The 55,592-nt window shown below is 54.7% G+C and carries 66 protein-coding genes, 1 rRNA gene, 2 pseudogenes and 1 other annotated feature (1 of these 70 running past the window's edge); of the genes and pseudogenes, 68 read left to right on the top strand and 1 reads right to left on the bottom strand.

The annotated features are described in order from the left end of the window. From FTE24_RS01525 to rpsI, 62 genes and pseudogenes are all read left to right on the top strand, one after another. Window positions 1–836: pseudogene (locus FTE24_RS01525) on the top strand (protein arginine kinase); its annotated part reaches 52 nt to the left of the window's first position; the annotation flags it as partial. Window positions 837–902: 66 nt separating this feature from the next. Beyond that, entirely contained in the window at window positions 903–3,365 is a 2,463-nt protein-coding gene (clpC, locus tag FTE24_RS01520) for an ATP-dependent protease ATP-binding subunit ClpC (RefSeq protein WP_150235494.1), read from the top strand. A gap of 286 nt (window positions 3,366–3,651) precedes the next feature. Next, complete coding sequence (gene radA / locus FTE24_RS01515) at window positions 3,652–5,031, top strand: DNA repair protein RadA (RefSeq protein WP_141447311.1); 1,380 nt, start codon at window positions 3,652–3,654, stop codon at window positions 5,029–5,031. 38 nt (window positions 5,032–5,069) lie between these two features. Then, window positions 5,070–6,143, top strand: a complete 1,074-nt coding sequence (disA, locus tag FTE24_RS01510) for a DNA integrity scanning diadenylate cyclase DisA (RefSeq protein ID WP_141447310.1) — start codon at window positions 5,070–5,072, stop codon at window positions 6,141–6,143. Between the two features lie 172 nt (window positions 6,144–6,315). Next, window positions 6,316–7,014 carry a 2-C-methyl-D-erythritol 4-phosphate cytidylyltransferase gene (ispD, locus tag FTE24_RS01505; protein ID WP_150235493.1) on the top strand — a complete coding sequence of 233 codons (699 nt, stop codon included), beginning with the start codon at window positions 6,316–6,318 and terminating at the stop codon, window positions 7,012–7,014. After that, window positions 7,014–7,502, top strand: coding sequence for a 2-C-methyl-D-erythritol 2,4-cyclodiphosphate synthase (gene ispF, locus FTE24_RS01500; RefSeq protein ID WP_150235517.1), 489 nt, complete (start codon window positions 7,014–7,016; stop codon window positions 7,500–7,502). Before ispD ends, ispF begins: the two co-directional genes overlap by 1 nt. 35 nt (window positions 7,503–7,537) lie before the next feature. After that, window positions 7,538–8,868 (top strand): annotated as a pseudogene (locus FTE24_RS01495) (glutamate--tRNA ligase). A 414-nt stretch (window positions 8,869–9,282) separates the two neighbouring features. Beyond that, window positions 9,283–9,960: a serine O-acetyltransferase gene (gene cysE / locus FTE24_RS01490; protein ID WP_150235489.1), complete on the top strand. Its 678-nt coding sequence runs from the start codon at window positions 9,283–9,285 to the stop codon at window positions 9,958–9,960. A 31-nt stretch (window positions 9,961–9,991) separates the two neighbouring features. Further along, a complete protein-coding gene (cysS, locus tag FTE24_RS01485; protein ID WP_150235487.1) occupies window positions 9,992–11,395 on the top strand; it encodes a cysteine--tRNA ligase in 1,404 nt (467 codons plus the stop codon). Between the two features lies 1 nt (window position 11,396). Beyond that, on the top strand, window positions 11,397–11,966 hold the full coding sequence (locus FTE24_RS01480; protein WP_237401582.1) for a Mini-ribonuclease 3: 570 nt from the start codon (window positions 11,397–11,399) through the stop codon (window positions 11,964–11,966). Between the two features lie 55 nt (window positions 11,967–12,021). Further along, on the top strand, window positions 12,022–12,768 hold the full coding sequence (gene rlmB, locus FTE24_RS01475; RefSeq protein ID WP_141447304.1) for a 23S rRNA (guanosine(2251)-2'-O)-methyltransferase RlmB: 747 nt from the start codon (window positions 12,022–12,024) through the stop codon (window positions 12,766–12,768). A 9-nt stretch (window positions 12,769–12,777) separates the two neighbouring features. Next, on the top strand, window positions 12,778–13,299 hold the full coding sequence (locus FTE24_RS01470) for an NYN domain-containing protein (RefSeq protein ID WP_150235484.1): 522 nt from the start codon (window positions 12,778–12,780) through the stop codon (window positions 13,297–13,299). Between the two features lie 181 nt (window positions 13,300–13,480). Further along, window positions 13,481–14,128 (top strand): RNA polymerase sporulation sigma factor SigH, encoded by a 648-nt coding sequence (gene sigH / locus FTE24_RS01465; RefSeq protein ID WP_141447302.1) that lies wholly within the window; start codon window positions 13,481–13,483, stop codon window positions 14,126–14,128. A gap of 232 nt (window positions 14,129–14,360) precedes the next feature. After that, complete coding sequence (rpmG, locus tag FTE24_RS01460) at window positions 14,361–14,510, top strand: 50S ribosomal protein L33 (protein WP_087801972.1); 150 nt, start codon at window positions 14,361–14,363, stop codon at window positions 14,508–14,510. A 21-nt stretch (window positions 14,511–14,531) separates the two neighbouring features. Further along, entirely contained in the window at window positions 14,532–14,723 is a 192-nt protein-coding gene (secE, locus tag FTE24_RS01455) for a preprotein translocase subunit SecE (protein WP_026293958.1), read from the top strand. Between the two features lie 24 nt (window positions 14,724–14,747). Further along, window positions 14,748–15,281: a transcription termination/antitermination protein NusG gene (gene nusG / locus FTE24_RS01450; RefSeq protein ID WP_141447301.1), complete on the top strand. Its 534-nt coding sequence runs from the start codon at window positions 14,748–14,750 to the stop codon at window positions 15,279–15,281. Between the two features lie 24 nt (window positions 15,282–15,305). Further along, entirely contained in the window at window positions 15,306–15,731 is a 426-nt protein-coding gene (gene rplK / locus FTE24_RS01445) for a 50S ribosomal protein L11 (RefSeq protein ID WP_018978381.1), read from the top strand. Window positions 15,732–15,821: 90 nt separating this feature from the next. Beyond that, the gene (rplA, locus tag FTE24_RS01440; RefSeq protein WP_141447300.1) at window positions 15,822–16,514 is read left to right on the top strand and encodes a 50S ribosomal protein L1; all 693 of its coding nucleotides are present in this window, start codon (window positions 15,822–15,824) and stop codon (window positions 16,512–16,514) included. 75 nt (window positions 16,515–16,589) lie between these two features. After that, window positions 16,590–16,721, top strand: a sequence feature (ribosomal protein L10 leader region). A gap of 104 nt (window positions 16,722–16,825) precedes the next feature. Beyond that, complete coding sequence (gene rplJ / locus FTE24_RS01435; protein ID WP_141447299.1) at window positions 16,826–17,332, top strand: 50S ribosomal protein L10; 507 nt, start codon at window positions 16,826–16,828, stop codon at window positions 17,330–17,332. An 89-nt stretch (window positions 17,333–17,421) separates the two neighbouring features. Further along, the gene (gene rplL, locus FTE24_RS01430; protein ID WP_150235482.1) at window positions 17,422–17,781 is read left to right on the top strand and encodes a 50S ribosomal protein L7/L12; all 360 of its coding nucleotides are present in this window, start codon (window positions 17,422–17,424) and stop codon (window positions 17,779–17,781) included. 165 nt (window positions 17,782–17,946) lie between these two features. Continuing rightward, on the top strand, window positions 17,947–18,546 hold the full coding sequence (locus FTE24_RS01425; RefSeq protein WP_337190000.1) for a class I SAM-dependent methyltransferase: 600 nt from the start codon (window positions 17,947–17,949) through the stop codon (window positions 18,544–18,546). Between the two features lie 448 nt (window positions 18,547–18,994). Then, window positions 18,995–22,546 carry a DNA-directed RNA polymerase subunit beta gene (rpoB, locus tag FTE24_RS01420; protein WP_150235481.1) on the top strand — a complete coding sequence of 1,184 codons (3,552 nt, stop codon included), beginning with the start codon at window positions 18,995–18,997 and terminating at the stop codon, window positions 22,544–22,546. Window positions 22,547–22,586: 40 nt separating this feature from the next. Next, window positions 22,587–26,201, top strand: a complete 3,615-nt coding sequence (gene rpoC / locus FTE24_RS01415; protein ID WP_150235479.1) for a DNA-directed RNA polymerase subunit beta' — start codon at window positions 22,587–22,589, stop codon at window positions 26,199–26,201. Between the two features lie 152 nt (window positions 26,202–26,353). Continuing rightward, window positions 26,354–26,602, top strand: coding sequence for a ribosomal L7Ae/L30e/S12e/Gadd45 family protein (locus tag FTE24_RS01410; RefSeq protein WP_141447294.1), 249 nt, complete (start codon window positions 26,354–26,356; stop codon window positions 26,600–26,602). Between the two features lie 160 nt (window positions 26,603–26,762). Next, window positions 26,763–27,185, top strand: a complete 423-nt coding sequence (rpsL, locus tag FTE24_RS01405; RefSeq protein WP_026293957.1) for a 30S ribosomal protein S12 — start codon at window positions 26,763–26,765, stop codon at window positions 27,183–27,185. 46 nt (window positions 27,186–27,231) lie between these two features. Beyond that, complete coding sequence (rpsG, locus tag FTE24_RS01400) at window positions 27,232–27,702, top strand: 30S ribosomal protein S7 (protein WP_141447293.1); 471 nt, start codon at window positions 27,232–27,234, stop codon at window positions 27,700–27,702. A gap of 49 nt (window positions 27,703–27,751) precedes the next feature. Further along, window positions 27,752–29,830 carry an elongation factor G gene (gene fusA / locus FTE24_RS01395; RefSeq protein ID WP_150235478.1) on the top strand — a complete coding sequence of 693 codons (2,079 nt, stop codon included), beginning with the start codon at window positions 27,752–27,754 and terminating at the stop codon, window positions 29,828–29,830. Between the two features lie 101 nt (window positions 29,831–29,931). After that, a complete protein-coding gene (gene tuf, locus FTE24_RS01390; protein ID WP_141447291.1) occupies window positions 29,932–31,122 on the top strand; it encodes an elongation factor Tu in 1,191 nt (396 codons plus the stop codon). Window positions 31,123–31,428: 306 nt separating this feature from the next. After that, the gene (rpsJ, locus tag FTE24_RS01385; protein WP_028609655.1) at window positions 31,429–31,737 is read left to right on the top strand and encodes a 30S ribosomal protein S10; all 309 of its coding nucleotides are present in this window, start codon (window positions 31,429–31,431) and stop codon (window positions 31,735–31,737) included. 39 nt (window positions 31,738–31,776) lie between these two features. Further along, window positions 31,777–32,400, top strand: a complete 624-nt coding sequence (gene rplC / locus FTE24_RS01380) for a 50S ribosomal protein L3 (protein WP_141447290.1) — start codon at window positions 31,777–31,779, stop codon at window positions 32,398–32,400. Between the two features lie 30 nt (window positions 32,401–32,430). Further along, window positions 32,431–33,054 carry a 50S ribosomal protein L4 gene (gene rplD / locus FTE24_RS01375; protein WP_141447289.1) on the top strand — a complete coding sequence of 208 codons (624 nt, stop codon included), beginning with the start codon at window positions 32,431–32,433 and terminating at the stop codon, window positions 33,052–33,054. Then, window positions 33,054–33,347 (top strand): 50S ribosomal protein L23, encoded by a 294-nt coding sequence (rplW, locus tag FTE24_RS01370; RefSeq protein WP_141450384.1) that lies wholly within the window; start codon window positions 33,054–33,056, stop codon window positions 33,345–33,347. The genes rplD and rplW overlap by 1 nt, the downstream gene beginning before the upstream one ends. 14 nt (window positions 33,348–33,361) lie before the next feature. Then, window positions 33,362–34,192 (top strand): 50S ribosomal protein L2, encoded by an 831-nt coding sequence (gene rplB / locus FTE24_RS01365; protein WP_141447288.1) that lies wholly within the window; start codon window positions 33,362–33,364, stop codon window positions 34,190–34,192. A 70-nt stretch (window positions 34,193–34,262) separates the two neighbouring features. Further along, entirely contained in the window at window positions 34,263–34,541 is a 279-nt protein-coding gene (rpsS, locus tag FTE24_RS01360; protein WP_141447287.1) for a 30S ribosomal protein S19, read from the top strand. A 39-nt stretch (window positions 34,542–34,580) separates the two neighbouring features. After that, window positions 34,581–34,913, top strand: a complete 333-nt coding sequence (gene rplV / locus FTE24_RS01355; RefSeq protein WP_141447286.1) for a 50S ribosomal protein L22 — start codon at window positions 34,581–34,583, stop codon at window positions 34,911–34,913. A 12-nt stretch (window positions 34,914–34,925) separates the two neighbouring features. Next, a complete protein-coding gene (rpsC, locus tag FTE24_RS01350) occupies window positions 34,926–35,591 on the top strand; it encodes a 30S ribosomal protein S3 (protein ID WP_141447285.1) in 666 nt (221 codons plus the stop codon). A 2-nt stretch (window positions 35,592–35,593) separates the two neighbouring features. Further along, window positions 35,594–36,028 (top strand): 50S ribosomal protein L16, encoded by a 435-nt coding sequence (gene rplP / locus FTE24_RS01345; RefSeq protein WP_141447284.1) that lies wholly within the window; start codon window positions 35,594–35,596, stop codon window positions 36,026–36,028. Next, window positions 36,018–36,218: a 50S ribosomal protein L29 gene (rpmC, locus tag FTE24_RS01340; protein WP_018978360.1), complete on the top strand. Its 201-nt coding sequence runs from the start codon at window positions 36,018–36,020 to the stop codon at window positions 36,216–36,218. The genes rplP and rpmC overlap by 11 nt, the downstream gene beginning before the upstream one ends. A gap of 52 nt (window positions 36,219–36,270) precedes the next feature. Continuing rightward, a complete protein-coding gene (rpsQ, locus tag FTE24_RS01335; protein ID WP_141447283.1) occupies window positions 36,271–36,537 on the top strand; it encodes a 30S ribosomal protein S17 in 267 nt (88 codons plus the stop codon). A gap of 35 nt (window positions 36,538–36,572) precedes the next feature. Next, complete coding sequence (rplN, locus tag FTE24_RS01330) at window positions 36,573–36,941, top strand: 50S ribosomal protein L14 (protein ID WP_018978358.1); 369 nt, start codon at window positions 36,573–36,575, stop codon at window positions 36,939–36,941. A gap of 58 nt (window positions 36,942–36,999) precedes the next feature. Next, a complete protein-coding gene (gene rplX, locus FTE24_RS01325) occupies window positions 37,000–37,356 on the top strand; it encodes a 50S ribosomal protein L24 (protein WP_141447282.1) in 357 nt (118 codons plus the stop codon). Window positions 37,357–37,388: 32 nt separating this feature from the next. After that, window positions 37,389–37,931 (top strand): 50S ribosomal protein L5, encoded by a 543-nt coding sequence (gene rplE / locus FTE24_RS01320; RefSeq protein WP_141447281.1) that lies wholly within the window; start codon window positions 37,389–37,391, stop codon window positions 37,929–37,931. A gap of 72 nt (window positions 37,932–38,003) precedes the next feature. After that, a complete protein-coding gene (locus FTE24_RS01315; protein WP_037291562.1) occupies window positions 38,004–38,189 on the top strand; it encodes a type Z 30S ribosomal protein S14 in 186 nt (61 codons plus the stop codon). Between the two features lie 33 nt (window positions 38,190–38,222). Then, window positions 38,223–38,621, top strand: a complete 399-nt coding sequence (gene rpsH / locus FTE24_RS01310) for a 30S ribosomal protein S8 (RefSeq protein ID WP_141447280.1) — start codon at window positions 38,223–38,225, stop codon at window positions 38,619–38,621. A 31-nt stretch (window positions 38,622–38,652) separates the two neighbouring features. Continuing rightward, complete coding sequence (gene rplF / locus FTE24_RS01305) at window positions 38,653–39,195, top strand: 50S ribosomal protein L6 (protein ID WP_141447279.1); 543 nt, start codon at window positions 38,653–38,655, stop codon at window positions 39,193–39,195. An 85-nt stretch (window positions 39,196–39,280) separates the two neighbouring features. Next, complete coding sequence (gene rplR / locus FTE24_RS01300; protein ID WP_141447278.1) at window positions 39,281–39,649, top strand: 50S ribosomal protein L18; 369 nt, start codon at window positions 39,281–39,283, stop codon at window positions 39,647–39,649. 23 nt (window positions 39,650–39,672) lie between these two features. After that, complete coding sequence (gene rpsE / locus FTE24_RS01295; protein ID WP_037291553.1) at window positions 39,673–40,173, top strand: 30S ribosomal protein S5; 501 nt, start codon at window positions 39,673–39,675, stop codon at window positions 40,171–40,173. A gap of 13 nt (window positions 40,174–40,186) precedes the next feature. Continuing rightward, window positions 40,187–40,372 (top strand): 50S ribosomal protein L30, encoded by a 186-nt coding sequence (gene rpmD, locus FTE24_RS01290; RefSeq protein ID WP_037291550.1) that lies wholly within the window; start codon window positions 40,187–40,189, stop codon window positions 40,370–40,372. Window positions 40,373–40,429: 57 nt separating this feature from the next. Beyond that, entirely contained in the window at window positions 40,430–40,870 is a 441-nt protein-coding gene (gene rplO, locus FTE24_RS01285) for a 50S ribosomal protein L15 (RefSeq protein WP_141447277.1), read from the top strand. Next, window positions 40,870–42,168 carry a preprotein translocase subunit SecY gene (gene secY / locus FTE24_RS01280; RefSeq protein WP_141447276.1) on the top strand — a complete coding sequence of 433 codons (1,299 nt, stop codon included), beginning with the start codon at window positions 40,870–40,872 and terminating at the stop codon, window positions 42,166–42,168. The genes rplO and secY overlap by 1 nt, the downstream gene beginning before the upstream one ends. A gap of 89 nt (window positions 42,169–42,257) precedes the next feature. Next, a complete protein-coding gene (locus FTE24_RS01275) occupies window positions 42,258–42,902 on the top strand; it encodes an adenylate kinase (RefSeq protein WP_141447275.1) in 645 nt (214 codons plus the stop codon). 5 nt (window positions 42,903–42,907) lie between these two features. Continuing rightward, entirely contained in the window at window positions 42,908–43,660 is a 753-nt protein-coding gene (gene map, locus FTE24_RS01270; protein ID WP_141447274.1) for a type I methionyl aminopeptidase, read from the top strand. 9 nt (window positions 43,661–43,669) lie between these two features. Then, window positions 43,670–43,978 carry a KOW domain-containing RNA-binding protein gene (locus tag FTE24_RS01265; protein WP_150235476.1) on the top strand — a complete coding sequence of 103 codons (309 nt, stop codon included), beginning with the start codon at window positions 43,670–43,672 and terminating at the stop codon, window positions 43,976–43,978. Between the two features lie 2 nt (window positions 43,979–43,980). Beyond that, window positions 43,981–44,196, top strand: a complete 216-nt coding sequence (gene infA, locus FTE24_RS01260; protein WP_018978345.1) for a translation initiation factor IF-1 — start codon at window positions 43,981–43,983, stop codon at window positions 44,194–44,196. Between the two features lie 108 nt (window positions 44,197–44,304). Further along, on the top strand, window positions 44,305–44,418 hold the full coding sequence (gene rpmJ / locus FTE24_RS01255) for a 50S ribosomal protein L36 (protein WP_037291536.1): 114 nt from the start codon (window positions 44,305–44,307) through the stop codon (window positions 44,416–44,418). 21 nt (window positions 44,419–44,439) lie between these two features. After that, window positions 44,440–44,808, top strand: coding sequence for a 30S ribosomal protein S13 (rpsM, locus tag FTE24_RS01250; protein WP_141447272.1), 369 nt, complete (start codon window positions 44,440–44,442; stop codon window positions 44,806–44,808). Window positions 44,809–44,827: 19 nt separating this feature from the next. Then, window positions 44,828–45,223 (top strand): 30S ribosomal protein S11, encoded by a 396-nt coding sequence (gene rpsK, locus FTE24_RS01245; protein WP_037291530.1) that lies wholly within the window; start codon window positions 44,828–44,830, stop codon window positions 45,221–45,223. 70 nt (window positions 45,224–45,293) lie between these two features. Further along, entirely contained in the window at window positions 45,294–46,238 is a 945-nt protein-coding gene (locus FTE24_RS01240; RefSeq protein ID WP_141447271.1) for a DNA-directed RNA polymerase subunit alpha, read from the top strand. A 34-nt stretch (window positions 46,239–46,272) separates the two neighbouring features. Continuing rightward, window positions 46,273–46,638, top strand: a complete 366-nt coding sequence (rplQ, locus tag FTE24_RS01235) for a 50S ribosomal protein L17 (protein WP_018978341.1) — start codon at window positions 46,273–46,275, stop codon at window positions 46,636–46,638. Between the two features lie 137 nt (window positions 46,639–46,775). Further along, entirely contained in the window at window positions 46,776–47,561 is a 786-nt protein-coding gene (gene truA, locus FTE24_RS01230) for a tRNA pseudouridine(38-40) synthase TruA (RefSeq protein ID WP_150235474.1), read from the top strand. Between the two features lie 258 nt (window positions 47,562–47,819). Then, window positions 47,820–48,257, top strand: a complete 438-nt coding sequence (gene rplM / locus FTE24_RS01225) for a 50S ribosomal protein L13 (protein WP_141447269.1) — start codon at window positions 47,820–47,822, stop codon at window positions 48,255–48,257. A 19-nt stretch (window positions 48,258–48,276) separates the two neighbouring features. Continuing rightward, on the top strand, window positions 48,277–48,669 hold the full coding sequence (gene rpsI, locus FTE24_RS01220; RefSeq protein ID WP_141447268.1) for a 30S ribosomal protein S9: 393 nt from the start codon (window positions 48,277–48,279) through the stop codon (window positions 48,667–48,669). A 131-nt stretch (window positions 48,670–48,800) separates the two neighbouring features. Here the strand turns inward: rpsI and FTE24_RS01215 are convergent, their stop codons facing one another. Then, on the bottom strand, window positions 48,801–50,555 hold the full coding sequence (locus FTE24_RS01215; protein WP_150235472.1) for a methyl-accepting chemotaxis protein: 1,755 nt from the start codon (window positions 50,553–50,555) through the stop codon (window positions 48,801–48,803). A gap of 247 nt (window positions 50,556–50,802) precedes the next feature. On the opposite strand from FTE24_RS01215, the gene FTE24_RS01210 reads away from it, so the two are divergent. The 6 genes from FTE24_RS01210 to FTE24_RS01185 all read left to right on the top strand — a co-directional run. Continuing rightward, a complete protein-coding gene (locus FTE24_RS01210) occupies window positions 50,803–51,495 on the top strand; it encodes a phosphoadenylyl-sulfate reductase (RefSeq protein ID WP_150235470.1) in 693 nt (230 codons plus the stop codon). A 46-nt stretch (window positions 51,496–51,541) separates the two neighbouring features. Further along, on the top strand, window positions 51,542–52,711 hold the full coding sequence (gene sat, locus FTE24_RS01205) for a sulfate adenylyltransferase (protein ID WP_150235468.1): 1,170 nt from the start codon (window positions 51,542–51,544) through the stop codon (window positions 52,709–52,711). A 132-nt stretch (window positions 52,712–52,843) separates the two neighbouring features. Beyond that, entirely contained in the window at window positions 52,844–53,980 is a 1,137-nt protein-coding gene (locus tag FTE24_RS01200) for an Mrp/NBP35 family ATP-binding protein (RefSeq protein ID WP_150235466.1), read from the top strand. A gap of 45 nt (window positions 53,981–54,025) precedes the next feature. Beyond that, window positions 54,026–54,646 (top strand): stage II sporulation protein M, encoded by a 621-nt coding sequence (locus FTE24_RS01195; protein ID WP_202111706.1) that lies wholly within the window; start codon window positions 54,026–54,028, stop codon window positions 54,644–54,646. A gap of 109 nt (window positions 54,647–54,755) precedes the next feature. After that, a complete protein-coding gene (locus FTE24_RS01190) occupies window positions 54,756–54,983 on the top strand; it encodes a hypothetical protein (protein ID WP_141447263.1) in 228 nt (75 codons plus the stop codon). Window positions 54,984–55,507: 524 nt separating this feature from the next. Continuing rightward, window positions 55,508–55,592 (top strand): 16S ribosomal RNA (locus FTE24_RS01185); the annotation flags it as partial.

Below are 55,592 nucleotides of genomic sequence, written 5' to 3'. Positions count from 1 at the left end.
ACGAGCTGAACGAGATCGACCGGCAGGTGCTGGTCGAGAAGCATCTGGTCAGTCCGGCGCTCGCCAACGAGTCGCAGGAAGCGGCCGTCGTCCTCAGCGACGACGAATCGCTCAGCATCATGGTCAACGAAGAAGACCATCTGCGCATTCAATGCCTGTACTCCGGCTTTCAGGTCAAGCGTGCCTGGGAGCGGGCGACGTCGGTGGACGACGTGCTGGAAGCTTACGTCGATTACGCGTTCGACGACCGGCGCGGGTATCTCACCAGCTGTCCCACAAACGTGGGCACGGGGCTCCGGGCGTCGGTCATGGTCCATCTGCCCGCTCTCGTCATGACCCACCAGATCGGCCGCGTGCTGAACGCGGTCTCCCAGGTGGGACTGACCGTTCGCGGCATCTACGGCGAAGGCAGCGAAGCGCAGGGGAACCTGTTCCAGATCTCCAACCAGATTACGCTCGGGCAGAGCGAAATCGAGATTGTGGACAACCTGGAAGGAATCGCAGCCCAGATTATCGAATATGAACGTCAGGCACGCAGCAGGCTCGTCGCGGAGTCCAAGATCCGGTTATACGACCGGGTCATGCGCTCGTACGGCATTTTGACCCATGCCGCCATCATCGACGGCAAAGAAGCCGCCCAGCGGCTGTCCGATCTTCGGCTAGGCGTCGATCTGGGCTGGATCGAAAAGTTGACGACGACGCTGCTGAACGAGTTAACCATTTTGACGCAACCCAATTTCCTTCAGAAAACGTTCGGTGCTACAATGAATACAGCGGAGAAAGACATGTACCGGGCGCAGCTGATCCGGGATAAGCTGGTCAAAAGCAAGGAATGATACCCGGTTCGGCGGTCGGATCCGTATTCGGCCTGGAGCTTACTACTTTGTGGAGGTGCTTTGTATATGATGTTTGGCAGATTTACGGAACGTGCGCAAAAAGTGCTGGCTCTTGCCCAGGAAGAAGCGGTAAGACTCGGACATAACAATATCGGCACGGAACATATCCTGCTTGGTCTGATTCGCGAAGGCGAAGGGATCGCAGCCAAAGCTTTGATCGGTCTCGGTCTTGGGCTGGAACAAATCCAGAACGAAGTCGAAACGCTGATCGGGCGCGGCCAGGAACAGCCGACCAATATCGCCTATACGCCGCGCGCGAAAAAGGTCATTGAATTGTCGATGGACGAAGCGCGCAAGCTCGGCCACACGTATGTAGGCACGGAGCATATCCTGCTCGGCCTGATCCGCGAAGGCGAAGGCGTAGCGGCGCGTGTGCTGAACAACCTCGGCATCAGCCTGAACAAAGCCCGCCAGCAGGTGCTGCAGCTGCTCGGCAGCAGCGAAGCGGTATCGAGCCACCACGGCACGCCGGCCAACGTCAGTACGCCTACGCTGGACAGCCTGGCGCGCGACTTGACGGCCTATGCCAAAGACGGCAATATCGATCCGGTTATCGGCCGCAGCAAAGAGATCGAACGCGTAATCCAGGTGCTTAGCCGCCGGACCAAAAACAATCCGGTGCTGATCGGCGAACCGGGCGTCGGCAAGACCGCGATCGCGGAAGGCCTGGCGCAGAAAATCATCAATAACGAAATTCCGGAAACGCTGCGCGAAAAGCGCGTCATGACGCTCGATATGGGCTCTGTCGTGGCGGGCACGAAATACCGCGGCGAATTCGAAGACCGTCTCAAAAAAATCATGGACGAGATTCGCCAGGCGGGTAACGTCATCCTGTTCATCGACGAACTGCATACGCTGATCGGCGCAGGCGGGGCGGAAGGCGCGATCGACGCGTCGAACATCCTCAAGCCTTCGCTGGCGCGCGGAGAGCTGCAGTGCATCGGGGCGACGACGCTGGACGAATATCGCAAATATATCGAGAAAGATGCCGCGCTTGAGCGCCGGTTCCAGCCGATCAAGGTAGAACCGCCTTCCGTGGACGAAGCGATTCAGATCCTGCACGGCCTGCGCGACCGCTACGAAGCGCATCACCGCGTGAAGATTACGGACGAAGCGATCGAACAAGCCGTCAAGCTGTCGGACCGTTACATCACGGACCGCTTCCTGCCGGACAAAGCGATCGACCTGGTCGACGAAGCGGGTTCGAAAGTGAGACTGAACTCGTACACCGTACCGCCGAACCTCAAGCAGCTGGAAAATCGTCTCGACGATATCCGCAAAGAAAAAGATTCGGCCGTGCAGAGCCAGGAATTTGAGAAAGCGGCCGCGCTGCGCGATACCGAGCAGAAGATCCGCGAAGAACTGGAAATGACCCGCAACCAGTGGAAAGAAAAGCAGGGACGTACCGATTCCGAAGTGACGCCCGAAGATATCGCGGACATCGTAGGCAGTTGGACCGGTATTCCGGTCAACAAGCTCAAGGAAGAAGAAACGGACCGCCTGCTGAACATGGAAAGCCTGCTGCATGAACGGGTCATCGGCCAGGAAGAAGCCGTTGTCGCCGTAAGCCGGGCAATCCGCCGCGCACGTGCCGGCCTCAAAGATCCGAAGCGTCCGATGGGCTCCTTCATCTTCCTCGGCCCTACAGGCGTCGGCAAGACGGAGCTGGCCCGCGCGCTGGCCGAGTCGATGTTCGGCGACGAGAACGCGGTCATCCGCATCGACATGTCCGAGTACATGGAGAAGCATTCGACGTCGCGCCTCGTCGGAGCGCCTCCGGGATACGTGGGCTATGAAGAAGGCGGCCAGCTGACCGAGAAAGTGCGCCGCAAGCCGTACTCCGTCGTGCTGCTGGACGAGATCGAAAAAGCGCATCCGGAAGTGTTCAACATTCTGCTGCAGGTGCTGGAAGACGGACGCCTGACCGATTCCAAAGGCCGCGTGGTCGATTTCCGCAATACGCTGATCATCCTGACGTCCAACGTCGGCGCGGACGCGATTCGCCGCAATTCGACGCTCGGCTTCACGGCCGCGGTCGACAGCGGAGCGGAATACAAAAACATGAAAGGCAAAGTCATGGAAGAACTGAAGAAAAGCTTCCGTCCCGAGTTCCTGAACCGGATCGACGAAAGTATCGTCTTCCATTCCCTCGACGAGAAACATATCGCCGAGATCGTGACTTTGATGTCCGAAGAACTGCGCAAACGCCTGAACGAATACGGCGTGAACTTCAAGCTGACCGACGCCGCCAAAGCGTTTCTGGCCAAGGAAGGTTACGATCCGGCTTACGGCGCGCGTCCGCTGCGCCGGGCGATCCAGAAGCATATCGAGGACCGTTTGTCCGAAGAACTGCTGACGGGCCACGTCTCCAAAGGCGATTTCTTGATGATCGACGAGAAAGACGGCGCGCTGTCCGTCGAGAAAGTCGAAGAACAGCCGGCCGTATCGGTAGAGAAATCGGAAGAATAAAGGCTTTGCCGGAACAAGCGCAGCCGACTGCGAAGTTCCGTTTCCCATACTACCCAGCCCGGGCCGGGCGATGCTTCGCGCTTTCCCGGTCTGCCGGCGGCCTAAGGCCGGACCTCGGATTTTTTCCGCGGTCCGGCTTTTTTCGCGCAGCGAAGGATTTTGCCAATTCGAGAACCCTTACTTTCGGAAGCAATAAATGATAAACTTTTAAGGAAGAGCTTTCCGCATTTGCCGGAGGCGAGCGGACGGTTTCGGACTGCCGGAAGACCGGCGAGAGAGGAGATCCATGGCCAAGACGAAAACGAAGTTTTATTGCACCGAGTGCGGCTATGAGTCGCCGAAATGGTACGGAAAATGTCCCGGCTGCCAATCGTGGAATTCCATGGTGGAAGAAACGGTCAGCAGCAGCGTGAAGACCCAGGGGATGGGCGGCATGAATTCTTCCCTGCTGCAGGGTACGCAGAAGCCGTTGTCCATCGTGGATATCGAAGGCGGGCAGGAACCCCGCGTAGATACGAAGATCGGCGAACTGAACCGGGTGCTCGGCGGGGGCATGGTACCCGGTTCGCTGATTCTCGTCGGCGGCGATCCCGGCATCGGCAAATCGACGCTGCTGCTGCAAACGTCGCATTCGCTTGCGGCCACGGGACTCAAAGTGCTGTACATCTCCGGCGAGGAATCGGTGAAGCAGACGAAGCTGCGCGCCGAGCGGCTCGGCGCGCTGTCGCCGCAGCTGTACGTCCTGTGCGAGAGCAACATGGAGCAGGTCGAGCTTGCGATCGAACAGATCGCGCCGGACTTCCTCGTCATCGACTCTATTCAGACCGTATACCAACCGGACGTGACGAGCGCGCCGGGCAGCGTCTCGCAGGTACGGGAATGCACGGCCCGGTTTATGCGGATCGCCAAGAACGGCGGCATCGCGACCGTGCTGGTCGGCCATGTCACGAAGGAAGGCGCAATCGCCGGACCGCGGATGCTGGAACACATGGTCGACTGCGTCTTGTATTTCGAAGGCGAGCGCCATCACACGTACCGGATTTTGCGGGCGGTCAAGAACCGCTTCGGATCGACGAATGAGATGGGCATTTTCGAGATGCGCGAAGAAGGCCTCGAAGAGGTCACCAATCCGTCGGAGCTGTTCCTGTCCGAGCGGGCCATGGGCGTATCCGGCACGACCGTCGTCGCCAGCATGGAAGGCACGCGTCCCGTGCTGGTCGAGCTGCAGGCGCTGGTCGCGACGACGCATTTCCCTTCGCCGAGAAGAATGGGCACCGGCATCGACTACAATCGGCTGAACCTGATCATCGCCGTGCTGGAGAAACGGATGGGCCTGTACATGCAGACGCAGGACGCCTACGTCAACGTGGCGGGCGGCGTCCGGCTGGACGAGCCGGCGGTCGACCTTGCCGTGGCGGTCTGCATCGCCTCAAGCGTTCAGGACAAGCCGACACGGCCGTACGACGTCGTCTTCGGCGAGATCGGCCTCACCGGCGAGGTACGGGCCGTGTCGCGGGCGGAGCAGCGCGTCAAGGAAGCGTTGAAATTGGGATTCAAACGGGTCATTTTGCCCGCGAAAAGTTTAAAAGGATGGAAGCACCCGCAAGGGATTGAGCTGATCGGCGTAGAGACCGTTTCGCAGGCGCTCAAAGCGGCGCTAGAGTAGGGCGTTGACCGCAGGGTCGACGCAAGGGGAGGCAGGCAATGAAAGAATCGGAATCCGTAAAAATGAATGAACTGCTCAAACTCGTCGCACCGGGAGCGCCTTTCCGCGACGGGCTTGAGAACGTGCTGCGTGCCAAGACCGGCGCCCTGCTGGTTGTCGGCTACAGTCCCGAAGTGATGGAAGTGGTCGACGGCGGCTTTTCCATCAACTGCGATTTTTCGCCGAACTATTTGTACGAGCTGGCCAAAATGGACGGCGCGATCATCTTGAGCGAAGACCTCAAGCGAATTCTGTACGCCAACACGCAGCTGATCCCGGACTCGGCGATCTCGTCGTCGGAGACGGGCATCCGCCACCGGACGGCGGAGCGGGTCGCCAAGCAGACCGGCAAGCTGGTTGTGTCCATCTCGCAGCGCCGCAACATCATCACGCTGTACCTCGGCAACCTGCGGTATACGCTCAAAGAGATCGGCGTCATTCTGACCAAAGCCAATCAGGCGATTCAGACGCTTGAACGGTACAAGGCGGTGCTGACGCAGGCGCTGACCAACCTGACCGCTTCGGAATTCGAAGAGCTGGTCACGCTGACCGAAGTCGTCGGCGTGATCCGCCGCGTCGAAATGGTGCTGCGCATCAAGACGGAGATCCAGCGCTACATCAGCGAACTCGGCAATGAAGGCCGGCTGATCTCCATGCAGATGGAGGAGCTGGTCGGCAATACCGAGCGCGAAGTGCTGCTGCTGCTCAAAGACTACACGGCTCAGCCCGGCGATGAGAAAGCGAGAGAAATTCTCGCTTCGCTGCGCCGCTCGACCGACGACGAACTGCTGGATGCGGCGCATATCGTGCGTTTGCTCGGGTATCCCGCTTCGACGTCGCCGGCCGACGAGATGCTTACGCCGCGCGGCTACCGCGTGTTGAGCAAAATTCCGCGTCTGCCGAACGTGATCGTGAACAACCTGACCGAACATTTCGGCAGATTGGGACAGGTCGTGAAGGCGGAGCTGGAAGAGTTGGACGAGGTCGACGGTATCGGCGGAGCCCGGGCCCGGACGATCAAGGAAGGTCTGCGGCGTCTGCAGGACCAGGTGTTTATCGATCGCCAGGTGTAACCGCCGCATGATCCGAAAAGCGTCTTCCCAGGGAAGACGCTTTTTCGCCGTGCAGGCCCGCAATTTTTTCGGATCGGTGTTTTCGGGCCTGCCGTGTAGTTTTCGCCTCCTCCCGGGGGTATACTTAAAGAGACGCGAAAAAAGCGAAACGGGCACAAAGGCGGGCGGGAAAATGGAACGAAACTTGAGCGTGATCGTGGTCGCGGCCGGCCGCGGTTCTCGCATGGGCACCAAAGAAAGCAAGCAGTTTCTTGAACTGGGCGGACGTCCGCTGTTTCTCCGATCGGTCGAAGCGTTCGGACGATTCGGCGCGACCGCGGAAATCATCGTCGTGACCGGAGCCGCCGACGTCGAGCGCTGCGCCGGGTATATCGAAGAAGCGGGTTGTCCGCTCGTGAAGACGGTCGTGGCCGGCGGATCGGAGCGTCAGCATTCCGTGTACGAAGGCTTGAAGGCGGCGTCCTTCCCCTGGGTAATGGTCCACGACGGCGTGCGGCCGTTCGTCCGGGAGCGCGACATCGCGGCCTGCTACGACGAGATGCGGCGCAGCGGGGCGGCCGTACTGGCCGTGCCGGTCAAGGACACGATCAAGGCCGTCGAAGCCGGCAGCCGGATCGTCGATACGCCCGACCGCAGCCTGCTGTGGGCGATCCAGACCCCGCAGGGGTTCCGGACGGAAGAACTGCTGCGCGCGCACGAGCTTGCGGCCGGCGAAGGCTTCCTCGGCACCGACGATTCGATGCTGGTCGAACGTCAGGGCATCGCGGTAAACGTGGCCCGGGGCGATTACACAAATATCAAGATTACGACGCCGGAAGATTTGGATTATGCGGAGTTTTTGCTTCGGGCGGAAACGAAGGAGAGAACATGATGATCAGAGTGGGACAAGGATTCGACGTGCATCAGTTGGTGGAAGGCAGGCCGTGCATTATCGGGGGCGTGACCATTCCGCATGAAAAAGGACTGCTCGGGCATTCGGACGCCGACGTGCTGCTGCACACGATCAGCGACGCCATTCTGGGGGCGCTGGCGCTGGGCGACATCGGCCGCCATTTTCCGGATACCGATCCGGAATTCAAAGACGCGGACAGCCTGAAATTGTTGGAACACGTATGGAAAATGGCGGAGGAACGAGGGTACTCTCTCGGCAACGTGGATGCGACGATCATCGCGCAGCAGCCGAAAATGGCGCCGCATATTCCGCAAATGGTCACCGTGATCGCAGGGGCGCTGGGCGCGGACGAGTCGCAGGTCAACGTCAAGGCGACCACGACCGAATGGCTCGGTTTTGCCGGACGGGGCGAAGGCATCGCGGCCCAGGCCGTTGTCTGCTTGACGAAGGGTATGCTATCATCTTGAAAGAGTTTTAGAAACGATACGGGAGGCACACAATCATGACTCAGGAAATACGCGTGCGTTACGCACCGAGCCCTACGGGCCATCTGCATATCGGCAACGCCAGAACGGCGCTGTTCAATTATTTGTTCGCGCGCAGCCAGGGCGGCAAGTTCATCGTGCGGATCGAAGATACGGACGTCAAGCGCAACGTGGCGGGCGGCGAAGAAAGCCAGCTCAACTACATGAAATGGCTCGGCATCGAGTGGGACGAAAGTATCGACGTCGGTGGCGAATACGGACCTTACCGCCAGACCGAACGGCTCGACATCTACAAAAAATATTGGCAGGAGCTGCTCGACAAAGGGCTGGCCTATTTGTGTTACTGCACCGAGGAAGAATTGGAAAAAGAACGCGAAGAGCAGATGGCCGCGGGCGAAACGCCCCGCTATTCCGGCAAGCACCGCGATCTGACGCCGGAGCAGCGTGAAGCTTTTGCGGCGGAAGGCCGCGTACCGAGCGTACGTTTCCGCGTGCCGGCGAACAAGACGTACACGTTNGCCACGTGCTGCGCGGGGAAGACCATATCTCCAACACGCCGCGCCAGCTCATGATCTACGAAGCGCTGGGCTTCGAGCCGCCGCGCTTCGGCCATATGACGCTGATCGTGGGCGACGACCACAAAAAGCTCAGCAAGCGCAACGAGTCGATCATCCAGTTCATTTCGCAGTATGAAGAACTCGGTTACCTGCCGGAAGCGCTGTTCAACTTCATCGCGCTGCTCGGTTGGTCTCCGGAAGGCGAAGAAGAGATCTTCACGCGCGAGCAGCTGATCTCGATCTTCGACGCCAAGCGGCTGTCCAAAAGCCCGGCCGTGTTCGATCCGAACAAACTGGCGCATATCGACAACCATTACATCAAACACGCGGACGCGCAGCGGATCGCCGACCTCGCCATTCCCCATCTGCAAAAAGCGGGCCTGCTGCCGGACGAGCTTGACGCCGACCGTCGGGACTGGGCGGAACGCCTGGTCGAGCTGTACCGCGAACAGATGAACGCCGCTTCCGACATCGTGGCGCTGTCCGAGATGTTCTTCCGCGACGAAGTGAACTTCGGCGACGAAGAACGCGAAGTGCTGGCGGACGACAAAGCGCCGGTGGCGCTGGGCGCTTTCCTGGCCAAAGTCGAAGCGTCCGACGAGTTCTCGCCGGAACGCATGGCCGCGCTGATCAAGGAAGTGCAAAAAGAGAACGGCATCAAAGGCAAGCAGCTATTCATGCCGATCCGCGTCGCGCTGACCGGGCAGATGCACGGACGCGACCTCAACCGCACGATCTACCTGCTCGGCAAAGAACGGGTCATCGAGCGCCTGAAGGCACAGACGGCCTGAACGCCGCACAATTCCGATTGTCAGACCGCGGCGATTCGTTTATAATGGCTAAACAACATCTATCCGACCACGCCTTTAATCGAATATTTCTATAGCGAAGAACAGGAGAAGTACGTCGTACGCCGAATCCCCCAGAGAGGACGGCCGAACGTTCCCTGCCCAACAGGCAGAGGACGCGGGCTGGGAACCGTCCGGAATCGGCAGACCGAAATGCGCCTGGGAGCTGCGGATTCGAAGCCCGTCTTTTTGCGAAGACGCGGTCTAGAGTCCGCCGGCCGGTCCCCGTTACGGGCTTTGAACGAGATGGACGCCGGTCGACGGCTGTCCAAGCAGAGTGGAACCGCGGTCTAACGCCTCTGCAGCATAATGCTGCCGGGGCGTTTTTATTTTGGGCAATGGAAGCGAGGAAGCGTAATGTTCAAATCGGTCAAGTCCGATATCCGTGCGGTATTCGACAACGATCCGGCGGCGAGAAGCATGTTTGAAGTCGTGTTCACCTACTCGGGCCTGCATGCGATTTGGGCGCACCGGGTAGCGCATAAGCTGTACAAGTGGCGGCGGTTCACGCTGGCGAGATTCGTGTCGCAGGGCAGCCGATTTTTTACCGGAATCGAGATACATCCGGGCGCGACGATCGGACGCCGTCTGTTTATCGACCACGGCATGGGCGTCGTAATCGGCGAGACGTGCGAGATCGGCGACGACGTAGTCATCTATCAGGGCGTTACGCTCGGCGGCACGGGTAAGGAAAAAGGAAAGCGGCATCCGACGATCGGCAACAACGTCGTGGTCGGATCGGGCGCGAAAGTGCTCGGTTCCATCACGGTCGGCGACCAGAGCAATATCGGTTCGAACTCCGTCGTCCTCAAGGAAGTGCCGCCGAACAGTACGGTCGTCGGCATTCCGGGGCAGATCGTCCGGCAGCACGGGCGCAAGGTCGACCGGCTGAACCACCAGATGCCGGACCCTTCGCACGACGCGATCTGCGAGCTTCGGCGCCAGATCGGGGAGCTGCAGCAGGAATTGGAACAGGTGAGGCGCGGCGGGTACGAAGAACGTCCGCGCGCGGCAGGCGGAGACAATCGGGAATAAGCAGCGAGAACGAGAGAGGAACGTGAATGGAATGACCCTGCAAATTTACAATACGATGACGAGAGAAAAAGAAAAGTTCGTGCCGGTAGAACCGGATAAAGTGAACATGTACGTGTGCGGTCCGACCGTATACGACTATATCCATATCGGCAACGCGCGCCCCGTCATCTTTTTCGACGTGGTACGCGCTTATTTGGAAGATCGGGGCTATGCGGTCAATTACGTGGTCAACTTCACCGACGTGGACGACAAACTGATCCGCAAAGCGGAAGCGATGGACACGACCGTACAGGAAGTGGCGGAGAAATTTATCGCGGCGTATTACGAAGATCTTGAAGGACTCGGCGTGGAAAAAGCGACCCTGAACCCGCGCGTGACGGAGAACATGGACGACATCGTCGCTTTTATCGGCGAACTGGTGGACGCGGGCCATGCTTACCCGAGCGGCGGCGACGTGTATTTCCGGACGTCCAGCTTCGAGGAATACGGCAAGCTGTCGCGCCAGAACCTCGACCAGCTGCAGTTCGGCATCCGGATCGAAGTCGACGCGCGCAAAGAAAACCAGGAAGACTTCGTGCTCTGGAAAGGCGTGAAGCCGGGCGAGATTTTCTGGGAAAGTCCGTGGGGACCGGGACGTCCGGGCTGGCATATCGAATGCTCGGCGATGGCCCGGCGGTATCTGGGCGATACGCTCGATATTCACGGCGGCGGACAGGATCTCCAGTTCCCGCACCACGAATGCGAGATCGCCCAATCCGAATGCCTGACCGGCCATTCGCTGTCCAATTACTGGATGCATAACGGCTACGTCAATATCGACAACGAGAAAATGTCCAAGTCGCTCGGCAACGGCATCACGGTGCAGGATCTGCGCGGCCGTTACAAAAAAGAAGCGCTGCGCTATTTCGTCCTCTCGACGCATTACCGCAACCCGCTCAACTTCAGCCAGGACAATATGCAGCAGGCGCTCAACAGCGTGGAGCGGATCGAAAACGCCGTCGCCGGCCTCCACCACCGTCTCGGAGCGGCCACGGACGCTTCCGAAGGTGTCACGCCGACGCTGCGCGTCAAGCTGGACGCTGTGCTGAACGATTTTTACGCCAAGATGGACGACGATTTCAACACGCCGGACGCGGTGACCGCCCTGTTCGAATGGGTGAACGAAGCCAACCTCGTGCTGCGCGGCGAAGTGGCGCGCAAGGCCGACCTGGACGCGCTGCTTGAAGCATTCGCCAAGATGAACGCCGTGCTGCGCGTGGCGGCCGAACCGGGCGCCGAACTGCTGGACGAAGAGGTCGAAGCGCTGATCGCCGAACGCGTCGAAGCCCGCAAGACCAAAAACTGGAGCCGTTCCGACGAAATCCGCGACCTGCTGGCCGAACGCGGCATCGCGCTGGAAGACACGCCGCAGGGCATGAGATGGCGGAGAAAATAAGATGAACGGACACGACAGACAAGACGGGGCGAAGCACGGCGGGCCGGAACAGGAACTGCCGGAACAAGCGGCCCGTGCGGAAGGGCGGACGGATCTGCTGTTCGGCTTCCCGCCGTCCAAAGCGCCGGGACTGCTGCCGCCGATCGTGCTGGCCTATATCGGCGACGCGGTGTTCGAGGTCGCGATCCGGCAGTATCTGATCGGGCATACGAACCTGCGTCCGCATCACCTGCACCGCGAAGCGACGAAATGGGTCTCGGCCGGCGCGCAGGCCCGGATGCTGTTTCGCATCGAAGGACAATTGACGGAAGAAGAAGCGGATATCGTCCGCCGCGGCCGCAACGCCAAGTCGGGCTCCATTCCGAAAAATGCCGACGCGCTCGACTACCGGCATGCGACGGCGCTGGAAAGCCTGGCCGGGTATTTGTATTACCGCGGTCAGGCCGGCCGCTTGGAACAACTGATCCGCCTGGGACTGGCGCCGGAGATCGAATCGGCGTCCGGCGGCGGGTCGGGCGGTTCCGAAGCGCCGGGAATGCCGGAATCGACAGAATCGCCCGAACGGGCATGAGACATCATCTTACAGAGCGGCGGCCGAACGCCGCCGGCGGAAGGGGAACGACAGCATGGAAGAAGAATTGATTGCCGGCAAGCACTCGGTCGCCGAGGCGCTCAGAGCCGGACGCAGCATCAACAAGATCTGGATCGCGGAGGGCACGCAGCAGAAGCAGATGCAGCCGATCCTGACGGAAGCGAAAAGCCGCGGCGTCGTCGTGCAGACCGCCGACAAGCGCAAGCTGGACACGCTCGTGCCGGGCATCCAGCACCAGGGCGTCGTCGCGCAGGCCGCGCCGTATATCTACGCGGAAGTGGAAGACCTGCTCGCCGCGGCGGCGGCCAAGGACGAAGATCCGTTCCTGCTTATTCTGGACGAGATCGAAGATCCGCATAACCTCGGTTCGATTCTGCGTACGGCCGACTGCACGGGCGTGCACGGCGTCATCATTCCGAAGCGTCGTTCGGCCCAGGTCAACGTCACGGTGTCCAAGACGAGTGCCGGCGCGGCGGAATACGTGCCGGTCGCGCGGGTGACGAATCTCGTGCAGACGATCGAGAAGCTCAAGGAGTCGGGCGTCTGGATCGCGGGCACCGACGTCCGGGCCGAAGGGGAGATCTACGACACGGACATCTTCAAAGGACCGCTCGCGATCGTGATCGGCAACGAAGGAGAAGGCATGGGCCGTCTTATTCGGGAGAAATGCGACGTGCTGATCAAGCTGCCGATGCAGGGCCGAATCAATTCGCTGAACGCTTCCGTTGCCGCAGGCGTCGTCATGTACGAAGTGCTGCGCCAGCGCGGCAGCAGAAAGTAGCGTGTAACGATGGCCGATTTGCGGGATGTGCTTCTGGTGGACGGCTACAACATGATCGGAGCCTGGCCCGACCTGGCTTCGCTGTCGCAAATCGACATGAATGAGGCGCGCGACCGCCTGCTCGAACGACTGGCCGATTATCAGGCTTTTACGGGGCGGCGCGTCATCGCCGTGTTCGACGCTTACCGGGTACCGGGCAAAGGCCGGACGTTCGAGCAGGGACGGGTCGAAGTGTATTTTACCCGGGAAAAGGAAACCGCGGACGAAGCGGTGGAACGCTTTGCCGGACAGTTTCGCAGAAAGCGGCGCGACGTGTACGTGGCCACGAGCGACTTCGTGGAGCAGAGCGTCGCGTTCGCGCAGGGCGCGCTGCGCATGCCGGCGCTCGAACTGCTCAGCGAAGTGGAGCAGAGCGAGCGCGAGATCGGCAAGCGCATTGCAGAGCAGGCGCAGAGCGAGAGCCGCAACACGATCGACGGCAAACTGACGCCGGAGCAGCTGCGGCTGTTCGAACGCTGGCGCCGCGAATAGGAATCGCGGCACGGCGCGGAAGGAAGCGTTTTTTTGCAAGCGGTGACGCAAAAAGGAATTTTCCGGTATCCGCGCCCACTTTTAGGTGCCGCGCGGTTGACGTTGCAAGGTGACATAATATATACTGAGGCTAACTTTTACGACAGGCTCGAAACTTGCGCCGCGGCCGGAGGGATTGCTGGTGAGTGTAGATCTCAAAGACGTCATAGTTTCACCTTACGATTTCCAATGCGACGAAGAAGTCGTGGAGGCGTTCCGTGCCGGAGATAGCGAGGCACTGGAATATCTGATTAACAAGTACCGTAATTTCGTGCGTGCAAAAGCCCGGTCTTATTTCCTGATCGGAGCCGACCGCGAGGACATTATCCAGGAAGGCATGATCGGCCTGTACAAAGCGGTTCGCGATTTTCGCGGCGACAGGCTGGCTTCTTTCAAGGCGTTCGCCGAGATCTGCATCACGCGGCAGATCATTACGGCGATCAAGACGGCGACCCGGCAGAAGCATATTCCGCTGAATTCGTACGTGTCGCTGGACAAGCCGATTTACGAAGAAGACTCGGACCGGACGCTGCTCGACGTCATCTGCGTATCCCAGGTGTGCGATCCGGAGGAACTGATCATCAATCGGGAAGACTTCAATGGACTGGAACACAAGATGGCCGAGATTTTGAGCGAGCTCGAACGGCAGGTGCTCATGCTGTACCTGGACGGGCGCTCCTATCAGGAGATCGCCGTCGACCTGCGGAGACACGTGAAGTCGATCGACAACGCGCTGCAGCGGGTCAAGCGCAAGCTGGAACGGTATTTGGAAATTCGGGATCAGGTATAAGGCGTTCGTTTGGGATCTACATAGGCAGCAAGGCGGCCCGGCAGCGGGCGAAAAGGGAAGGCTCCGCGATCGGAGCCTTTTTTGCGGGGATGAAAAGCATTGTCCTTTCAAGCTTTTTCGTTGACAGTATATACCGGCTATGCTAAAGTGTCTTAGGTAGGCCTAAAATCATGATTTTAGGCTCAATACGAGTTCTTCTTGATTGAAGGATATCTTCGGGAGGTGTACATCTATGCGGGTTATTATCACGTTGGCATGCACGCAGTGCAAGCAGCGCAATTATACAACGATGAAGAACAAACGTAATCACCCTGACCGCATGGAGATGAAGAAGTATTGCAAGTATTGTAACTCGCAAACTCCTCATCGTGAGACCAGATAGTTTGTTGGAGGTGTCGTCGGCGTGAAAAAGAGCTTCAAGTCTATGTTTTCCTTTTTCTCCGAAAGCTGGGCTGAACTTAAAAAGGTTCGCTGGCCCAATCGCAAAGAACTGACCAATTACACGCTTGTTGTTTTGGGCACGATTGTTGTGATGGCTGTATTCTTTTGGGTAATCGACATCGGACTCTCCTATGCGATTGAAGCGATAATTTAAGGAAGGGCCTGTAGGTGGCTTGATATGGAAAAAAGATGGTACGTCGTTCATACCTATTCCGGGTATGAGAACAAAGTCAAAGCCAATTTGGAAAAGCGCGTAGAATCGATGGGCATGGAAGACAAGATTTTCCGGGTTCTTGTTCCGATGGAAGAAGAAATAGTCGACAAAGACGGCAAGAAAAAAACCGTCATGCGTAAAGTCTATCCGGGTTATGTCTTGGTGGAAATGATCCAGACCGATGATTCTTGGTACGTTGTTCGCAACACGCCGGGCGTCACCGGGTTTGTAGGTTCGACGGGTTCCGGTTCCAAGCCGACAGCCCTGCTTCCGGAAGAGGTAGAACAAATTCTGAAGCACATGGGCATGTCCGAGCCGAAACCGAAGATCGAATTCGATCTGAAGGAATCCGTGCGCATCAAAGTGGGGCCTTTTGCGAACTTTGTCGGAACGGTGGAAGAAATTCTGCTGGAGAAGAGCAAGCTCAAGGTACACGTCAACATGTTCGGGCGGGAAACGCCGCTTGAATTGGATTACACGCAAGTCGAGAAGATTTAACTAAGCGCAAGGAGGTGTTTCTCAATGGCAAAGAAAGTCATTAAAATGGTGAAACTTCAAATTCCTGCAGGTAAAGCTAACCCGGCGCCTCCAGTAGGTCCAGCACTGGGTCAAGCAGGTGTGAACATCATGGCATTCTGTAAAGAATTCAATGCTCGCACAGCCGACCAGGCAGGTCTGATCATTCCGGTCGAGATCTCCGTATTTGAAGACCGTTCTTTCACTTTCATCACGAAAACTCCGCCGGCTGCAGTTCTGCTGCGTGTCGCTGCGAAGATCGAGAAGGGTTCGGGCGAACCGAACAAGAAGAAAGTGGCTACCGTTAACCGCGATACCGTTCGTCAAATCGCCGAACAAAAAATGCCTGACCTTAACGCAGCGAGCGTAGAGTCCGCTATGCGTATGGTTGAAGGTACAGCCCGCAGCATGGGCATCACGATCCAAGACTAGTTCTTGAACTATCGTTCCAAAGCCGAGCCCCAAGGCAGTGCGGCATATGTGGGAGGGTAACCCGCTAACACCACAAAGGAGGAATACACAATGGCTAAACACGGTAAAAAATACGTAGAAGCTGCTAAGCTGTTCGACAGCGAAACAGTTTACGAACCAGCCGAAGCTGTAAGTCTCGTAAAAAAGACGGCAACAGCTAAATTCGACGAAACTGTCGAAGCGGCAGTGCGTTTGGGCGTAGACCCACGTAAACAAGACCAAGCCGTTCGCGGCGTCGTTGTCCTGCCACACGGCACAGGCAAAACGCAGCGCGTATTGGTATTTGCAAAAGGCGATAAGGCGAAGGAAGCGGAAGCTGCCGGAGCTGACTTCGTAGGCGATCAGGACATGATCAACAAGATCCAACAAGGTTGGTTCGAGTTCGACGTCTGCGTAGCAACGCCTGACATGATGAGCGAAGTCGGTAAACTGGGTCGTCTGCTCGGTGGTAAAGGCCTCATGCCTAACCCTAAAGCAGGTACAGTTACTTTCGACGTTACCAAGGCTGTGCAAGAAATCAAAGCCGGTAAAATCGAATACCGTCTGGACAAAGCAGGCCAAATCCATGCACCGATCGGCAAAGCGTCGTTCAGTGAGGATCAGTTGAACGAGAACCTGAAAGCACTGATGGAGGCGCTCAACCGCGCTAAACCTGCTGCTGCCAAGGGCGTTTACCTGAGAGGCGTAGCGATGTCCGCAACGATGGGACCGAGCATTCGCGTTAACACAACTTCTTACAAATAAAAAAAGTGTTGACTCCGGTCGACATTTTCGATACATTGTAGAAGCTGTTTCATTCCGTTATCCGTAACGGTCTGGTAAATTTGAATATGCTTACCGTAGACAGTAGGTGCTTTCGGGCTTAATTTCCTACCGAGGTGTGTGATAGAATTTCAGCTCTGCTGATTCGTCAAGCCTTCGTACTTCTGCGGAGGCTTTTCTTATTGCATACGCCGCACGTTAAGTTTTACTTGAATGTGGCAAAAGTGGAGGCGACCGCATCGTCCGCTGCGGCGGTTCGGCGCTTCACTCCAATTCAACAGGAGGTGTACGATTTGGCTAACGCAAAACTGATTCAATCCAAACAAGAGTCGGTAGACGTAATCGCCGGTAAACTGCGCGAAAGCGTATCGACCGTGGTTGTCGACTATCGTGGTCTGAACGTTGCTCAAGTTACCGAGCTGCGTAAACAGCTTCGCGAAGCGGGCATCGAGTTTCAGGTTCTGAAAAACTCGCTGGTTCGCCGTGCGGCTGCGGCTGCCGAACTGAGCGAGCTCGAAGGAGTCCTTACAGGACCTACCGCGATCGCGTTCGGAACGGAAGACGTTGTGACTCCAGCCAAAATCCTGAACGACTTCGCGAAAACGAATGACGCTCTGGAACTTAAAGGTGGAGTTGTAGAAGGTCGCGTAGTAGGAGCCGAAGAACTCAAAGCTCTGGCTTCCCTGCCTTCCCGCGAAGGTTTGCTGTCCATGCTCCTCAGCGTGCTTCAAGCTCCGGTGCGCAACTTCGCACTGGCAGTCAAAGCCGTTGCGGACAAAGACGAACAGCAATCCGCTTAATAAGCTTTTTGCATCGCACAAGCTTCATCCCGTCTTACAATCGACAGCCTTAACCGGCTGATCCCACATACCCAAATGGAGGTTCACTCATGAGTAACGAGCAAATTCTTGAAGCCATCAAAGGCATGACTGTACTGGAACTGAACGACCTGGTTAAAGCAATCGAAGAAGAATTCGGCGTAACTGCAGCAGCTCCAGTAGCAGCAGCAGGCGGCGCAGCAGCTGTTGAAGCTGAGCAAACTGAATTCGACGTTATCCTGACAAGCGCTGGCGCTTCGAAGATCAACGTTATCAAAGCGGTTCGCGAAATCACGGGTCTCGGCCTGAAAGAAGCAAAAGAAGTTGTAGACAACGCTCCAAAAGCAATCAAAGAAAAAGTAACTAAAGAAGAAGCCGAAACAGTACAAGCTAAACTTGCTGAAGCAGGCGCTTCCGTAGAAGTTAAGTAATTTCTTTTTCAAACGAGCATTACACAGGGCAGACCCTCGAAGTTATCCTGCTTCGGGGGTCTGTTCTCGTATTTCATGCCAATCCCGAAACAAGCCGGCTTTGCTTCGTTTCTTTATTTCGGAATGGCAGGCAGATCTCCGATCAACGGCAAAGGGGTTGAAATTGTGTCGGATCATTATTATTCCAATCGTCCTTCCGCAGCGCATGACCGCAAAACGGTCGAAGTCGAACTGCGCGGGAAGAAAGTACGACTCGTGACGGATGCCGGTGTCTTTTCCAAAAGCGGTCTGGACTACGGAAGCCGCGTACTGATCGATGCCCTGGATTTTCCTGCGGGAGCTTCGGTGTTGGACGTAGGCTGCGGGTACGGTCCGATCGGGATCGCAGCAGGAATCATGGGCGCTTCAAGCATTACGATGCTGGACGTCAACGAAAGAGCAGTTGAACTCGCAGGCGAGAACGCCGCGGCCAACGGCATTGCACAGGCCAAAGCCATGCAGAGCGATCTGCTTGAAGCGGTATCGGAGCAGAGCTTCGACGTCATTATCAGCAATCCGCCGATTCGAGCCGGCAAAGAGACCGTGCACCGGTTGTTCGACCAGGCTTACGGATGTTTGAATCCGAACGGCGCGTTATGGATCGTCATTCAGAAAAAGCAGGGAGCTCCGTCGGCGAAAGCCAAACTGGACACTCTGTTCGACCGGGTGGAGGAAGTAACGAAAGACAAAGGTTATCGCATTTACAAAGCGGTCAAAGGAAGTTAAGCGAAGGTCGAACATTCTTTTGCGAAAAACGCGGAGAAGGGCTTGACCGGTCCCAAAGGCCGTGTTATAGTTATAAAATGTCAGTATAGAATGCCCTACGTGGCTTTAGCATATCAAAATTTCAAGCGGCTCCGCAAAACAGCAAAGAAGCGCGGTTTTGTTTGGGGCTTCCTATTTTGATAGGGCTTTGCGCGTACACCGGCATTTCTGAAGACATCGTGAAAGATATCCAGCGACGTTTCAATTCCAGCTTCGATTTATTTTGATCCGTTCATGCGACGCTCTTTTTTCGAATAAACTCGATAAGGGCTTTTCTGCATGTATGGGTCGCGGCTCTTTTGAATTCATTATACGTGATTCAAACTAAGGGTCGCAATGGAATTTTTAAACTCGGCATTTTTCATCCAAAAGTGCCTAAAGTTGAGTAGACATTGAGGGGTGAGTATAGTTGACGGGACATCTTGTTCAATATGGTCGACGCACTCGGCGGAGTTATTCGCGAATTCATGAGGTGCTCGAAGTTCCGAATCTGATCGAGATTCAGCAGAAATCTTACGAATGGTTTCTTGAGGAAGGCCTGCGGGAAATGTTTCATGACATTTCGCCGATCCAGGACTTCACCGGTAATCTCATTCTGGAATTTATCGATTACAGTCTTGGAGAACCGAAATACACGACAGACGATGCCAAAGAGCGTGACGTAACGTACGCGGCGCCGCTTCGTGTGAAAGTCCGCCTGATTAACAAAGAAACGGGCGAAGTCAAAGAGCAGGAAGTATTTATGGGCGACTTCCCGCTGATGACCGAAACCGGTACGTTTATCATAAACGGTGCGGAACGGGTTATTGTCAGTCAGTTGGTTCGCTCTCCAAGCGTCTACTTCAATAATAAAGTGGACAAAAACGGAAAGAAAACATACAGCGCGACTGTCATCCCGAACCGCGGCGCATGGCTCGAACTCGAGACCGATGCCAAAGACATCATCTACGTCCGGATCGACCGCACCCGGAAAATTCCGGTCACGGTACTGCTCCGTGCGCTCGGTTTCGGCAGCGATGCCGAAATTCTGGATCTGCTCGGCAACGACGAGTATATCCGCAACACCCTCGACAAAGACAACACGGACTCGACGGAGAAAGCCCTGATCGAGATCTACGAGCGTCTGCGTCCGGGCGAACCGCCTACGCTGGACAACGCGAGAAGCCTGCTGATCGCACGTTTCTTCGACCCGAAGAGATACGATCTGGCAAACGTTGGCCGCTACAAAATGAACAAGAAGCTTCATATCAAAAACCGCTTGTTCAATCAAAAACTGGCAGAAACGCTGATCGACACCGTAACGGGCGAGATCATCGCGGAAGCCGGACAGATGGTAGACCGTCGACTGCTTGACGAGATCCTGCCTTACCTGGAAAGCGAGCACAGCGTGAAGACGTATCATGTCGCGGGCGGGGTTCTCGACGCCAACGACATTCCGATGCAGTCTATCGAAGTGTTCTCGCCGATCGAAGACGGCAAAGTCGTTAAAGTCATTGCCAACGGTCTGATCGACAAAGGCGTCAAGAACATTACGCCGGCCGACATCATCGCTTCGATCAGCTACTTCATCGACCTGCTGCACGGTATCGGCGATACCGACGATATCGATCACCTCGGCAACCGCCGTCTGCGTTCCGTGGGCGAGCTGCTGCAGAACCAGTTCCGGATCGGTTTGTCCCGGATGGAACGCGTTGTGCGCGAACGGATGTCGATTCAGGACGCGAACGTGATCACGCCTCAGGCGCTGATCAACATACGTCCGGTCATCGCGTCGATCAAGGAGTTCTTCGGCAGTTCGCAGCTCTCCCAGTTCATGGACCAGACGAACCCTCTGGCCGAACTGACGCACAAACGCCGTCTGTCCGCTCTCGGACCCGGCGGTCTGACCCGCGAACGCGCGGGCTTCGAAGTTCGAGACGTTCACGCCAGCCACTACGGCCGGATGTGTCCGATCGAGACGCCGGAAGGACCGAACATCGGTCTGATCAACTCCTTGTCCACGTTCGCGCGGATCAACGAGTACGGCTTCATCGAAGCGCCTTACCGCCGCGTCGACCCGAAGACGAACAAAGTCACGGAAACGATCGATTACCTGACCGCAGACGAAGAAGACAACTACGTGGTTGCCCAGGCTAACGCCCAGCTGACCGAAGACGACTCCTTCGCCGACGATATGGTTATCGTCCGTTACAACAAACAGGCCGACAACATCCTGCCGATGCCGAGCGATCGCGTCGACTACATGGACGTTTCGCCGAAACAGGTCGTATCCGTCGCGACGGCGCTCATCCCGTTCCTTGAGAACGATGACTCCAACCGCGCACTGATGGGATCGAACATGCAGCGTCAGGCCGTTCCTCTGTTGATTCCGAAGGCACCGCTCGTCGGTACCGGCATGGAACACAAGTCGGCCAAAGATTCGGGCGTATGTATCGTAGCCAAGCACGACGGCTACATCGAACGTTCGACCGCCAGCGAGATTACGCTGCGCCGCGTTGAGAATGTGGACAGCCAGGAAGTCAAAGGCGACTTGGTCACTTATAAATTACACAAATTCATGCGTTCGAACCAAGGCACATGCATCAACCAGCGGCCGATCGTTCGTGCGGGTGACGTTGTACGCAAAGGCGATATCCTGGCGGACGGTCCTTCGACCGAAATGGGCGAATTGGCTCTGGGCCGCAACGTTGTCGTAGCCTTCATGACCTGGGAAGGTTACAACTACGAGGATGCCATCCTGCTGAGCGAGAAGCTCGTCAAGGAAGACGTATACACTTCGATCCATATCGAGGAATACGAATCCGACGCGCGCGACACGAAGCTCGGACCGGAAGAAATTACGCGCGACATCCCGAATGTCGGCGAAGAAGCGCTGAAGAACCTCGACGATCGCGGCATTATCCGCATCGGCGCGGAAATCGCTGCCGGCGATATCCTCGTGGGCAAAGTAACGCCGAAAGGCGTAACGGAGCTGACGGCGGAAGAACGCCTGCTGCACGCGATCTTCGGTGAAAAAGCACGCGAAGTGCGCGACACTTCCCTGAGAGTGCCTCACGGTACGGACGGTATTGTCGTGGACGTCAAAGTCTTTACCCGCGAAAACGGGGACGAGCTGCCTCCGGGCGTTAACCAGCTCGTACGCGTCTACATCGCGCAGAAACGTAAAATCTCCCAGGGCGACAAGATGGCGGGACGTCACGGTAACAAAGGTGTCGTATCGCGTATCATGCCTGAAGAAGATATGCCGTTCCTGCCGGACGGCACGCCGGTTCAGATCGTACTGAACCCGCTGGGCGTACCTTCGCGGATGAATATCGGACAGATTTTGGAAGTCCACCTGGGCATGGCCGCGCAGCGTCTCGGCATTCACGTAGCCACTCCGGTATTCGACGGAGCGAACGAATACGACGTATTCGATACGATGGAAGAAGCCGGCATGCAGCGCAACGGCAAGACGATCCTGTACGACGGCCGTACCGGCGAACGCTTCGAACGCGAAGTTACGGTTGGCGTCATGCACATGATCAAGCTGGCGCACATGGTCGACGACAAAATCCACGCCCGTTCCACGGGTCCTTACTCGCTCGTTACGCAGCAGCCTCTGGGCGGTAAAGCGCAGTTCGGCGGACAGCGTTTCGGGGAAATGGAAGTATGGGCACTGGAAGCCTACGGCGCGGCATACACGCTGCAGGAAATTCTGACGGTCAAGTCCGATGACGTGGTCGGCCGCGTGAAAACGTACGAATCCATCGTCAAGGGCGAGAACGTTCCGGAACCTGGCGTACCGGAAGCGTTCAAGGTTTTGATCAAGGAACTGCAGAGCTTGGGCATGGACGTCAAAATCCTTGGCGAAGACGAGCAGGAGATCGAAATGAAAGAACTGGACGACGAGGAAGAACCGACCGGCGGCGACAAACTGGGCCTCAATCTTGAAGGTTCGGAAGTCACCGCAGAACAATAATGTTTAAAAATCAGGAACCGGATATAGGGAGGGTTGCTCCTTGTTGGATGTAAACAACTTCGAGTTTATCAAGATCGGGCTCGCTTCGCCGGACAAGATTCGTTCTTGGTCCCGCGGCGAAGTGAAGAAGCCGGAAACGATCAACTATCGTACGCTCAAACCGGAGAAAGAAGGTCTTTTCTGCGAAAAGATCTTCGGACCGACCAAAGACTGGGAGTGCCATTGCGGCAAGTACAAACGGGTACGCTATAAAGGCGTCGTCTGCGATCGCTGCGGCGTTGAAGTTACCCGCGCGAAAGTACGCCGCGAGCGGATGGGCCATATCGAGCTCGCCGCTCCGGTTTCCCACATCTGGTACTTCAAAGGGATTCCGAGCCGTATGGGCCTGGCACTGGATATGTCGCCGCGCTCGCTCGAAGAAGTCATTTACTTCGCTTCGTATGTCGTCACCGATCCGGGCGAAACGCCGCTTGAAAGAAAGCAGCTCCTGTCCGAAAAGGAATACCGCAGCTACCGTGAAAAATACGGCTACGGATTCCATGCCGGCATGGGCGCCGAAGCGGTCAAAAAACTGCTTCAGGACATGGATGTCGACAAAGAGCTGGAGTTCCTCAAGGAGGAGCTCCGTACGACTCAGGGACAACGCAGAAGCCGTGCGATCAAACGTCTGGAAGTCATCGAAGCGTTCAAGAGCTCGGGTAACAACCCGGACTGGATGATCCTCGACGTGCTTCCGGTCATTCCGCCGGAACTTCGCCCGATGGTCCAATTGGACGGCGGCCGCTTCGCGACCTCCGACCTTAACGATCTGTACCGCCGCGTCATCAACCGGAACAACCGTCTGAAAAGACTGCTTGATCTGGGCGCTCCGGACATCATCGTACAGAACGAAAAGCGCATGCTGCAGGAAGCGGTAGACGCCCTGATCGACAACGGCCGTCGCGGCCGTCCGGTCACGGGCCCGGGTAACCGTCCGCTCAAATCCCTCAGCCATATGCTCAAAGGTAAACAAGGACGTTTCCGTCAGAACTTGCTCGGCAAACGGGTCGACTATTCCGGCCGTTCCGTTATCGTCGTAGGTCCTAACCTGAAGATGTACCAATGCGGTCTTCCGAAGGAAATGGCACTGGAGCTGTTCAAGCCTTTCGTCATGAAAGAGCTTGTCAACAAAGGTCTGGCCCACAACATCAAGAGCGCGAAGCGCAAAGTCGAACGCGTAAGCGCCGAAGTGTGGGACGTGCTTGAAGAAGTCATCAAGGAGCATCCGGTTCTGTTGAACCGTGCCCCTACGCTTCACCGTCTCGGTATCCAGGCATTCGAACCGATTTTGGTCGAAGGCAAAGCGATTCGCCTTCACCCGCTCGTATGTACGGCTTACAACGCCGACTTCGACGGCGATCAGATGGCCGTGCACGTTCCGCTGTCCGCGGAAGCGCAGGCCGAAGCCCGCATTCTTATGCTGGCGTCCGGTAACATCCTGAACCCGAAAGACGGCAAGCCGGTCGTTACCCCTTCGCAGGATATGGTCCTCGGAACGTATTACCTGACGATGGACAACAACCAGGCCATGGGCGCAGGCATGATTTTGCGTAACATCAACGAAGCGGTGTCCGCTTACCAGCGCGGCACGGCCGAACTCCACGCGCGCGTGGCGATTCCGGTCAAAGCTCTCAATAAAACAAGCTTCACCGACAAACAGCAGGGCGCGATGCTGATTACGACGATCGGCCGGATTATTTTCAACGAGATTTTCCCGGCAAGCTTCCCGTATATCAACGACGCTACCCGCGCGAACCTGTTCGACGGCGTGGCCGAAGACTTCTTCATCTATGAAAAAGGGGAGAACGTTACCGACCGCATCATGAACGCTCCGCAAACGAAGGGCATCGGCAAAGAGTATCTGGGCGAAATCATCGGACGCTGCTTCGAGGTCTACCAGACGACTCAAACTTCGATGATCCTCGACGAAATCAAACAGCTCGGTTTTACGTACTCAACTCGTTCGGGCGTAACCGTAGCCGTTTCCGACGTCGTCGTACCGCCGGAGAAAAAAGCGCTGATGGAAGAGTCGGACAAGAAAGTCGCGGTCATTACGAACCAGTACCGCCGTGGCCTGATTACCAACGAAGAACGGTACGACCGGGTTATCGAGATCTGGTCGCATGCCAAAGATCAAATCAGTGATATTCTGATGAAATCGATGGACCGTTACAATTCCATCATGCTCATGGTCGATTCCAAAGCCCGGGGCAACAAATCGCAGATCACCCAGCTGGGCGGCATGCGCGGCCTGATGGCCAACCCGTCGGGTCGGATCATCGAGCTCCCGATCAAGTCGAACTTCCGCGAAGGCCTTACGGTCCTCGAATACTTCCTGTCCACGCACGGCGCGCGTAAAGGTCTGGCCGATACCGCGCTTCGTACCGCCGACTCGGGTTACCTGACCCGTCGTCTGGTCGACGTGGCCCAGGACGTTATCGTACGCGAAGACGACTGCGGCACGGATAAAGGCTTCAGCGTAAGCCGTATCCAGGACGGCAAGGAAGTCATCGAAGACCTGTACGACCGGATCGAAGGTCGTTACTGCTTCGAGACGGTACGCCATCCGCAAACGAACGAAATCATCGCGACCCGCAACGAACTGATCACTTCCGACAAAGCGGAAGAAATCATCAAAGCGGGCGTGGAGAAACTGCAAATCCGTTCCGTACTGAGCTGCCGCGCGCGTCACGGCGTCTGCAAAAAGTGCTACGGACGGAACCTTGCTACGGGTAAACACGTCGAAATCGGCGAAGCGGTCGGCATCATCGCCGCTCAATCGATCGGCGAGCCGGGAACCCAGCTCACTATGCGTACGTTCCACACCGGCGGCGTTGCCGGCGACGACATCACGCAGGGTCTGCCGCGTATCCAGGAGCTGTTCGAGGCCCGTAACCCTAAAGGTCAGGCCACGATCAGTGAGATCGACGGCGTCGTGAAAGAGATCCGCGAAGCGAAAGACCGTCGCGAGATCGAAATTCAGGGCGAAGCCGAAAGCAAAACGTATCTGGTTACCTACGGTTCCCGTCTGCGCGTACGCGAAGGCATGGCCGTGGAAGCCGGAGACGAGCTGACGGACGGTTCGATCGACCCGAAAGAAATGCTGCGCATCAAAGGCATCCGCGGCGTGCAGAACTATATCCTTCAGGAAGTTCAGCGCGTATACCGGAACCAGGGCGTAGAAATCAACGACAAGCACGTCGAAGTCATGATTCGTCAGATGCTGCGCAAGATCCGCATCGTCGACGCAGGCGAAACGACGCTGCTGCCGGGATCGTTCGTGGAAATCCACGAGTACGAAAAGGCAAACAAAGAAGCAATGCTGAACGGCAAAGATCCGGCTGTAGCCAAACCGATCCTGCTCGGTATCACCAAAGCGTCCCTGGAGACCGATTCCTTCCTGTCGGCCGCATCGTTCCAGGAAACGACGAGAGTGCTTACCGACGCCGCGATCAAAGGCAAAGTCGATCAGCTGCTCGGCCTCAAAGAAAACGTATTGATCGGCAAGCTGATTCCTGCCGGTACCGGCATGAGCCGTTACCGTAACGTGCGTTTCGAAGATCCGGAAGGCGCAGCAAGCGGAGAAGCGAAGCTGGAGCCCGTTACGACCGAATAAGATCGTGCAGGGTCCGGAATCGGAGTGGAGGGAAAGAGCAATTTTTCCTGAAACTCCGTATTCTTTGCTTGACACAACGCGCTCCCAGGTGCTAATATAGCAAAGGTGCGTGAGCAGGTACTACTCATCCTGTCTTTTGGAGGATATGCCGAATGTCTAATGATAAAGGACTTCAGGATGCTCATGTCAAAATCGGTACCAAGCAGACTGTGCGAGCAGTCGAACTTGGGCAAGCTTCCGAAGTTTATGTAGCCATGGACGCAGACCAGCGGATGATCGCGAAGATCACATCGCTGTGCGGCAAGTCCGATGTGAAGATCACCGAGGTGGAGACGATGCGAGAGCTCGGAAAAGCCTGCGGAATCGAAGTCGGAGCGGCGATGGTTGCGATTCTGAAGTGAGAACGTTATAACTGTGTGAGGATGTTTTTGTTTCAGAAGCGTCAAGCGTCTGAGACAAAAACTTTCATTTGTTCTTTTATGAACCACCTGGGTCTGTGGACTTGAGGGGACGGTTCATAACAAGGATGTTTACCAATATGGGAAGGGGGTGGCAATGAAAATGCCAACAATTAACCAACTCGTCCGTAAAGGACGTCAAGCGAAAGTCGTGAAGTCGAAATCCCCAGCTCTGCAAAAGGGTTTCAACGCACTCAAACGTGAAGAAACGAACCTGAGCGCCCCGCAAAAACGCGGTGTCTGCACTCGTGTAGGTACAATGACTCCACGTAAACCAAACTCCGCGCTTCGTAAGTATGCCCGTGTTCGTCTGACGAACCGTATCGAGGTGACTGCTTACATTCCGGGTATTGGACACAACCTGCAAGAACACAGCGTCGTGCTGGTTCGCGGAGGTCGCGTAAAAGACTTGGCGGGTGTGCGTTACCATATCGTTCGCGGTGCTCTTGATACTGCAGGCGTAAACGGACGTATGCAAGCCCGTTCGAAATACGGCGCTAAGCGTCCAAAAGAAAAGAAAAACTAATTTGAGCGCCTAAGGGCGTTCAACTATCGGAGAAAGGGGGATATCCATGCCACGCAAAGGTCCCGTTACAAAAAGAGACGTACTGCCGGATCCGCTGTACAGCAGCAAACTGGTTACTCGTCTGATCAACCGCATTATGGTCGACGGTAAACGCGGTGTAGCTCAAAACATCCTTTATAACTCGTTCAAATTGATTCAAGAACGTACGGGCAACGACCCGATGGAAGTCTTTGAAGCTGCAATCAAGAACATCATGCCTGTTCTCGAAGTTAAAGCACGCCGTGTAGGCGGTGCAAACTACCAAGTGCCGATCGAAGTCAAGCCAGAAAGACGGACGGCTCTCGGTCTCCGTTGGCTCGTCAACTACTCCCGCAACCGCGGCGAGAAGACGATGGAAGAGCGTTTGGCGGCTGAAATCATCGATGCATCGAACAACACAGGCGCATCCGTGAAGAAACGCGAAGACACGCACAAAATGGCTGAAGCGAACAAAGCGTTTGCTCACTACCGCTGGTAGGATTTCGGCTTAGCACCCAAAACAGAATTTTGAAGGGAGAATCCCATTCATGGCAAGAGAGTTCTCCTTGAAAAATACACGTAATATCGGGATCATGGCGCATATTGACGCCGGTAAAACGACGACTACGGAACGGATTCTGTTCTACACGGGCATCACGCACAAAATCGGTGAAGTACACGATGGCGCCGCGACGATGGACTGGATGGAGCAGGAGCAGGAGCGCGGAATCACGATTACTTCCGCCGCTACGACCGCTCAATGGCACGGTTACCGCGTCAATATCATTGATACCCCGGGACACGTTGACTTCACGGTTGAAGTTGAACGTTCCCTTCGTGTATTGGACGGGGCAGTAGGCGTATTCAGCGCCAAAGAAGGTGTCGAGCCTCAGTCGGAAACCGTATGGAGACAAGCTGACCGGTATGGCGTTCCTCGGATCGCTTATGTCAACAAGATGGACATTATCGGCGCTGACTTCCTGAACGTTGTCAAAGATATGGGCGAGCGTCTCCAAGCCAATGCGGTAGCGATCCAGCTGCCAATCGGCGCGGAAAACGACTTCACCGGCATCATTGACCTCGTTGAGCAAAAAGCTCACATGTATAAAGACGATCTCGGTCAGAACATCGAAGTTGTCGACATCCCGGAAGAATATCTGGGCCAAGTCGAAGAACTTCGTGCTCTCCTGATCGAGAAAGTCTCGGAACTGGACGAAGATTTGACAATGAAATACCTGGAAGGCGAAGAAATCTCGGTTGACGAGATCAAAGCCGCTCTGCGTAAAGGCGTTGTCGATGTTAAGATTTTCCCGGTTATCTGCGGATCTTCTTACAAAAACAAAGGCATTCAGCTTATGCTGGACGCTGTTGTCGATTATCTTCCAGCTCCAATCGATGTACCTGCGATCCAAGGTACGCTTGAAGACGGTACAGAAGCGATTCGTCATTCTTCGGATGAAGAGCCGTTCTCCGCACTCGCTTTCAAGATCATGACGGACCCTTACGTGGGTAAACTTACGTTCTTCCGTGTATACTCCGGTACGCTTCAATCCGGTTCGTATGTACTGAATGCATCGAAAGGCAAACGTGAGCGGATCGGTCGTATCCTGCAAATGCACGCCAACAGCCGTCAAGAAATCAGCGTAGTATTCTCCGGTGATATCGCGGCAGCCGTTGGTTTGAAAGATACGGGTACAGGTGATACACTGTGTGATGAGAAGAACCCGGTCATTCTCGAGTCGATGAACTTCCCGGATCCCGTTATCGAGATCGCCGTGGAACCGAAAACCAAAGCCGACCAAGATAAATTGGGCGTCGCTCTTGGTAAATTGACAGAAGAAGATCCGACCCTTCGTGCCCACACGGACGAAGAAACCGGCCAGACGATTCTGGCAGGTATGGGCGAACTCCACCTGGATATCATCATCGACCGGATGCGTCGGGAGTTTAAGGTAGAGACCAACGTGGGTAAACCACAGGTTGCTTACCGTGAAACTTTCCGTGAAGCAGCCCGCGTAGAAGGCAAGTTCGTTCGTCAATCCGGCGGCCGTGGTCAATACGGTCACGTATGGGTTGAATTCGAACCGCTGGAGCCGGGTACAGGCAGCCAATTCGAAAGCAAAGTAGTCGGCGGTTCGGTTCCTCGCGAATACGTACAGCCTGCACTTGCGGGTATCGAAGAACAGATGAAGAGCGGCGTTATCGCGGGCTTCCCGCTGGTAGACGTTAAAGCGACAATCGTCGACGGCTCTTATCACGATGTCGATTCCAACGAAATGGCGTTCAAAATCGCCGGTTCGATGGCACTCAAAGCAGCGAAGGAAAAGTGTAAGCCTGTCCTGCTTGAGCCAATCATGAAAGTCGAAGTAACGGTTCCCGAGGAGTATATGGGCGACGTTATGGGTATGCTGAGTTCCCGCCGCGGCCGTATCGAAGGTATGGATTCCCGCAGTGGCGCTCAAATCATCCGTGCGAAGGTACCTCTCTCCGAAATGTTCGGTTACTCGACGACTCTGCGCTCCGGTACGCAAGGACGCGGTGTATTCTCGATGGAACTTTCTCACTATGAAGAAGTGCCTAAGACAATCGCCGAAGAAATCGTATCTAAGAACAAAGCAGGGGAGTAATCCTCGTTTTCACCGCCGGTCGACGGATGCTTTCGGGCTTCCGTTTTCCGGATTGAGCTTAACCCAAATAATCTTTCTACATTAAGGAGGAACTGTTTCAAATGGCAAAAGCTAAATTTGAACGTAACAAGCCGCACGTCAATATCGGTACTATTGGTCACGTCGACCATGGTAAAACGACTCTGACTGCCGCAATCACGACTGTACTCTCCAAAACCTATGGTGGTGCCGCTGTAGCCTTCGACCAAATCGACAAGGCTCCGGAAGAAAGAGAACGTGGTATCACGATCTCGACAGCTCACGTAGAATATGAGACTCCTGCTCGTCACTACGCACACGTAGACTGCCCAGGACACGCCGACTATGTTAAAAACATGATCACCGGCGCTGCCCAAATGGACGGAGCGATCCTGGTTGTATCCGCAGCTGACGGCCCTATGCCGCAAACTCGCGAACACATCCTTCTCTCCCGTCAAGTAGGCGTTCCTTACATCGTCGTATTCCTCAACAAATGCGACATGGTTGAAGACGAAGAGCTGTTGGAACTGGTTGAAATGGAAGTACGTGACCTGCTGAGCGAATATGACTTCCCAGGCGACGACACTCCAATCATCCAAGGTTCCGCTCGTGAAGCGCTGCAAAACCCTGATGGCGAATGGGCTCAGAAGATCGTTGAAATGTTCAACATCATCGACGAGTACATCCCGACTCCAGAGCGCGACACTGAGAAGCCTTTCCTGATGCCAGTCGAGGACGTGTTCTCGATCACTGGCCGTGGTACGGTAGCAACAGGCCGTATCGAACGCGGTACAGTTAAGATCGGCGACGAAATCGAAATCGTTGGTATTGCTGAAGAATCCAAAAAATCGGTTGTTACGGGCGTAGAAATGTTCCGTAAACTGATGGATTCCGCTCAAGCCGGCGACAACATCGGCGCCCTGCTGCGCGGTGTTGACCGTCAGCAAATCGAGCGTGGACAAGTACTGTCGAAGCCGGGTTCGGTTAAGCCGCACACGGAATTCACAGCTCAAATCTACGTTCTGACCAAAGAAGAAGGTGGCCGTCACAAGCCTTTCTTCACTGGATACCGTCCTCAGTTCTACTTCCGTACAACTGACGTAACGGGCATCATCAACCTGCCAGAAGGCACGGAAATGGTAATGCCGGGCGACAACATCACGGTTACCGTTTCGCTGATCGCTCCAATCGCTATCGAAGAAGGAACTAAGTTCTCCATTCGTGAAGGCGGACGTACAGTGGGCGCCGGTGCCGTAGCATCGATCCAAAAATAAGACGGTTCTTAACCGTTTATAGAGCAACAGTGTACTGGAACGAGTAACGATGTATTGTAAAGGAAAGCGCGAAGGCGGGGCCATTATCCCGGTGTCGGGATGGGGCCTCGCTTTCTTTTTGTGTAATTTCGAAAAAGTATTGCATTGTTGCGACTTATTCTATATAATAATGAATGTTGTTCTGCGACGTTGCGATGATGCGAGAGGTTACCGACACACCCGGCTCCTTTGCCATAGTGATGTGAGCGGAAAATTTTCGCGGAGTATGTCCGATACCAAATTGGGCGATAGAAGGAGGGACTATTAATGGCTAAGCAAAAAATTCGTATTCGCTTGAAAGCATACGACCATCGGATTCTTGATCAATCCGCTGAGAAGATCGTTGAAACGGCAAAACGTTCCGGTGCAGGTGTTTCCGGGCCGATTCCACTGCCAACTGAAAAACAAATCATCACCGTTCTCCGTGCGGTACACAAGTACAAGGACTCGCGCGAGCAATTCGAGCAGCGTACACACAAACGCTTGATCGATATTGTGAACCCAACTCCACAGACCGTGGACGCGCTGATGCGCCTGGACTTGCCGTCCGGTGTAGATATCGAAATCAAACTGTAAGACTCCTGAATAAGGACATAAATGAAAAGAGGTGTCAACATGAAAGGTATCTTAGGGAAAAAACTGGGCATGACCCAAGTGTTCACCGCTGAAGGTAACGTCGTTCCGGTAACGGTTATCGAAGCAGGCCCTTGCGTGGTTCTGCAGAAGAAAGACCTGGAAAATGACGGTTACGAAGCGGTACAAATCGGTTTTATGGACAAAAAGTCTAGCCGTTCCAATAAACCCGAGGCAGGTCACGCCAAAAAGGCTGACACTGCACCTAAGCGCTACATTCGCGAACTTCGCGGTGTTGACCTCGGAACTTACGAGGTTGGACAAGTGCTTAAAGCGGACGTATTCGCAGAAGGCGAATTCGTTGACGTAAGCGGCGTATCCAAAGGTAAAGGTTTTGCCGGCGTTATCAAACGTTGGGGACAAAGCCGCGGACCAATGGCGCACGGCTCGCGTTACCACCGCAGACCGGGTTCGATGGGTTCCATCCAGGCTAACCGTGTACCGAAAGGTAAACGCCTGCCAGGACACATGGGCCACGACTCGATCACTGTTCAAAACCTCGAAATCGTAAGAGTCGATACGGAACGCAATGTACTGCTGGTTAAAGGCTCCATTCCGGGTCCTAAAAACGGCTTCGTACGGGTTCGCGGATCGATCAAGAAATAATAAACCTTTAGAAGAAAGGAGGAACATGAAATGCCTAAAGTAGCAGTTTTCAATATCGAAGGCAGCCAGGTTGGAGAAATCGAACTGAGCGACTCGGTATTCGGTATCAATCCTAACGGACACGTGCTTCACCAGGCAGTCGTGATGCAACAAGCATCGCTTCGCTCGGGTACGCACAAAGTAAAAGGACGCTCGGAAGTTCGTGGCGGCGGTCGTAAACCTTGGAAACAAAAAGGTACGGGACGCGCTCGTCAAGGCTCCATTCGTTCGCCACAATGGAGAGGCGGCGGTATCGTCTTCGGACCAACTCCGCGCAGCTATTCCTTCAAACTGCCTAAAAAAGTTCGTCGTCTGGCGATCAAATCGGCACTGTCTTCGAAAGTTATCGCAAACGAGATCATCGTTCTGGATACACTGAACCTGAGCTCGCCGAAGACAAAAGAATTCGCGGGAATCCTGAGCAAATTGAACGTAGACCGTAAAGCCCTCGTAGTGGCTCCGGAATACGACAACAACGTAGCTCTTTCCGCTCGTAACATCCCGGGCGTCAAATTCGTCCAGGCTGATGGCATCAATGTTCTCGACGTGCTCGTGTATGATAAGCTTATCATCACGAAGGACGCAGTTCATAAGGTAGAGGAGGTATTCGCATGATGAAAGATCCTCGTGACCTTATCAAACGTCCGATCATTACGGAACGTACTGCCGAAGCGATGAGTCAGTCCAAGTACGTCTTCGAAGTACAAATGAGCGCCAACAAAACGGAAGTTAAAAAGGCAGTAGAATCGATCTTCGGCGTGAAAGTGGCTAAAGTCAATGTTCTGCGCGTGCCGGCTAAGCCGAAACGCTACGGCCGTCATTCCGGTTATACGAGCGAATGGAAAAAAGCGATCGTGACGCTGACTCCAGATAGCAAATCGCTCGAATTCTTTGAATCTGCAGAGTAAGGAGGGAAACTAACGTGCCAATCAAAAAGTACAAACCAACATCCCCGGCCCGACGCGCGATGAGCGTATCGACTTTCGAAGAAATCACCACGAATCAGCCGGAGAAATCGTTGTTGTCGCCGCTCTTCAAAAAAGCGGGCCGCAATAACCAGGGTAAAATTACGGTTCGTCACCATGGCGGCGGACACAAACGTAAATACCGTATCATCGACTTCAAACGTACCAAAGACGGAATTCCAGGCCACGTTGCCACGATCGAATACGATCCGAACCGGACTTCCAACATCGCATTGATCCACTATGCAGACGGCGAAAAGCGCTACATCATCGCGCCTAAGGGTCTGAAAGTCGGAGATACGATCTACTCCGGTCCTGAATCGGACATCAAGATCGGTAACGCGCTGCCACTGGAAAACATTCCGGTAGGTACGGTTATCCACAACATCGAGTTGAAACCGGGTAAAGGCGGCCAAATGGTCCGCGCAGCCGGCACAGAAGCTCAGCTGCTGGGTAAAGAAGAGCGTTACGTATCGATCCGCCTGTCTTCGGGCGAAGTTCGCCGCGTCCTCAAAGTTTGCCGCGCTACAATCGGTTCGGTAGGCAACCAGGATCACGAGCTCGTGAAGATCGGTAAAGCAGGACGTAACCGTTGGTTGGGCAACCGCCCTCAAGTCCGCGGCGTAGTCATGAACCCGAACGATCACCCACACGGTGGTGGTGAAGGTCGCGCTCCAATCGGACGTAAGTCCCCGCTCTCGCCTTGGGGCAAGCCGACTCTTGGTTACAAAACACGCAAGAAAAACAAATCTTCGGATCAATACATCATCCGTCGCCGCACGAAGTAATGCGCTTATCCCGCATTGCTTCGCCGGCTAGGATTATGGAACAAGCCAGCTGAAGGGAGGACTACAATCGATGACACGCAGTCTCAAAAAAGGCCCTTTCATTGACGGATACCTGCTCAAAAAGGTAGAAGTACTGAACGAAGCCAGCAAAAAGGCCGTTATCAAAACTTGGTCCCGACGCTCCACGATCTTCCCACAATTCATCGGACACACTTTCGCCGTTTATGACGGTCGCAAGCACGTGCCGGTATACGTGACGGAAGACATGGTCGGACACAAACTTGGTGAGTTCGCGCCGACGCGTACTTACAAAGGCCACACCGACGACGACAAGAAAACAAGACGCTAAAACGGACATCATTAAAGTCCGAAGGGAGGTTATGATAGCATGGAAGCACAAGCGCACTTGAAATATTCCCGCATTTCTCCACGTAAAGCGCAACTGGTCGCTGACCTGATTCGCGGCAAACACGTGGGTGAAGCTATCGCGATTCTGCGCCACACTCCGAAAGCGGCATCCCCGCTCATGGAGAAGCTGCTGAACTCGGCGATCGCAAACGCAGAACATAATCATTCGCTGGACGTCAGCAAACTGGTTATCTCGCAAGTTTACGTCAACCAAGGACCGACTCTGAAACGTTTCCGCCCTCGGGCAATGGGACGCGCAAGCCGGATCAATAAACGCACCAGCCATATCACTTTGGCTGTATCCGAAAAGTAAGGAGGGACAACTGTGGGACAAAAAGTAAATCCGGTCGGACTCCGCGTAGGGATCATCCGTGACTGGGAATCCAAATGGTACGCAGGTAAAGACTTCGGCACACTGCTGATGGAAGACGTGAGAATTCGCGAATACCTGAAAGCTAAACTTAAAGAATCCGCTGTCTCCAAGATCGAGATCGAAAGAGCGGCTAACCGCGTAAACGTGACGATCCACACTGCTAAACCGGGTATGGTCATCGGACGTGGCGGCGCAGAAGTTGAAGTACTGCGTGGCGAAATCACCAAGATTTCGAACGGCAAAAAAGTACACATCAACATCGCTGAAATCAAAAACCAAGAACTCGACGCTATTCTGGTCGCTGAAAGCATTGCACAACAACTGGAGCGTCGCGTATCGTTCCGTCGTGCTTTGAAACAGTCGATGCAGCGCACTATGCGTTCGGGCGCAAAAGGAATCAAAACTGCGGTTAGCGGACGTCTCGGCGGCGCTGAAATCGCTCGTTCGGAAGGCTACAGCGAAGGAACTGTTCCACTTCATACCCTGCGTGCCGACATCGATTACGGTACAGCTGAAGCGCACACGACTTATGGTCGTATCGGCGTTAAAGTATGGATCTATCGTGGAGAGATTCTTCCGCCAGCTAAGAAACAAGCTGCTCAGGAAGGAGGCAACTAATCATGTTGGTACCTAAACGTGTAAAACACCGTAAACAGCAACGCGGCAGTCTGGCCGGTCGTGCTAAAGGCGGTACTGAATTGAACTTCGGCGAATTCGGCCTGCAGGCGACTGAACCTTCTTGGATCACGAACCGTCAGATCGAAGCTGCTCGTATCGCCATGACCCGTTACATCAAACGGGGCGGTAAAGTCTGGATCAAGATTTTCCCTGACAAGCCGATTACTCAAAAGCCTCTCGAGGTTCGGATGGGTAGCGGTAAAGGTAACGTTGAGAAATGGGTAGCGGTTGTAAAACCGGGCAAGATCATGTTCGAACTTGCTGGCGTATCCGAAGAAATCGCTCGTGAAGCGATGCGTCTTGCTTCTCACAAACTGCCTGTCAAAACCAAGTTTGTGAAACGTGAAGAAGTGGGTGGTGAAGCAAATGAAGGCTAAGGAACTGCGTGACCTGACTACTGCCGAAATCGAACAGAAGGTCTCCGGATTCAAAGAGGAACTCTTTAATCTGCGCTTTCAGCTCGCTACCGGTCAGCTCGATAACCCGACTCGCATCAGCGTTGTCCGCAAGGAAATCGCTCGTGCCAAAACGGTTCTGCGTCAAAGAGAACTCGGGATCACTTCGTAATTCATTTTAACCCTCCGGGTATCAGGCCCGTTATTCAGGAAGGAGGCTAACCATGACCGAACAACGCAACTCGCGTAAAGTGTTGGTGGGTAAAGTCGTAAGCGACAAAATGGACAAGACGATCGTTGTTGTTGTAGAAACTTACAAAAAACACGAACTCTATCATAAACGCATCAAATCGACTAAGAAGTTCAAAGCGCATGATGAGAACAATGAAGCGAAAATCGGCGATACAGTAAGAATCGTTGAGACACGCCCGTTGTCGAAAGACAAGCGCTGGAGACTGGCTGCAGTCACTGAAAAAGCAATCATCATCTAATGAACGATAAGCTCGTCCGAAAGGAGGAAATATAAATGATTCAACCATTTACACGTTTGGCTGTAGCCGATAACTCCGGTGCGAAGGAACTGATGTGTATCCGCGTCCTCGGCGGTACGGGACGTCGTACGGCTAACATTGGAGACCTGATCGTTTGCTCGGTAAAACAAGCAACACCAGGAGGCGTTGTCAAAAAAGGCGACGTAGTTAAAGCGGTAGTCGTTCGCACGAAGCGTTCGGTACGTCGTAAAGACGGATCGTATATCGCATTCGACGAGAATGCGGCAGTTGTGGTAAAAGACGATCGCGGCCCGCGCGGCACGCGTATCTTCGGACCAGTAGCCCGTGAACTTCGCGACAAGGACTTCATGAAAATCGTTTCCTTGGCCCCGGAAGTTATCTAATATAATGCACGATTTTCTTAGCGGCCTGCCGGCCGGTGAGTCATAGGAGGTGTACCTGATGGCAAGAGTGAAAAAAGTTCTGGAATCCCACAACAACAAACTTCACGTGAAAAAAGACGATGTCGTTATCGTGATCAGCGGTAAAGACAAAGGCAAAAAAGCGCGCGTTATCGCCGCTTACCCTCGTGAAAACCGCGTGCTGGTCGAAGGCGTGAACATGGTGAAAAAACACCAGAAGCCAAGCCAAAACAACCCGCAAGGCGGAATCGTGGAGCAAGAAGCTTCGATCCACGTGTCGAACGTGATGCACGTTGACCCGAAAGACGGCGGCAAAGTAACCCGCGTAGGTTACAAGACGTTGGATAACGGCAAAAAAGTGCGCGTTGCGAAACGGTCCGGAGAAGTTATCGAATAATATCATTTTTTTGGAAAGGAGGTTCATCTTTCATGGTAACAAGACTGAAAGAACGTTATTTGAACGAAAGCACTCCTGCTTTGATGCAGAAGTTCAACTATACATCGGTAATGCAAGTTCCTAAGCTGGAGAAAGTTGTCATCAACATGGGTGTCGGCGAAGCCGTATCCAACTCCAAGGTTCTGGACACTGCCGTAGCCGAACTTGAGCAGATCGCAGGTCAAAAACCTGTTATCACTCGTGCTAAAAAGTCGATCGCAGGTTTCAAACTGCGTGAAGACATGCCGATCGGAACGAAGGTTACACTGCGCGGCGAGCGTATGTACCAGTTCCTCGACAAACTGTTCAACGTTGCGCTTCCGCGCGTACGTGACTTCCAGGGTGTATCCAACAAAGCCTTCGACGGCCGCGGCAACTACACACTGGGTCTGAAAGAACAGCTTATCTTCCCAGAAATCCAATACGATCAAGTGGACAAAGTCCGCGGTATGGATATCGTCATCGTAACTACGGCGAAAACGGACGAAGAAGGCCGCGAGCTGCTCGCAGGTCTCGGAATGCCTTTCGCAAAATAATATCGGCCAGTATCTAGGGCCATGATCCATGACCCTGTTCTTCCGAAACTATCCAGGAGGTGTCAGGCTAAAGTGGCAAAAACTTCGATGAAAGTTAAACAGCAACGTACACCAAAATTCAAAGTGCGTGCTTACACGCGCTGCGAACGTTGCGGTCGTCCACACTCGGTGTTACAAAAGTTCAAGATCTGCCGTATTTGCTTCCGCGAATTGGCTCATAAAGGCCAGATCCCTGGCGTTAAAAAAGCAAGCTGGTAATTACCGCATAACAAGGAAGGAGGTTCACACATTATGACTATGTCCGATCCGATTGCAGATATGCTTACACGCATTCGCAACGCGAACGTGGTGCGTCACGAGAAAGTCGAAATGCCGGCTTCCGCGATGAAAAAGCAAATTGCCGAGATCCTGAAACGCGAAGGTTTTATCCGCGACGCGGAATTCGTACAGGATAACAAACAAGGCATGATTCGTATTTTCCTGAAATACGGTCAAAACAACGAACGCGTTATTACTGGTCTGAAAAGAATCAGTAAGCCTGGTCTGCGCGTGTACACGAAGAGCAACGAAGTTCCTCGCGTACTGGGCGGCCTGGGTATCGCGATTATCTCCACGTCCAAGGGAGTTATGACCGACAAAGAAGCTCGTCAAGCGAAAGCTGGCGGCGAAGTAATCTGCTACGTTTGGTAATCACGTCAGAACACAAGGAGGTGCAACAAATATGTCGCGTATTGGTCGCAAACCAATCGAAGTACCGGGCGGTGTTGAAGTAACGCTGAATAACACGGCGATTACGGTCAAAGGCCCTAAAGGTACTCTCACTCGTGAACTTCATAGAGATATGAAAGTAACGGTGGAAGCTAACACAATTACGGTAGAACGTCCTTCCGACAACAAAGAGCATCGTTCCCTTCACGGAACGACCCGCAGCGTTGTCAGCAACATGGTAAGTGGTGTAACGGAAGGTTTCTCCAAGTCGCTTGAACTGGTCGGGGTCGGATACCGTGCCAGCAAGTCCGGAGAAAAAATCGTCTTGAACGTAGGCTACTCCCACCCGGTCGAAATCACGCCGGAATCGGGAATCGAGTTCGAAGTTCCTTCGAACACGAAAATCATCGTTCGCGGAATTGACAAAGAGCGCGTAGGCGCTTATGCTGCTCAAATCCGTAAAGTACGCGAACCTGAGCCGTATAAAGGCAAAGGCATCAAGTACGAAGGCGAACGCATCATCCGTAAAGAAGGTAAAGCCGGTAAGAAGAAATAAACCGCTGCCTTTAACTTTATCCACAACCATAGCTTGCTCATGTAAAGCTGCTTAATAGGCAGATTGGGAAGGAGTGAAAGTACTCATGATTACCAAAGGTGATAAAAATAAAGCTCGCTTGAAAAGACACTTGCGTGTACGCAAGAAAATTCAAGGTACGGTTGAGCGCCCTCGTCTGAACGTATACCGTTCGGAAAAGCACATCTATGCCCAACTGATCGACGACGTAAACGGTGTAACCATCGTTTCCGCATCGACTATGGACAAAGAGCTGAAAAGCGAAATCACAAACGGCGGCAACGTTGAAGCTGCTGCCAAAGTTGGCACACTGGTTGCAAACCGCGCTAAGGAAAAAGGTCATGCCGTTGTCGTCTTCGACCGCGGAGGATACCTCTACCATGGACGGATTCAAGCACTGGCCGACGCAGCCCGCGAAGCCGGACTGGAATTCTAAAACGAAAAAAGGAGGTTAACGACTTGCGTGTAGATATGAGCACTGTAGGAGAACTGACGGAGCGCGTTGTACACATCAACCGCGTAGCTAAAGTTGTAAAGGGCGGACGCCGCTTTAGCTTTAGCGCACTGGTTGTCGTGGGCGACGGCCAAGGCAACGTTGGAGCAGGAATCGGCAAAGCCGGAGAAGTTCCGGATGCGATCCGTAAAGGTATCGAAGATGCCAAGAAAAACCTGATCCACGTTCCTCTCGTCGGAACAACAATCACTCACCTGGTAACGGGTAAATTCGGAGCGGGCAGCGTACTGCTGAAACCGGCATCCGAAGGTACCGGAGTCATCGCCGGCGGTCCTGTACGTGCAGTACTGGAACTGGCAGGCGTAGGCGACATCTTGACAAAATCCCTGGGTTCTTCGAACTCCATGAACATGGTCAACGCGACTTTGGAAGGATTGTCCCGTTTGAAGCGTGCCGAAGATGTGGCAAAGCTTCGCGGCAAATCCGTCGAAGAACTGAGAGGCTAAGGAGGGAACAACAATGGCTAAATTGGAAATTACCCTCGTACGCAGCCTGATCGGACGTCCGAAAAACCAACGCACGACCGTCAACACGCTCGGACTGCGTAAAACGAATCAAGTCGTCGTTCAAAACGACAACGCTGCGATTCGCGGTATGGTCAACCAAGTCAAGCACTTGGTTTCCGTAAAAGAAATCGAAGCTTAAATCCATCGCTCCGCAAGGAGCGAATTAATAGAATGAATCAAGGAGGTGCAACGAACGATGAAGTTACATGAGCTTTCTCCTGCTCCAGGTTCCAAAAAAGAGCGGAAACGCATCGGTCGCGGTACGAGTAGCGGTACGGGTAAAACAGCCGGACGCGGTCACAAAGGCCAAAACTCCCGCTCCGGCGGCGGTGTTCGTCCAGGTTTCGAAGGCGGTCAGAACCCATTGTACCGTCGTCTGCCAAAACGCGGATTCGTTAACCCGACCCGCAAAGAATACGCCATCGTCAACATCGAAGAACTGAACAACTTTGCAGAAAACACCGAAATCACTCCTGAGCTGCTTAAGGAACAAGGTATCGTCAAAGATGCCAAGAGCGGTATCAAGATCCTTGGCAATGGCGATGTGACGGTGAAATTGACTGTCAAAGCAAACAAGTTCTCTCAATCTGCGGTGGAGAAAATCGAGGCTGCCGGCGGTAAAACCGAGGTGATCTAATGTTCAACACCCTGAAGAATATATGGCGGGTCGACGACCTCCGTAAACGAATTCTGTTTACGCTGATGGTTCTGGTGATCTACCGTATCGGTACGTTCATTCCCGTTCCGGGAGTCAACACGGACGTGCTTCAGTCGGCTAACGAAGCCGGCAGCCAGTTGATGGGACTGCTGAACACCTTCTCCGGAGGGGCGCTCATGCAGTTCTCGATCTTCGCCCTCAGTATCTATCCGTACGTTACGGCATCGATCATCGTGCAGCTGCTGTCGATGGATGTCATTCCGAAATTCACCGAGTGGTCCAAACAAGGTGAACACGGTAAGAAAAAGCTGGCGCAGATCACTCGATACGGCACCATAGTTCTGGGTTTGGTTCAGGCGTTCGCCACGGCGATCGGATTCAACCGCATTTATAATGCGGAGATGATTCCGAACGCTACGACCGTCGATTATATCCTGATTGCGATCGTCCTGACTGCCGGTACATCCCTCTTGATGTGGATGGGCGAGCAGATCACGGAAAAGGGCATCGGCAACGGGATCTCGATTCTCATCTTTGCCGGGATCGTCGCAAACATTCCGGGGTATATCTCGACGACGGCTCAATCCGATTTCATCGTGGACGGTCAAACGTTCTTGAACGCGATGAAAACCGTGATTATCGTTCTGGTCTTGATCCTGATTATTGTCGGTGTTATCTTTATTCAGCAGGGGATCCGGAAAGTTCCGGTCCAATATGCGAAGCGGGTAGTCGGCAATAAAATGTACGGCGGTCAAAACACTCACATTCCGTTGAAAGTCAACGCTGCGGGTGTCATTCCGGTCATCTTCGCCGTTTCTCTGCTGCAGTTCCCGGTTATTCTCGCAAACTTCTGGTCGGGCTATGCCTGGGCAGCTTGGGTGCAAAACAACCTGAACTACAGTCAACCGCTCGGCATGGCGCTTTACGCGCTCATGATCATCGGTTTCACGTTCTTCTACACCTTCGTGCAGATCAATCCGCAGCAGATGGCGGAGAACATGAAGAAAAACGGAGGTTACATCCCAGGAGTTCGTCCGGGTAAAGCGACCGAGAAGTACATCACTCGCGTGATGTCGCGTCTCACCGTGACCGGTGCGGTATTCTTGACAGTCATTTCCCTGCTGCCGATCGCGTTCGGTTCGCTCTCCGGTCTTCCCCAATCGGTTCAAATCGGCGGCACTTCGCTGCTGATCGTCGTCGGGGTTGCGCTGGATACGATGAAGACGATTGAAAGTCAGCTGATTAAGCGGCACTATAAAGGTTTTATCAATAAATAGCTCAGGTTCCGGACGGGTCCGACTCCATGCGCTCGCCCGGCGCCTTTTGTGCGGTTAGGCATGGGTTAGACGTAAGGAGTGGACATGACGTGAACATTCTATTCATGGGGCCTCCCGGGGCAGGTAAAGGAACACAGGCACAGGTCATTGTCGATGCATTCGGTCTTCCTCACATTTCGACGGGCGATGCTTTTCGCCTGGCGATCAAAGAGGGAACCCCGATCGGGGTCAAAGCCAAAGAATACATCGATCAAGGGCTGCTCGTACCGGATGACGTAACGAACGGTATCGTCCGCGAACGGCTGAGTCAGCCGGATTGCGAAAAAGGTTTCTTGCTCGACGGATTTCCGAGAACTCTGCTGCAGGCCGAAGCTTTGGATACACTTTTGCTCGAGTCTGGCCGTAAGCTTGATCATGTTATCAATCTGAATGTCGATCCGGAGAAGCTTCTTGTCCGGATTACGGGTCGTCGGATCTGCAGAACTTGCGGAACGACCTATCATGTAATCTTCAACCCGCCGAAGCAGGAAGGCGTGTGTGACAAAGACGGTGGCGAACTTTACCAGCGTCCGGATGACAATGAAGAGAGCGTACGCACGCGGCTTGAGGAATATGCAAGCAAAACGGCGCCTCTGATCGATTACTATGCAAACAAAGGCTTGCTGCGGCAGATCGACGGAGACCAGGAGATCGGTACGGTATCGGAAGGTATCCTATCCGTACTGCGAGGTTAACTGTAATGATCATTTGCAAGTCCGAAACGGAGCTCGGCTTTATGAGAGAAGCGGGACGGATTGTGGCTGAGACTCACCGTGTGTTGGAGAAAGCGATCAAGCCGGGCGTTACGACGGCCGAACTTGATGCGCTGGCCGACGCAACCATCCGCAGCCAGGATGCGGTGCCGTCTTTCAAAGGCTATAATGGTTTTCCGGCCAGCATATGTGCGTCGGTCAACGACCAGCTGGTTCACGGATTCCCCAGCGAGCGCAAGCTTCGGGAAGGCGATATCGTCACTTTCGATATCGGCGCGCAGTACCGCGGTTATCACGGCGATTCCGCCTGGACCTACCCGGTAGGGCGAATTTCCGATCAAGCCCAGCGGCTGCTGGACGTTACGGAAGGCTCCCTGTACGCAGGACTGGCACTTATTAAGCCGGATGTGCGTCTGTTTACCATTTCGCATGCGATTCAGCGATACATCGAAGCATCCGGAATGTCGGTCGTTCGGGAATTCGTGGGGCACGGCATCGGCCGGGACCTGCACGAAGAACCGAACATACCGAACTACGGCATCGAAGGACGCGGTCCTCAGCTGAAGCCCGGCATGGTGCTCGCTATCGAACCGATGGTCAACCTCGGCGGAAGACAAGTTCGGACGCTGGAGGATCAATGGACCGTCGTAACGGCAGACGGCTCGCTGTGCGCTCATTTCGAGCATACGGTGGCGGTTACCCCGAGCGGATTGGAAATTTTCACAAAATTGAGCGCGTAGGTGATAAACTTGAAAAAGGAACATCCCCTGCAGCCCGGTCAACTCGTGAAGATCCGCAGAGGCCGCGATGCCGGGCAGGCGGCGGTGGTCGTCAGACTCGACGAAGAGCAGGGTATTTGGATCGCGGACGGACACAAACGCAAGTTTGACCGCCCGAAGAAGAAGAACCGGCTCCATCTAGAGCCCCAGGCGACGATCAGCAGCGAAGTCGTAAACAGTTTGCAGGAGAGCGGCAGGGTTACGAACGCGAAGCTGCGTCATGCGGTCAACGCGTTTCTGGAATCCGACGCACATCATGTTAAGGAGAAAGGAGAATGATTATGGCCAAGGAAGATGTCATTGAAATCGAAGGCGTGGTTATCGAACCGCTGCCGAATGCGATGTTCAAGGTGGAACTCGAGAACGGTCATCAAATTCTCGCTCACGTTTCCGGTAAGCTGCGCATGCACTTTATCCGTATTCTGACGGGAGATAAAGTGGTCGTACAGTTATCGCCTTACGATCTGACTCGCGGCCGTATCACTTACCGCAAGTAAGGATACGTCGCCTTTTGGATATACAACGTTCTGGTGCAAGGAACGCTTCCGGCTGGACCGGCACGTTTCGGCACGAGCAAACCGAATGCTTTTGAGGAGGTAATAATCATGAAGGTTAGACCGTCGGTCAAACCAATGTGCGAAAAATGCAAAGTCATTCGTCGCAAAGGGAATGTCATGGTAATCTGCGAAAATCCGAAACACAAACAAAAACAAGGATAAATTAGAAGGGGGTGTAGCGTAATGGCTCGTATTGCTGGTGTGGATTTACCACGTGACAAACGCGTTGAGATCGCCTTGACTTACATTTTCGGAATCGGTAGAACGACTTCCCAAAAACTCCTGAGCCAAACAGGAATCAGCTCCGAGACTCGTGTTCGCGATCTGACTGAGGATGAAGTAGGCAAGCTGCGTGAAGCGATTGACGCTGACGTAAAAGTGGAGGGCGACCTTCGCCGCGAAGTTTCTTTGAACATCAAACGTCTGATCGAAATCGGCTCTTACCGCGGTATCCGTCATCGTCGTGGATTGCCGGTACGCGGACAACGCACGAAGACGAATGCTCGTACTCGTAAAGGTCCTCGTCGTACTGTAGCGAACAAGAAGAAGTAAGAAAGGGGGATAACTGACAATGGCTAAACCGAAAAAAGTCGTACGTACGAAACGTCGCGACCGTAAAAATATCGAATCCGGCGTGGCACACATTCGTTCCACGTTTAACAATACGATCGTCACGATTACGGATCCGCACGGAAACGCGATCTCCTGGGCAAGCTCCGGCGGTCTCGGTTTCAGAGGTTCCCGTAAATCGACTCCATTCGCTGCTCAGCTTGCTGCCGAAACAGCTGCTAAAGCTGCCATGGAGCACGGTCTGAAAACCGTTGAAGTTATGGTTAAAGGTCCTGGCGCAGGCCGTGAAGCGGCTATCCGCTCCCTGCAAGCAACAGGTCTGGAAATCAACCTGATCAAGGACGTAACACCGGTTCCTCACAACGGATGCCGTCCTCCTAAGCGTCGCCGCGTATAGTATTCATAAGCATTGTGCATTCAGTATGCTTGGTTTCACGGAAGCGACGTTTTGAAGGAGGGGTATTGTAGTGATAGAAATCGAAAAGCCGAAAATCGAGACCGTCGAGATCAACGACGGAGGCACGTACGGTAAGTTTGTCGTTGAGCCTCTGGAACGTGGATACGGTACGACGCTTGGAAACTCGCTTCGTCGCATCCTGCTGTCGTCGCTTCCCGGCGCAGCGGTCACTTCGGTCCAGATTGACGGCGTTCTGCACGAGTTTTCGACGATCCCCGGCGTTACGGAAGACGTAACGGAAATCATCCTGAATCTCAAAGCCTTGTCGCTGAAGATTCATTCCGATGAAGAAAAGGTACTGGAAATCGACGCGGAAGGCGAAGGCCTGATAACGGCTGGAGACATCCGCGCAGATAGCGACGTGGAGATCCTTAACCCGGATCTGCACATCGCCACTCTGGCACCGGGATCTAGACTGCATGTACGCATCTTCGCAGGCCGCGGCCGCGGTTACGTACAGTCCGTCAAAAACAAACGTGACGATCAGCCGATCGGCGTCATTCCGATCGATTCGATCTACACCCCGATTTCCCGCGTAAACTACGCGGTCGAAAACACGCGGGTCGGACAAGTCACGAACTACGACAAGCTCACTCTTGAAGTCTGGACCGATGGCAGCATTCGTCCGGAAGAAGCAGTAAGCCTTGGCGCCAAAATTTTGACCGAGCACGTGCTGCTCTTCGTGGGTCTGACCGACGAAGCCCGCGACGCGGAGATCATGGTCGAAAAAGAAGAAGACAAGAAAGAGAAAGTGCTGGAAATGACGATCGAAGAACTCGATCTTTCCGTTCGTTCTTATAACTGTCTGAAACGTGCCGGCATCAATACGGTACAAGAGCTGACTACGAAATCGGAAGAAGACATGATGAAAGTCCGCAACCTGGGCCGCAAGTCTTTGGAAGAAGTTCAAGAGAAGCTCGAAGAGCTGGGCCTCGGTCTTCGTCAAGAAGACTAAGAACGAAAAGTATGATGTAGAAGGAGGGAAAACAATGGCATACCAAAAGTTGGGACGTAACTCCAGCGCTCGTAAAGCACTGCTTCGCGACCTGGTAACCGACCTGTTCCTGTATGAGCGTATCGAGACGACTGAAGCGAAAGCCAAAGAAGCTCGTTCCGTTGCCGAGAAACTGATCACCCTTTCCAAACGCGGAGACCTGCATGCACGCCGTCAAGTGGCTGCATACGTTCGTCGCGAGACGATTGACGGTGAGCAGGATGCAATCCAAAAACTGTTCGCAGATCTGGCACCGCGCTATGCGGACCGTCCGGGCGGATACACGCGTATCCTCAAACTGGGACCACGCCGCGGAGACGCAGCGCCTATGGTTTACCTGGAACTGGTTGACCGCGCCTAGTAGCCGGTTAGACCGTTTAAGGCAGGGGTAACCCTGCCTGCGGGATTCCGAGAAACGTATGCCGCCTGTCCAAGGCGGCAGAGCCGTTTCTTTTTTTTTGAACTGCGATGCACGACGAACACATGGAGGTGGAACCTTTGCGCAATCTGTGCATGACCGTCGCTTACGACGGCACAAACTATAACGGTTTTCAAACGCAGCCGATCGGCAGCACCGTCCAGGACGAGCTGGAAGCGTCCATCTTGTCCCTGACGGGGCATAAGCCCAAGATCATCGCTTCGGGCCGTACGGACGCCGGCGTGCACGCCTATGCCCAGGTATTCAACTTCCATGTTGCTTCGAAGATCCCCGCGGAACGCTGGCCGCTCGCGCTTAATGCCCGGCTGCCTCAGGACATCGTCGTGACTCGCTCCTGGGAAGTACCGCTTGAATTCAATTCCCGCCATGCGGCCAAGCGCAAAACGTATCGCTATACGATTAACGCCAACCGTCATCCGGACGTTTTCCAGCGGCATATGCAGTTTCATCATCCGGCGCCCCGGCTCGATATCGGGGCGATGGGAGAAGCGCTGCAGCAGCTGGTAGGCACGCACGACTTCACGTCGTTTGCCTCCACGCAATCCCAGAAAGCGGATCATGTACGGACGCTGCTCGAAGCGCGCATCGAGGTGGATGCCAGCACCTGCCGGCCGGGAACGGTCGATCAGGGCTTCATCCATATTTTCCTGACCGGTACCGGGTTTCTGCAGCATATGGTCCGCATCATCACGGGCACGCTTATTCAAGTGGGAGAAGGCAAGCGCAAGCCCGAGGAGATGAAGGTCATTTTGCAAGCCTGCGACCGCGCGGCGGCAGGACCGACCGCGGTGGGGAAAGGCCTTGCTCTTTGGAACGTCGACTACGGCGATCTGCTGCCGGAGTAGCCGAAAGTTCTTTGGAGAATTGCTTGAAAATGTATTGCAGTTTAACCAATGATCATGTAGAATAAAAGTTGTGTTTTCTTGAAGGCTTCCCACGGCCCCCAATCAAGAAAACGGTACGGAATTATCCGTTTTAACTCTTACTATCCATGATCGCAAACATACACTGTTCCGGCAGCCCCGGATCTTAGCCCGGCGGCATGGAACTTTTTGACACCGAAACCGAACTTTATTGCAAAGATTAGAAGGAGGAACTTATTCATGCGTACTACCTACATGGCTAAGCCGAGCGAAGTTGAGCGCAACTGGCATATCATCGACGCTGAAGGCAAAACGCTGGGCCGTCTGGCTAGCGAAGCGGCTGCCCTCATCCGCGGCAAGCACAAGACCCAATTCACTCCACACGTTGACGGCGGCGACTTCGTTGTCGTAATCAACGTAGAGAAGATTCACCTCACAGGCAACAAAATGCAGGACAAGAAATACTACCGTCACTCGATGCACCCGGGCGGCCTGAAAGTTACAAGCGCCGGCGAAATGATCAAGAACAAGCCTGAACGGATTCTGGAACTCGCCGTAACCGGCATGCTTCCTAAGACTCGCATGGGCGACAGAATGAAACTCAGACTCAAAGCGTATGCCGGAGCCGAGCATCCACATGCAGCACAAAAACCGGAAGTTTACGAACTTCGCGGCTAAATAAAAGGAGGACCCTTTCATGGCAACTGTACAATACTATGGGACTGGTCGTCGTAAACATTCGGTAGCACGTGTTCGCCTCGTACCGGGTGAAGGACGCATCGTCATCAACAAGCGTGGAATCGACGAATACTTCGGTCTGGAGACGCTCAAACTGATCGTCAACCAACCGCTGAACCTGACTGAAACGATTGGCAAGTACGATGTAATCGTACTCGCACACGGCGGCGGCACTTCGGGCCAAGCCGGCGCTATCCGTCACGGCATCTCGCGCGCTCTGCTCAAAGCAGACCCTGAGCTGCGCGGTTCGCTCAAAAAAGCGGGCTTCCTGACTCGTGACCCACGTATGAAAGAACGTAAAAAATACGGCCTCAAAGCCGCACGTCGCGCTCCACAGTTCTCGAAGCGTTAAGAACTGCCGGACGTTATGCAAACAGCCTGCTCCCGATTTATTCGGAAGCAGGCTGTTTTTTTGTGCTTTTTTGTAGGCGTGAATGCTGCCGGTTCGGTTACTTCCTTGGGCTCGGAACGGGATGCCTGAAGTTACAATTCGAATTTGGCGATCGTGTTCTCCAGGCTGGCGCTGCTCTGTTCCAGCCATTTCGTCGTTTCCGCGATGTTTTTGGACGCTTCGAGCTGGTCGCGCGACAGCTTTTGCAGGGAAACGGTGTAATCGGCGGTCACTTTCGAGATTTGCGAAATCTCTTCGATCGAAGCCGACACTTCTTCGGAGCCGGCCAGAATCTCTTCCGCGGAAGCGGACAGATCCTCCATATGCAGGCTGATCTCGTTGAAGCGCACGACCGTATGCTCGAACAGCTGTCCGGCGCGCGTCGACAGTTCGCCGCTTTTCTGAATTTCTGCGCTTTCCTTGTTCATTCGCTCTCCGATCGTCGAAGCTTCCTGTCCGATTTTGGTCAGCAGTTCGGCGACGTGCGAAGCCGAGGTGGACGACAGGCCGGCCAGCTTGCGGATCTCTCCGGCCACGACGGCGAATCCGGCGCCTTCTTCGCCCGCTCTGGCCGCTTCGATCGAAGCGTTCAAGGCCAGCAGATTCGTTTGCTCCGCGATGCTCGTAATGGCCTGCAGCACCGGGCCGATTTCGTCCATGTAACGATGCAGCGTATGCACCGAAGCCGATGTCTGTCCGACGAGTTGCGACATTTCCGCGATTTGCAGCTGCAAGCCGTCCATCGAGGTTCGCCCTTCGGACGCTTTCTCCAGCACTTCGCGGGAAACGCCCGACACGTTGGCCGACGAGTGGGTGACGCGTTCGATCGCGGACGTGATCTCCTGCATGGAACGGGCACATTCTGTCGCTCCCGCGTATTGATTGTTCGCTTCGACAGCCAACGTGCCCGCCGACTCGTTCAACTGATCGTTCATGTTCAGGAGCAGGTTCGCTTCCGAAGAGAAACGCTGGGAAGATTGCACGAGCGTTTGCGTCGTATCCTGCATGTCCCGCATAACGTCGCCGAGCGTCATTCCGAGCCGATGGCTCATTTTGACCATCGCTTCGTACGTCTGTCCGATTTCGTCCCGCGAAGGTTTGCCTACCGCGCTTAACAGCTGGTTGGCTTTGCCGATCTCGCCGTCCGCTATCGCCTGCGCCCCGCGCACGATAAAGCCCAGAGGCCGCAGCGCCCGGTACAGGAACAAGGAGATGACCGCGAAGATCAGCAGCGTCAGCGCGCCCATCAGCACATAGAACCAGACGCTGTCGTCGATAAACTGCTTGAAAATCTGATTGGACACGGTCACGTCCGTATCGATGCCCAGAATGCCGATGACCGTACCGTCGGCGCCGCGCATCGGCACGTAGGAAGAGATGTAGCTTCCGTATTCGGGATGGACGAGAATGCCTGTTTGGGCCGACTCTCCCTGCAACAGCTTTTCGATCGCATCGGCCGGAATGTCCGTCACTTCTCCGATCGGCGACGCGCTATCCGAATCCGCCGGCTGTCCGTCGATCAGCAGGATAGGCTGCTTGTTATCGTCGATCCGCACCGTATACACGTACATCGCCCCGATTTCGCTGCGATATTGATCAAGTTGTTCGCGAATCTGCCAGTATAGATCGTTCTCCGTCGCGTCGGCCAAATACGATTGATACCCGGCGACATCGAACTGCGTGACAAAAGCTTCGGCCATTTTGGTGTTGAAGCTGCTGATCGTGTACTGACTCGCTTTTTTTACGTTTTGGTTCTGCATGTAGACGAAGATCGTAAACAAAACGAGCAGCACGGCAAAGATCATGAGCGCCAGCTTAACGGCCAGCTTTTTAGTAATGATAGACATAAGTGCCACCTTCCCCAATTTTCTGTACTCATTGTACTACGGACCGGAGTTGCTTGCTTCCTTAAAAGTTTTTGTCATTTTGAAATAAAGAATTGATTGTTGCCGCGTAAAGTTTTATACTTATAAATAATTCAGATTAGAATAGTTGGTTTTATCCGTTAAAGAGTTAATCCGCCGATATCAAGATCTCCCGCCGGAGGTTTCAATCCTTATTCAATTTGCCATTCAGAGATGGAGGGTTTTGAACATGAACTTATTGGAAAAAGAAGAGTTTGCGCGCGTAAAAGCCGAAGAGTTGGAACAGTTGAGCGCCGAGGAAGTCATCCGGTTCGCCGCGCAGCAGTACGACAGCCTGACGTTCGCCTGCAGCTTCGGAGCGGAAGACGTCGTAATCGTCGACATGCTGCAGCATATCAGCCCGTCGACCGACGTCTTTTACCTCGATACGGACTTTCACTTCAAAGAGACGTACGAGACGCGCGACCGCATGATCGAACGGTACGGCCTGGACTTCGTGCGCGTCTCCCCGCTGCTGACGCCGGCCGAGCAGGACGTGCAGCATGCTACGCAGTTGTGGACGTCGGACCCCAACCTGTGCTGCAATATCCGCAAGGTCGAGCCGCTGACCCGCAATCTGTCGCGTTACGATGCCTGGATCACGGGGATTCGCCGCGATCAGGCCCCGACCCGCGCCAATTCCAAAAAGGTCGAGTACGATTACAAGTTCGGCCTGATGAAGTTCAATCCGCTCGCGGACTGGACGAGCGAAGACGTCTGGGCCTATATCCGCGACAACGACGTCATCTATAATCCGCTGCATGACCGCAATTTCCCGAGCATCGGCTGCGAGCAGTGCACCCGCCAGGTCATGCCGGGCGAAGATCCGCGCGCGGGACGCTGGGCAGGCAACGACAAGACGGAATGCGGACTGCACAAGTAAGACCCGAACAGGAACCCGAACCCCGACAAAGGAGCGACTGCCGATTATGACTTCCATCAAGCCGCATGGCGGCACTTTGATCAACCGTCTCGCCGAAGGCGCGGAACGCGACACGCTGCTGGGCGAAGCGAAGACTCTGCGACAGATCCCGATCAACACCTGGGTGCTGTCCGACCTCGATCTGATCGCGGTGGGCGCTTTTTCCCCATTGACCGGATTTTTGAACGAAGAAGATTACGTTAGCGTCGTCGAGCGGATGAGACTTGCGGACGGTACCGTATGGAGCATTCCGATTACGCTGCCGCTCGAAGGGGCGGAAGACTCTCTTCGGGGAGAGCGGGTAGCGCTGGTCGGCGAAAGCGACGGTGTCGTCTACGCCATCCTCGACGTGGAGAGCGTCTACCGGATCGATCGCCGTCAGGAAGCGGTCAACGTGTTCAAGACGGACGATCCCGAGCACCCGGGCGTCAAAAAGCTGTTCGAGCGGCCCGTCGAGCGGATCGGCGGATCGGTGCGCGTGCTCAATCGCCCGCAGCCGGAACGCTTCAACGAGTTTTACTTCGACCCTGCGGAGACCCGGCGCCTGTTCGCGGAAAAAGGCTGGAAGTCCGTTGTCGGCTTCCAGACCCGCAATCCGGTACACCGGGCGCACGAGTATATCCAGAAGTCGGCGCTTGAGACGGTGGATGCGCTGTTCCTTAATCCGCTCGTGGGCGAGACCAAGTCCGACGACGTACCCGCGGATATCCGGATGCGCAGTTATCTGGTCCTGTTGGAAAACTATTATCCGGCCGCGCGGACATTTCTGGGCGTATTCCCGGCGGCGATGCGTTACGCGGGACCGCGCGAAGCGATTTTCCATGCGATTGTACGTAAAAATTACGGCTGTACCCACTTTATCGTCGGACGCGACCATGCCGGGGTAGGCGACTACTACGGCACGTACGAGGCGCAGGAGATTTTCTCGAACTTCGAACCGGAGGAACTGGAGATCACGCCGCTCTTTTTCGAACACAGTTTCTTCTGCACGCACTGCGGCAATATGGCGACGAGCAAGACGTGTCCGCATGGCAAGGAGAAGCATCTGACCCTGTCGGGCACTAAAGTACGCGCCCTGCTGCGTAACGGAGAATGCCCGCCGCCGGAGTTCACCCGTCCCGAAGTGGCGGAAGTGCTGATCGAAGGCATGCGCGATCGCGCGGCGCAGCAAGTCTAGGAAGCCAACTCCCCCGATAGACGGGGCCATATTATACGCCGGACCGTTTTCCTTAGGGAGACGGTCCGGCGTTTTCGTTTCATGTATAATAAGAACAGGTTTTCCTAACGAGTGGAAGAGAGGATGAACGCAATGGTAACGAGAGAAGAAGTTGTGGAAGCGCTTGAAGCCGTGGTAGACCCGGTCTATCGCGTACGCTTATCCGACCTGCGGTTGATCCGCGACGTCGTGGTTCGGGAAGGACGGATATCGCTGAGCGTCGTATGTCTGGATAACGCGGACGAGAGCCGGCAGGGGCTGGAGACGCAGGTGCGCTCCATTTTGCGGTCGCTGGAAGTGGAAGACGTGCATATCCGCTTCAAGGAAGCGACAGAACTGGAGAAGGAACGCAGTCGCGCGATTATCGAAGACAATCGAACCGACCGGGACGAGCAGGAAGAGGACGACGATCCGGTGTTGGTCAAAGGCCATGCGGCCGGTCTCGAGAACCTGCCGATCCTGAGCGCCGACTCTCCGACCGTGTTCATCTCCGTGGCGAGCGGCAAAGGCGGGGTAGGCAAATCGACGGTAGCCGTCAATTTGGCGGTATCGCTTGCGCGGGCCGGCAAAAAGGTCGGTCTTATCGATGCCGACATCTACGGGTTCAGCGTACCGGATATGATGGGGATCGAAGAAGGGCCGGAAGTGATCGACGGGCTTCTGCGTCCGGTCGAGCGTTTCGGGGTCAAGGTGATGTCGATGGGCTTCTTTATCCGTGAAAATAACCCCGTCGTCTGGCGCGGTCCTCTGCTGGGACGGATGCTCCGGCAGTTCTTCGAAGAGACAGAGTGGGGCGAGATCGATTACATGCTGCTCGATCTGCCTCCGGGTACGGGCGACGTGGCGCTTGACGTGCATCAGCTGCTGCCTCAGAGCAAGCAGATCATCGTGACCACCCCGCACGGCACGGCGGCCTTCGTCGCGGCGAGAGCGGGCGCCATGGCGCTGCAGACGGGGCACGAGATTCTCGGCGTCGTCGAGAACATGGCGTATTACGAGAAAAACGGGGAGCGGGACTACGTCTTCGGCCGCGGAGGCGGTGGACGCCTGGCAGAGACGCTGCATACCGGCCTGCTGGCCCAGATTCCGCTCGGCGTGCCGGACAATCACGTATCCGAACGGGATTTCTCCCCTTCCGTCTATAAGGCGGAGACGGCGACCGGCGCCATGTACGACGAAATGGCCCAGGTGCTGATCGGCAAGACCGACAAAAGCGGCAGTGCGCAGTAAGACTACGCTGTTCGATCCCATAAAGTCACGGCAAGGAGGCCAATTATGAAGATGCTGTCGTTCGGTCGCTTTATCCGGGGACTGGCGGAGAACAAAGGGTATATGCTGTCGGCGGCGGCGCTGTTTATCGCTGCTATCGCTTTGGGCACGATCAACGCGGACGGGCTGCAGCGTCTGCTGCTGTCCCAGATCGAAGGCCTGCAGGGAGTCGTGCAAAATCTCCAACAGTCGGATAACGTGACGCTGAGCTTTTTTACGTTTATCTTTTTAAACAATGCGATCAAATCGGTTCTGGTCATACTGTTGGGCGCTTTCTTCGGACTGATTCCGCTGATCTTCCTTCTTATTAACGGCATGGTGCTCGGATTCGTCGTCATGGTGAGCCATGAGCAGGGAGAGAATATCACGGAACTGATCTTCAAGGGACTGCTGCCGCACGGCATCCTCGAACTGCCTGCGATCGTGATCGCCTGCGCCTACGGGATGAAATTCGGGGGACTGGTCATCGGAAGCCTGTTCAGCCTCGGCGCGGGCAAAAGAGAGCGTCTGGCGGCCCGCTGGGAGCACGGAATGAAGCAAATGCTCGGGGCCGCGTTCTGGATCGTCATCCTGCTGTTCGTGGCCGCGGCGATCGAAAGTACGATCACTTTGCAGCTCATGCGGTAGTTTTGTAAACTTTTACGCATGGAACGGTTATCAAGACTCCATTTTGGGTTAAATCAAGGTTGAACTGGCAAACCAACTATAGAGGGAACCCGAAAGAGGAGGGGCTGCAATGCTCGGTATGATGTTCAGCGAAATGGAGTGTAAAGAATTCGGGTATGTACTGCGCAAAGAGCTGGACGAGATGCTGTTCGACCTCAGCGACAAGCGCTTGGATAAAGATATGCGCAAAGCGATATCGAAGCGGTATCAAACCATTTTTCAAATGTATGCGAGGGTTGCGCCGGCCAAAGAGCTGTCGAAGTACGTGAGAGACAAGCGGCACGGCGGCGAACGGTGAAGCCCGAGCATTGTTTATAAAAGGCAAGGAAAGCGGTCGGAGGATTCCGGGCCGCTTTTGATGCGTTAAGGGACGGTAGGCCACGATCAAGCGAACTTCGGTTATTTGTAAAAAGGTGTTGACTTGCTGTATTGCTATGTGGTAAATTAAATCTCGGCCCTTCGAGAGAGAGCCAACGCAGTCCAGAAGCGAAGATCACTGAAAAAGAGTTTTAAAAAAAGTGCTTGACGAACTGCTGGCCACTGTGATAGGATATAAAAGTCGCCGCTGAGATGCGGTGGTGAACGAAAGAAACGAGCAAANGATTAACGAGTTTGTTCTTTGAAAACTGAACNTTGATCTTCGGATCTGAATCTTGGAGCACAAGACGGTTTAGAGTGAATATAGGGAATGTAAATTCCCGCCACGTTTTAACGAGCACATGGTGCTTTCTTGACAAGTCAACTTCAAGACCATCCGCTTCGTCCGAATCCAGGCCCTAAGGGGTCTCTAATCGGAGTCGCGGGTGCAACAGAGGTTGCACCTTAATGGAGAGTTTGATCCTGGCTCAGGACGAACGCTGGCGGCATGCCTAATACATGCAAGTCGAGCGGACTTGAAGAGAAGCTT

Origin of the sequence: Saccharibacillus sp. WB 17 (assembly GCF_008634075.2) — a bacterium.
Taxonomy (GTDB): domain Bacteria; phylum Bacillota; class Bacilli; order Paenibacillales; family Paenibacillaceae; genus Saccharibacillus; species Saccharibacillus brassicae.
Note: the sequence above shows the minus strand (reverse complement) of the source record. Positions and strands in the feature narration are given on the sequence as shown.

What these genes read in the sequence shown, in the direction of transcription:
- rpsQ (WP_141447283.1), top strand. Translation starts at nt 36,271, where the DNA reads ATGACCGAACAACGCAACTCGCGTAAAGTGTTGGTGGGTAAAGTCGTA.
- rpmG (WP_087801972.1), top strand. Translation starts at nt 14,361, where the DNA reads ATGCGGGTTATTATCACGTTGGCATGCACGCAGTGCAAGCAGCGCAAT.
- clpC (WP_150235494.1), top strand. Translation starts at nt 903, where the DNA reads ATGATGTTTGGCAGATTTACGGAACGTGCGCAAAAAGTGCTGGCTCTT.
- rplX (WP_141447282.1), top strand. Translation starts at nt 37,000, where the DNA reads ATGGCAAGAGTGAAAAAAGTTCTGGAATCCCACAACAACAAACTTCAC.
- cysS (WP_150235487.1), top strand. Translation starts at nt 9,992, where the DNA reads ATGACCCTGCAAATTTACAATACGATGACGAGAGAAAAAGAAAAGTTC.
- rlmB (WP_141447304.1), top strand. Translation starts at nt 12,022, where the DNA reads ATGGAAGAAGAATTGATTGCCGGCAAGCACTCGGTCGCCGAGGCGCTC.
- radA (WP_141447311.1), top strand. Translation starts at nt 3,652, where the DNA reads ATGGCCAAGACGAAAACGAAGTTTTATTGCACCGAGTGCGGCTATGAG.
- rplA (WP_141447300.1), top strand. Translation starts at nt 15,822, where the DNA reads ATGGCTAAACACGGTAAAAAATACGTAGAAGCTGCTAAGCTGTTCGAC.
- rpmD (WP_037291550.1), top strand. Translation starts at nt 40,187, where the DNA reads ATGGCTAAATTGGAAATTACCCTCGTACGCAGCCTGATCGGACGTCCG.
- rplN (WP_018978358.1), top strand. Translation starts at nt 36,573, where the DNA reads ATGATTCAACCATTTACACGTTTGGCTGTAGCCGATAACTCCGGTGCG.
- disA (WP_141447310.1), top strand. Translation starts at nt 5,070, where the DNA reads ATGAAAGAATCGGAATCCGTAAAAATGAATGAACTGCTCAAACTCGTC.
- rplD (WP_141447289.1), top strand. Translation starts at nt 32,431, where the DNA reads ATGCCTAAAGTAGCAGTTTTCAATATCGAAGGCAGCCAGGTTGGAGAA.
- secY (WP_141447276.1), top strand. Translation starts at nt 40,870, where the DNA reads ATGTTCAACACCCTGAAGAATATATGGCGGGTCGACGACCTCCGTAAA.
- rpsH (WP_141447280.1), top strand. Translation starts at nt 38,223, where the DNA reads ATGACTATGTCCGATCCGATTGCAGATATGCTTACACGCATTCGCAAC.
- rplR (WP_141447278.1), top strand. Translation starts at nt 39,281, where the DNA reads ATGATTACCAAAGGTGATAAAAATAAAGCTCGCTTGAAAAGACACTTG.
- rpsI (WP_141447268.1), top strand. Translation starts at nt 48,277, where the DNA reads ATGGCAACTGTACAATACTATGGGACTGGTCGTCGTAAACATTCGGTA.
- fusA (WP_150235478.1), top strand. Translation starts at nt 27,752, where the DNA reads ATGGCAAGAGAGTTCTCCTTGAAAAATACACGTAATATCGGGATCATG.
- cysE (WP_150235489.1), top strand. Translation starts at nt 9,283, where the DNA reads ATGTTCAAATCGGTCAAGTCCGATATCCGTGCGGTATTCGACAACGAT.
- rpmC (WP_018978360.1), top strand. Translation starts at nt 36,018, where the DNA reads ATGAAGGCTAAGGAACTGCGTGACCTGACTACTGCCGAAATCGAACAG.
- FTE24_RS01480 (WP_237401582.1), top strand. Translation starts at nt 11,397, where the DNA reads ATGAACGGACACGACAGACAAGACGGGGCGAAGCACGGCGGGCCGGAA.
- rplW (WP_141450384.1), top strand. Translation starts at nt 33,054, where the DNA reads ATGAAAGATCCTCGTGACCTTATCAAACGTCCGATCATTACGGAACGT.
- rplK (WP_018978381.1), top strand. Translation starts at nt 15,306, where the DNA reads ATGGCAAAGAAAGTCATTAAAATGGTGAAACTTCAAATTCCTGCAGGT.
- tuf (WP_141447291.1), top strand. Translation starts at nt 29,932, where the DNA reads ATGGCAAAAGCTAAATTTGAACGTAACAAGCCGCACGTCAATATCGGT.
- rplC (WP_141447290.1), top strand. Translation starts at nt 31,777, where the DNA reads ATGAAAGGTATCTTAGGGAAAAAACTGGGCATGACCCAAGTGTTCACC.
- rplF (WP_141447279.1), top strand. Translation starts at nt 38,653, where the DNA reads ATGTCGCGTATTGGTCGCAAACCAATCGAAGTACCGGGCGGTGTTGAA.
- FTE24_RS01195 (WP_202111706.1), top strand. Translation starts at nt 54,026, where the DNA reads ATGAAGATGCTGTCGTTCGGTCGCTTTATCCGGGGACTGGCGGAGAAC.
- rplE (WP_141447281.1), top strand. Translation starts at nt 37,389, where the DNA reads ATGGTAACAAGACTGAAAGAACGTTATTTGAACGAAAGCACTCCTGCT.
- rplV (WP_141447286.1), top strand. Translation starts at nt 34,581, where the DNA reads ATGGAAGCACAAGCGCACTTGAAATATTCCCGCATTTCTCCACGTAAA.
- infA (WP_018978345.1), top strand. Translation starts at nt 43,981, where the DNA reads ATGGCCAAGGAAGATGTCATTGAAATCGAAGGCGTGGTTATCGAACCG.
- FTE24_RS01200 (WP_150235466.1), top strand. Translation starts at nt 52,844, where the DNA reads ATGGTAACGAGAGAAGAAGTTGTGGAAGCGCTTGAAGCCGTGGTAGAC.
- ispF (WP_150235517.1), top strand. Translation starts at nt 7,014, where the DNA reads ATGATCAGAGTGGGACAAGGATTCGACGTGCATCAGTTGGTGGAAGGC.
- rplL (WP_150235482.1), top strand. Translation starts at nt 17,422, where the DNA reads ATGAGTAACGAGCAAATTCTTGAAGCCATCAAAGGCATGACTGTACTG.
- rplO (WP_141447277.1), top strand. Translation starts at nt 40,430, where the DNA reads ATGAAGTTACATGAGCTTTCTCCTGCTCCAGGTTCCAAAAAAGAGCGG.
- FTE24_RS01190 (WP_141447263.1), top strand. Translation starts at nt 54,756, where the DNA reads ATGCTCGGTATGATGTTCAGCGAAATGGAGTGTAAAGAATTCGGGTAT.
- FTE24_RS01210 (WP_150235470.1), top strand. Translation starts at nt 50,803, where the DNA reads ATGAACTTATTGGAAAAAGAAGAGTTTGCGCGCGTAAAAGCCGAAGAG.
- FTE24_RS01470 (WP_150235484.1), top strand. Translation starts at nt 12,778, where the DNA reads ATGGCCGATTTGCGGGATGTGCTTCTGGTGGACGGCTACAACATGATC.
- rpsS (WP_141447287.1), top strand. Translation starts at nt 34,263, where the DNA reads ATGACACGCAGTCTCAAAAAAGGCCCTTTCATTGACGGATACCTGCTC.
- ispD (WP_150235493.1), top strand. Translation starts at nt 6,316, where the DNA reads ATGGAACGAAACTTGAGCGTGATCGTGGTCGCGGCCGGCCGCGGTTCT.
- rpsL (WP_026293957.1), top strand. Translation starts at nt 26,763, where the DNA reads ATGCCAACAATTAACCAACTCGTCCGTAAAGGACGTCAAGCGAAAGTC.
- rpmJ (WP_037291536.1), top strand. Translation starts at nt 44,305, where the DNA reads ATGAAGGTTAGACCGTCGGTCAAACCAATGTGCGAAAAATGCAAAGTC.
- rpsK (WP_037291530.1), top strand. Translation starts at nt 44,828, where the DNA reads ATGGCTAAACCGAAAAAAGTCGTACGTACGAAACGTCGCGACCGTAAA.
- nusG (WP_141447301.1), top strand. Translation starts at nt 14,748, where the DNA reads ATGGAAAAAAGATGGTACGTCGTTCATACCTATTCCGGGTATGAGAAC.
- FTE24_RS01410 (WP_141447294.1), top strand. Translation starts at nt 26,354, where the DNA reads ATGTCTAATGATAAAGGACTTCAGGATGCTCATGTCAAAATCGGTACC.
- rpsM (WP_141447272.1), top strand. Translation starts at nt 44,440, where the DNA reads ATGGCTCGTATTGCTGGTGTGGATTTACCACGTGACAAACGCGTTGAG.
- rpsG (WP_141447293.1), top strand. Translation starts at nt 27,232, where the DNA reads ATGCCACGCAAAGGTCCCGTTACAAAAAGAGACGTACTGCCGGATCCG.
- rplP (WP_141447284.1), top strand. Translation starts at nt 35,594, where the DNA reads ATGTTGGTACCTAAACGTGTAAAACACCGTAAACAGCAACGCGGCAGT.
- FTE24_RS01215 (WP_150235472.1), bottom strand. Translation starts at nt 50,555, where the DNA reads ATGTCTATCATTACTAAAAAGCTGGCCGTTAAGCTGGCGCTCATGATC.
- rpsJ (WP_028609655.1), top strand. Translation starts at nt 31,429, where the DNA reads ATGGCTAAGCAAAAAATTCGTATTCGCTTGAAAGCATACGACCATCGG.
- rplM (WP_141447269.1), top strand. Translation starts at nt 47,820, where the DNA reads ATGCGTACTACCTACATGGCTAAGCCGAGCGAAGTTGAGCGCAACTGG.
- sat (WP_150235468.1), top strand. Translation starts at nt 51,542, where the DNA reads ATGACTTCCATCAAGCCGCATGGCGGCACTTTGATCAACCGTCTCGCC.
- map (WP_141447274.1), top strand. Translation starts at nt 42,908, where the DNA reads ATGATCATTTGCAAGTCCGAAACGGAGCTCGGCTTTATGAGAGAAGCG.
- rplQ (WP_018978341.1), top strand. Translation starts at nt 46,273, where the DNA reads ATGGCATACCAAAAGTTGGGACGTAACTCCAGCGCTCGTAAAGCACTG.